Source organism: Streptomyces sp. NPDC056231, assembly GCF_048270745.1.
GTDB lineage: Bacteria > Actinomycetota > Actinomycetes > Streptomycetales > Streptomycetaceae > Streptomyces.
In genome coordinates this window covers 1-57671 of record NZ_JBLVKW010000035.1, presented here as the reverse complement: position 1 = coordinate 57671, position 57671 = coordinate 1, and the positions used below count along the sequence as shown (strand labels likewise).

Sequence of the window (57671 nt, the reverse complement as noted above, 5' to 3'; positions counted from 1 at the left end):
ACCTCGGCGGTCTCGTCCTCGGCGACCACGATCTCCAGCAGCACACCGGAAACCGGGGCGGGGATCTCGGTGTCGACCTTGTCCGTGGAGACCTCGAGCAGCGGCTCGTCCTCCGTGACCTCCTCGCCGACCTCCTTCAGCCAGCGCGTGACGGTGCCCTCGGTGACGCTCTCGCCGAGCGCCGGGAGGGTGACGTCCGTACCGGTCGCGGCACCAGCCGGGGCAGCGGCCGGAGCCGCGGCCACGGGGGCCGGGGCGGCGGGGGCCGCCGCGACCGGCGCCGGAGCCGGAGCGGCCACGGGCTCGGCGGCCGGAGCCGCGGCCGGGACGGCCGCACCCGTGCCGTCGTCGATGACGGCCAGCTCGGCGCCGACCTCGACGGTCTCGTCCTCGGCGACCTTGATGGACGCGAGGATGCCGGCGGCGGGCGCCGGGATCTCGGTGTCGACCTTGTCGGTCGAGACCTCGAGCAGCGGCTCGTCGGCCTCGACGCGCTCGCCCTCGGCCTTCAGCCAGCGGGTGACAGTGCCCTCGGTGACGCTCTCACCGAGCGCCGGAAGGGTTACGGAAACCGACATGGTTTCAGTTGCTCCTTACAAAAGTGCGGAAGTGGGTCGGTCGTCGCGCCCGGGACTGGATCAGTCGTGGGAGTGGAGGGGCTTGCCGGCCAGGGCCAGGTGGGCCTCGCCGAGCGCTTCACTCTGCGTCGGGTGGGCGTGGATGAGCTGCGCGACCTCGGCCGGCAGCGCCTCCCAGTTGTAGATCAGCTGGGCTTCGCCGACCTGCTCGCCCATACGGTCACCGACCATGTGGACGCCGACCACGGCACCGTCCTTGACCTGGACGAGCTTGATCTCGCCCGCGGTCTTGAGGATCTTGCTCTTGCCGTTGCCGGCAAGGTTGTACTTCAGGGCGACGACCTTGTCCGCGCCGTAGAGCTCCTTGGCCTTGGCCTCGGTGATGCCCACGGAAGCGACCTCGGGGTGGCAGTACGTCACCCGGGGGACACCGTCGTAGTCGATCGGGACGGTCTTCAGACCGGCCAGCCGCTCCGCCACCAGGATGCCCTCGGCGAAGCCGACGTGCGCGAGCTGCAGCGTCGGGGCCAGGTCGCCCACGGCCGAGATGGTCGGAACGTTGGTCTGCATGTACTCGTCGACGAGGACGTAGCCGCGGTCCATCGCGACGCCGGCCTCCTCGTAGCCCAGACCCTGCGAGACCGGGCCGCGGCCGATCGCGACCAGCAGCACCTCCGCCTCGAACGTCTTGCCGTCGGCGAGGGTCACGCGGACACCGTCCTGCGTGTACTCGGCGCTCTGGAAGAACGTACCGAGGTTGAACTTGATGCCGCGCTTGCGGAAAGCGCGCTCAAGAAGCTTCGAGCTGTTCTCGTCCTCGACCGGAACGAGGTGCTTCAGGCCCTCGATGATCGTGACGTCGGTACCGAAGGACGTCCACGCCGAGGCGAACTCGACGCCGATGACGCCGCCGCCCAGGACGATCGCGGACTTCGGGACGCGGTCCAGCTTCAGCGCGTGGTCCGAGGAGATGATCCGGTTGCCGTCGATCTCCAGGCCCGGCAGCGACTTCGGCACGGAGCCCGTCGCCAGGAGCACGTGGCGGCCCTGGATGCGCTGGCCGTTCACGTCCACCGAGGTGGGGGAGGAGAGCCGTCCCTCACCCTCGATGTAGGTGACCTTGCGCGAGGCGATGAGACCCTGCAGACCCTTGTACAGGCCCGAGATCACGTCGTCCTTGTACTTGTGGACGGCCTCGATGTCGATGCCCTCGAAGGTGGCCTTGACGCCGAACTGGTCGGCCTCGCGTGCCTGGTCGGCGACCTCGCCGGCGTGCAGCAGCGCCTTCGTGGGGATGCAGCCGTTGTGCAGGCAGGTGCCGCCGACCTTGCCCTTCTCGATCAGAGCGACGTCCAGGCCCAGCTGCGCTCCGCGCAGGGCCGCGGCGTAACCGCCGCTACCACCGCCGAGGATCACTAGGTCGAAAACGGTGCTGGCGTCGTTCGCCACGTCACGTCCTCCATGCATGTGCGCCGTACGCCGGGCCCCGTCGCTGGGGGATGACCGGCCGGTCGGCTGGTGTTCGGCCGCTTTTGTTATTCGGCCCTGTGGTGGGGGCCCTGTCCTGCCGAGAACCCATCTTCGCACTTGTTGAGGGTGGGCGGGACGCGGGGCCCGGGTCCGGGACGGATGATCACCCGTTCCGGACGGTTACTGCTGCGTAGAGATTGGTAGGAGCGGCGCGAAGCACCACGGTGGAAGGGTGGGGGTGGGAGACGGGTAGGAGTGCGGATTTCGTTGAGAGCGAAACCTGTGCGTGCTGTCGATGCCGACGGGTGAACACGTACGGCCCCGGACGTATGCCCGGGGCCGTACGCACGGAGCATCCTCTAGCCGAGGTCCCCGGCGGCGGTGCGCTCCGCCAGCTTCACCAGCGTGCGGACCGCGGAACCGGTGCCGCCCTTCGGCGTGTAGCCGTACGGCGCGCCCTCGTGGAAGGCCGGACCCGCGATGTCCAGGTGCGCCCAGGCGATGCCCTCGCCCACGAACTCCTGCAGGAACAGACCGGCCACCAGGCCGCCGCCCATCCGCTCACCCATGTTGGCGATGTCGGCGGTCGGGGAGTCCATGCCCTTGCGCAGGTCGGCGGGGAGCGGCATCGGCCAGGAGGCCTCACCGACCTCCTCGGCGATCTCGTGGATGGACGTCCGGAAGGCGTCGTCGTTCGCCATGATGCCGAAGGTGCGGTGGCCCAGGGCCAGGACCATTGCTCCGGTCAGGGTCGCCACGTCGACGATCGCGTCCGGGTTCTCCTCGGAGGCGCGGGTCAGCGCGTCGGCGAGGACGAGCCGGCCCTCGGCGTCCGTGTTCAGCACCTCGACGGTCTTGCCGCTGTACATGCGCAGCACGTCACCCGGGCGGGTGGCGTTGCCGGACGGCATGTTCTCGGCGAGCGCCAGCCAGCCGGTGACGTTGACCTGGAGGCCGAGACGGGCGGCCGCGACGACGGCCGCGAACACGGCGGCGGCGCCGCTCATGTCGCACTTCATCGTCTCGTTGTGACCGGCCGGCTTCAGCGAGATGCCGCCCGAGTCGTAGGTGATGCCCTTGCCGACCAGGGCCAGGGTCTTCTCCGCCTTCGGGTGCGTGTAGGCGAGCTTCACCAGGCGGGGGCCGTGGGTCGAGCCCTGGCCGACGCCCAGCAGTCCGCCGAAGCCGCCCTTGACGAGCGCCTTCTCGTCGAAGACCTGCACCTTGATGCCGTGCTCCTTGCCGGCGGCCGTGGCCACGGCGGCGAAGGACTCGGGGTACAGGTCGTTCGGCGGGGTGTTGATCAGGTCGCGGGCGCGGTTGATCTCCTCGACGACCGCGGTGGCACGCTCTGCGGCCGCCTTGAACGCCTTGTCGCGCGGCTTGGCGCCGAGCAGGGCGACCTCGGCGAGCGGCAGCTTGGCACCGTTGCCGTTCTTCTTGTCCTTCGGCGCGAGCTTGTTCTCGCCGCCCTGGTACGCGGTGAAGGCGTACGCGCCGAGCAGTGCGCCCTCGGCGACGGCCTCGGCGTCCTCGACGGACGTGATCGGCAGCGCGAAGCCGGCCTTCTTGGAACCGGTCAGCGCACGCGCGGCGGAACCGGCGGCCCGGCGCAGTGCCTCGCCGTCGAACGCCGCGTCCTTCTCCGGGACCGGACCGAGTCCGACCGCGATGACGACCGGGACCTTGAGGCCGTCCGGTGCGTGGAGCTTGGTCACTTCGCCCTCGGCACCGGAGGCGCCCAGGGTCTCCAGGACGGTGGCGAGCTTTCCGCCGAACGCCTTGTCCACGGCCTCGGCGCCCGGTGCGACGACCAGGCCCTTGGCTCCCTTGGCGACGCCGACGACAAGTGCGTCGGCGCGCAGCGTCGCCGCACCGGCAGTGCTGAGAGTGAGAGCAGTCACGGTGGTGAAATCTCGCTTCCGTTGAGTTCGTTGTCGGTCGAGGGGTGGGCCGACCGTGCCCGGCGCATCGTAGACGCCGCCGCAATGTGCCGGGAATGAGCCTACGCGCGCCTTTGCTGCGGGATCACGGCGGCGGGCCGTCTGAGGCCTGTTCCGGCGGCAGGGCTCCGGCCCCCGGCCGGCCCGGTCGGGGGGGCGCGACGGCGCAACCGGCCCGGGAAGTAGGGTCGTTCGGAGGTGCCGGAGCGAGCGGGGGAGAGCGATGCGCGCCCAGCGGGCTGTACGCAGGACGAGACCGAAGTCGGCGGCGCCGGTCGTCGTGCTGATCCTGTCGGCGGTGCTGGCCGGCTGTACCGCGGCGCCTCGAACCACCTCCGCGGCGCGCTGGCAGCCGAAGCCGGGTACCGACTGGCAGTGGCAGCTCTCCGGCCGCCTCGACGCCACCGTGGACGTTCCGGTGTACGACATCGACGGCTTCGAGCACGATGCGCAGGCGGTCGCCGATCTGCACCGCCGCGGCCGCAAGGTCATCTGTTACGTGTCCACGGGCGCCTGGGAGGACTTCCGCCCGGACGCCGGGAAGTTCCCCGCCTCGGTCCTCGGGAAGGGCAACGGCTGGCCGGGGGAGCGCTGGCTCGACATCCGCCGCACGGATCTGCTCGGGCCGCTGATGGAGTCCCGGATCGAGATGTGCGCGAAGAAGGGCTTCGACGCGGTCGAGCCCGACAACATGGACGGATACCGCAACCGCACGGGCTTCCCCCTGACCGGCGCCGATCAGCTGCGCTACAACCGCCTCGTCGCCCGCATCGCCCACCGCCACGGACTCGCGGTCGGGCTGAAGAACGACCTGGACCAGATCCCGCAGCTGGAACCGGACTTCGACTTCGCGGTCAACGAACAGTGCGCCCAGTACGACGAGTGCGCCGACCTCACCCCGTTCATCGAGGCGGACAAGGCGGTGTTCCATGTGGAGTACGAGGTGCCGGTGGCACGGTTCTGCCCGGAGTCGACGAGGCTGCGTCTGAGCTCGCTCCGCAAGAAGTACGACCTGGGCACCTGGCGCCGGAGCTGCGCGGCGAGCCCGTCCGCGGAGTGAGGAGAAGACGGAGACCGGGCCGCCGCGTACCCCCGTCCGCCCAGGTCCCGTTCTGCCGGTCTTCGTGGGCCCGCCAGGGGTTACGGGACAGCCCTCAGCCCAGGGCCAGCGCCACCAGCGCCGCCGTCGCCGCCGTCTCCGCGACCGCCCCGAAGACGTCCCCGGTCACGCCCCCGAACCGCCGCACACAGTGCCGCAGCAGCAGCTGGGCGGCCATCAGCCCGGCCACTACGGCAAGGCCGTGGTGCAGCGCGCCGTATCCGCCGAACACCGCCCCCGCCCCCGACCCCGCGGCCACCACCGCGACCGTCACGGCCGCCGCCGCCCCCGTCGGCACCGTTCCCGCCACCGCCGCCCCCAGCCCCTCCGGCCGGGCCGGAGGCACGCCCTGACGGGACGCCAGTGTGAGCGCGAGGCGGGCGGTGACCCCCGCGACGACCGCGGCCACCGCGCCGTGCGCCCAGCCCTCCCCGTACAGCTGATGAAGGACCGCGACCTGGGCCAGGAGTACGAACAGCAGGGTGATGACACCGAATGGCCCAATGTCCGACTGTTTCATGATGCGCAGCGCGTCCGCCGCAGGCTTGCCGCTGCCGAGCCCGTCCGCCGTGTCGGCGAGCCCGTCGAGGTGCAGCCCCCGAGTGAGGACCGCGGGCACCGCGGCGGAGGCGACCGCCGCGAGGAGCGGCCCGGACCCGAGCAGCAGCAACAGCGCGCCGGGGACCGCCGCGAGCAGCCCCACCACCAGACCAGCGAGCGGGGCGCTCAGCATCCCGGCACGGGCGGCCCCGCGATCCCAGCGGGTGACGCGGACGGGGAGCACGGTCAGGGTGCCGAAGGCGAACCGTATGCCGTGGCTGTTCAGGGAGGTCACGGCGCGCAGGCTATTCCCTCGGCCGGGCCGCTAGATTGGCCGAAACGCTGCAAAACACCGCAAAGGCGGACCAACGGGAGTGGTGGCATGGGTCACTGGTTCGATCAGAACTTCGTCGAGCCGGGGAAGCTGCCCCTGCTTCTCTCCCTGGCCGCCTTCGTGCTGACCTTCGCCATCACCCGTCTCATCACCCGGATGATCAGGGCCGGGAAGGGGCCGTTCCGCAACATCACGCCCGGCGGGTTGCACGTCCACCATGTGGTGCCCGGTGTGGTGCTGACGGTGATCGGCGGCTTCGGCGCGATCTCCAGCGGACGGCACGGCGTCGGGGCGGGCATCTGCGCGGTGATCTTCGGGATGGGCGCGGGACTGGTGCTGGACGAGTTCGCCCTGATCCTCCATCTCGACGACGTGTACTGGTCCGAACAGGGCCGCCAGAGCGTCGAGGTCGTCGTCCTCACCACGGCGCTCGTCCTGCTCCTCCTCGGCGGCTTCTCACCGCTCGGGGTGAAGGAACTGACCAGCGATCAGCAGCAGGGCCGGCTCGGCATCGTCCTGACCCTGCTGATCAACTTCTGCTTCGTGCTGATCGCTCTGTTCAAGGGCAAGGCGCGGATGGCGGTGATCGGCACCCTGGTGCCGTTCGTCGCCCTGTTCGGGGCGATCCGGCTGGCCCGGCCGACGTCGATGTGGGCGAAGAGGCTCTACCGCAACCGGCACCGCGCCCGTGCCAGGGCGGTGCTGCGCGCGTACCGCCACGACCGGCGCTGGGTGGGGCCGAGCCGCAGGTTTCAGGACCTCATCGGCGGAGCGCCGGACCGAGACCGGCTTTCCGCGCCCAAGTCCTGATCGCTGCGGGCGGGCAGCTGTCTACGCCTGTCGTGCCAGGTGGTGAGACCGCACAGGATCAGCACCGCGGCGATCGCCGCCAGGTGTTCCTTGCCGGCCAGGTTGTTCCTGAAGATCACTTCGATGACCATCACCGCGATCACCGCCGCCCCGGTGCGCCACGCCCGGTAGGCGTGGCACACATAGACCGCGACCCCGACCACCGCCGCCGACGGTCCGGTGTCGACGACCTGCGCGTCGGATGCGGGCAGTCCGAACAGCCCGTCCGGGCCTACCGCGACGCCGGTCCGTGCGTACAGTGTCCCGGCCAGCGTGGCGACGTACGCGATGAGCAGCGTGCGCCGTCGTCCGAGACAGATCTCGGCGGCCCCGAACACCACGAGCACCTGCGCCAGCGCACCCCACACCGGCAGATCGAGCGCGGGCACGAACAGCGACAGCGGGGTACGCAGCAGGGCGGTCCACAGCGGGTCCTCGGCCCGCACCGAGCCGAGGACCCGCACCGGACGTAATCCCCACGGCTGGCTCTGCACCACATGGAGCAGCGCCGTCAGGCCGACCGCGGCCAGCGTCATCGGAACCGCGCGCAGCCGGGAACGGGTGAGCCCCCCGTGTACGGTCGAGAACAGCGGCCCCCATTCGCGGCGGGCGGCCTCGGGCAGCGCCGCCATCGGTCTCATCTATGGGTCTCCAGGTGCGAGCGGTGCAGCCACTTGGGCAGCCCGGGCGCCTCCAGGAACCCTTCGGCGCGGCCCGCGGCGATGCCGATGCGCAGCAGGTCGGAGCTCTTCTCGAAGAGCATGAAACGCGGCTCCCAGATCGGTCGGTACTTGGCGTTGGCGCGGTAGAGCGACTCGATCTGCCACCAGCGCGAGAAGAAGCTGAGCAACGAGCGCCACAGCCTCAGCACCGGTCCCGCGCCGAGTCGCGATCCCCTCTCGAAGACCGACCGGAACATCGCGAAGTTGAGCGACACCTGCGTGATCCCGATCTCTTTGGCGCGCTGGAGGAGTTCGATGACCATGAACTCCATCAGACCGTTCTCGGCGTTCCGGTCACGGCGCATCAGGTCCAGCGAGAGACCGTTCGGGCCCCAGGGCACGAAGCTCAGTACGGCGCGCAATTCGCCGGGGCCGCCCGCTCCTTCGCCTTGCTCCTTCTCCGCCGCGTCACGGCATTCGAGCATCACGCACTGGCCGTCCGCCGGATCGCCGAGCCGCCCCAGCGCCATCGAGAAGCCGCGCTCGGTCTCGCCGTCGCGCCAGTCGTCGGCGCGTCGCACCAGTTCGGCCATCTCCTCGTCGGGGATGTCTGAGTGGCGCCGGATGGTCACCTCGTACCCGGCGCGCCTGATCCGGTTGTACGCCTGGCGGACGGTCCGCATCGCCCGCCCTTCGAGGGTGAACTCGGCGGTCTCCACGATTGCCTCGTCGCCGAGTTCCAGCGCGTCGAGCCCGTGCCGGGCGTAGACCGTGCCGCCCTCCTCGCTCACCCCCATCACCGCTGGGATCCAGCCGTGTTCGCGGGCCTCGGCCAGCCATGGCTCGATCGCGCCGGGCCAGGCCTCCAAGTCGCCGATCGGATCACCGGAGGCGAGGGAGACCCCGCCGACCACCCGGTAGGTGACGGCCGCCTTCCCGGTCGGCGACCAGATGACGCTCTTCTCCCGGCGCAGTGCGAAATAGCCGAGCGAGTCGCGTTCGCCGTGCTTTTCGAGGAGGGCGCGGAGCCGGTCCTCGTCCTGCGGGGTGATCGGGTCGACGGCCCGGCGTGAGCGGAACGCCACGTACACGACAGCGATCAGCAGCAGGGTGGAGAGGATGTTGATGACGACATTGACCCAGCCGGGAACGGTGATGCCGGGGAAGCGGGCTTCGTCGGTCGCGACGGAGACCAGCCGCAGCGCGCCGTAGCGCCAGCGGTCGAGGAAGGCCGACCGGTCCTCGTCGTGCGCCGTGTTCGTGACGGTGACCAGCAGGGTGGCGATCAGCGAGGTGACCAGCAGCCCGCCGAGGGCGACCGCGGCCGCCAGCTTCGCGTTGGACCGGTCGCCCTTCGCGTAGAACTCCCGCCGGCCCAGGATCAGCGCCACGAAGAATGCGGCTGTCAGCGTCAGGGAGATCCAGTTCTGCGGGTACTGCCGGATCTCCGGAAAGACGATCACGAAGGCGAAGAGCAGGAGCAGGAGGCCGCTCAGCACCATGTTGACGATCCAGGCGGCGCGCTTGCGCCGTCGCATGGTGATCGCGAGGAAGAGGGCGACCACTCCGGAGGAGAAGCCCGCGGTGAGCAGATAGGGCGTGAAGTAGTTCTCGGTGTTGTGCCGGCGCAGGTCCTGACCGAGCGTGACCCAGACGGCGCTCAGGAAATTGATGAATGACACGATGCGCAGATACCAGATGGCGAATGCCGCACTGCGTCGTGAGCGGACGGTGCTCTGCCGGGCGCCCTGGCCAGCCAATTGGACCTCTCCCATAAAAAGCGATCATATGGGGGATTTCGCTCCATGGGGAGGCCCGCTGCGGCCGGTGTCCGGGGCCGGCGGCCGCAGCGCAGCAGGGTCCTCAGTCGTCGTCCGCGTCGGTCTTCGAGGCGCCGTCCTCGTCGGCCGGCGCACGCTCGGGCAGCTCCGCCGCCAGCGCGGCGGCAGCCTGCACGAGCGGAAGCGCCAGCAGCGCCCCGGTCCCCTCACCCACGATGACGCCGTGGTCCAGCAGCGGGTTGAGCGCCATCCGGTCCAGCGCCTTCGTCTGTGCCGGCTCGCCGCTCACCTGACCGGCCAGCCACCAGTCCGGCGCCCGGAAGGCGGCCCGCTGAGCGACCAGCGCGCACGCCGACGAGACCACGCCGTCCAGGATCACCGGCAGCCTGCGCACCGCGCACTGGAGCAGGAACCCCGTCATCGCCGCCAGATCCGCGCCGCCGACCGTGGCCAGCAGCTCCAGCTGGTCGCCGAGGACCGGCCGGGCCCGCCGCAGCGAGTCCCGGATCGCGGCGCACTTGCGCATCCAGGCGAGATCGTCGATTCCTGCGCCGCCGCGCCCGGTGACCACCGAGGCGTCCGTGCCGCACAGGGCCGCGATCAGGGTGGCGGCCGCTGTGGTGCCACCGACGCTCAGATCGCCGAGCACCACCAGATCGGTGCCCGAGTCCGCCTCCTCGTCGGCGATCGCGATGCCCAGACGTACCGCCTGCTCGGCCTCCTCGGCCGTCAGCGCGTCCTCGATGTCGATCCGGCCGCTGCCGCGCCGCACCCGGTGACGCACGACCGACTCGGGCAGCAGCTCCGGCTCGCAGTCCAGGCCGGCGTCGACGATCCGCACCGGTACGGAGAACTGGCGGGCCAGCACGGCCAGCGGTGTCGAGCCCTCCAGTGTGGCCCGGACCAGCTCGTGGGCGGTCCCGGCCGCGCGGCCGGAGACACCGAGCTCGGCCACCCCGTGATCACCGGCGAAGAGCACCACGCGCGGCTGCTGGATCGGTCTGACCGGCACGGCCTGCTGGGCGGCCGAGAGCCACTCGCCCAGCTCGTCGAGCCGGCCGAGGGCGCCCGGCGGCACGATCTGCCGCTCCCGGCGTTCCTCGGCGTCGCGCCGTACGCCGCCGTCGGGGCGTTCGATCAGGTCGGAGAAGTCGTCCAGATTCACGGGAGTCTGCCTCGCGGGTCGTTACGTGGTGTGGGCCGGTGAGAGCCAGCCGGGTGGCCTCTGATCGGGCGGCCACGCCCTGGCACGCACGCTTCCGGCGTTGCCGAAATGTCCTGGTAGCTCCGCTACAAGGTCATCCCGGCGCCTTGGAATCGCACGCACCATGCTGCGTCCGCTCTCCGATCGAAGGTCACCCGACAGGCTCTGAGCCCGGCGGCGGGCTCATTGCGGAACAGTACCTGCCATGATTCTGACGCCTCTTCAGTGCTGCGGCCGGCCCGTCAGGCCCCGAAGCGCAGCAGCGTCACCGCGGGGGTCAGCGTCCGCAGCCCGGGCGTCAGATGCTGGAGCCGGATCAGTTCTCCCATCGCGCCCCGCCCCCGCGGCAGCCCCAGCGCACGCACCTCGGTGATGTTCGGATGCGCACTGCGCAGCTTCTTCCGCTCGCCCGGATTCATCGCCCAGTGCATCGGCGGGACGGTCATGGAGCCGACCTTCAACTTCCCGGCCACCGTCCACTTCGCCGGCCGACGCGCCATGGAGTCCAGCACGAGCACCCCGCCCGGCAGCCGTTCGGCGCAGGTCGCCAGGATCTTCCGTACCTCCCAGGGCTGCAGATACATCAGCAGCCCCTGCGTCGTGACGATCACGCCCTGGCCCGCAGGGTCCTCGATCTCGTCCAGCCAGGAGGGATCGGCCGCCGGCCGGGAGATCGCCCGCAGCCGGTCCGAGGAGGGCAGCAGCGCGCGGCGCAAAGCTGCCACCTGGGGCAACTCCACGCTCAGCCAGGTGAGCCGCCCGTTGTCGACCCGCCAGAAGCCGGTCTCCAGACCGTCGCCGAGCGCGACGACGGTGGCCTCCGGATGTCCGCGCAGATAGCCCTGCACCGTCAGGTCGAAGCAGCGTGAGCGCAGCGCCTGCGCCTGCGAGTGGAAGGCGTTCGGCCGCCCGAAGCGCTCCTCGAAGGGGTAGTCGAGGTCCGCCATGAGCTGCAGCGCCATCGGATCGTCGATGACGGGATAGAGCTGCCCCGCCTCGTACGCCCGGTTGTAGAGCGTCCAGAGCAGGGTCTCCGGAACGCCTTTCAGCATCGGCCTCACTCGCGCCATGTCCGCTCCCTTCCTGCCGCTGATGCTGCTGCGGTGCGGGTCAGCCGCGCAGCGTCAGCGCCTGACCGGCCACCACCAGCAGCACGTGCTCGCACTCGTCGGCGAACGCGGCGTTGAGCCGCCCCAGCTCGTCCCGGAACCGCCGGCCGGCGGCCGTCGCGGGCACCACGCCCGAGCCGACCTCATTGGTCACGGCGACAACCGTGCGCCGCGTTCCGCGTACCGCGCCGACCAGTTCGGCGATCCGCTCCCGCAGCGCGCGCTCACCGCCCTCCGCCCACGCCGCGTCGTCCCAGGCGTTCACCCGGTCCATCGCGTCCGTCAGCCACAGCGACAGGCAGTCGATCAGCAGCGGCGGCCCGTCCGACTCCAGCAGGTCCACCAGCTCACAGGTCTCCTCGGTGCGCCAGGCGGCCGGTCTGCGCTCCCGGTGCAGCCCGACCCGGGCCATCCACTCCGCGTCGCCTGCGCGGCCGCCGCCGGTCGCCACGTACACCACCTCGGGGAAGGTCTCCAGCCGCCGCTCGGCCTCCACCGACTTACCGGACCGCGCACCGCCCGTCACCAGCGTCCGCCGCGGGATATCCGATATGGCGTGGTACTGGCCGACCACCAGTGTCGTCCCGTCCGGCACGGTCCGGGCGCCGGCCGCCGCGAGCCGCCGGTCCAGCTCGGGGCCGGTGGGCGCGTCGTGGTCCAGATGGACGGCGATGACCTCGGTGGCCGGCCCGATCGCTTCGACGGCCCGCAGCCTGGCCATGGCGTCCGGGCGTCCGGTCACATCACCGACCACCATGTCGTACGGTTCCGCCACCCGGTCCGTGAGACCGGCGGGGGCCGCCCCCGGCGGCATGTACAGCAGCCGCACGCCCTCCGGGGACGTCACCTCGTACCCGGTTCCCGGCGAGTCCATCGGCACCGCCCGGATCCGGTGCCCGCTGATCAGCGTCAGTACCTGCCCGTCCGGCACCCGTCCGGCCGAGGGCAGCCCGGCGGGCAGCTCCACGGCGGGCCCGTCGTGCGGATGAGTGAGCAGCACCTGCCGTACGCCGGTCAGTGAATGACCCGCGCGTGCGGCGGCGAACACGGCCCCGGGGGTGAGATCGAGCAGCAGCGCGTCGTCGACCAGCAGTGCGGTCGCGGCGCGCGCCCACACCCCGCGGGCTGTGGCGCAGGCGGCGCACGGACAGTCGGGGCGCGGCAGCCCGTCGGGGGCTCCGGTGCCGAGCAGTGTCAGTTCCACGCTCCGATCCTCCCGCGTCCCCGCACCGACTGCGCGACCAACCCCATGGATCTCGGTCCGAAAGGCCCCAGGCACTAGGCTGCGGGCAGCAACGCGACCCAGGAGGCGGACATGGCGTGGACGTGGCGGTTCGAGAAGTCCGACGGTACGGAGACGGAGCCGGCCCTGCAGCCGGAGGAATTCACGACCCAGGGTGATGCGGAGACATGGATCGGTGAGTTCTGGAAGGAACTCCTGGACGGCGGGGCGGACCAGGTGACCCTCTTCGAGGACGCGACGAAGATCTACGGCCCGATGAGTCTCCAGGCCGACCAGGGCTGACCGCCGACACGGCGCACGAGGGCCCCGGGCGCCGTTCCTCGGCATCCGGGGCTCTCGTACGGCAGCGGTCAGATCTCGCCCAGCGTGACGGCCGCAGTCTTTTCCACACCGTCGCGCAGATAGGTCACGTTGACCTTCTGGCCCGGCTTGTCGCCGGCCAGAGTCTCGGCCAGCTCCGTCATCGTCGTGACCCGCGTGTCGCCGATCTTCGTGATGATGTCGCCGGCCCGAAGTCCGGCCTTGTCCGCGCTGCCGCCCGCCGTGACGGTGACCACCGCGATTCCGAACGGCTGGTAGTTGTCGTCGACGACTGTGCGGCCGGTGATGTTCAGCGCCGCCCGGCCCGAGTCGGTGACCTTGCCGCTCTTGATGATCTGGTCGGCCACCGTCTTCACCATCGAGGCGGGGATCGCGAACCCGATGCCCGGTGCCGCGCCGTTCATCTGCGGATCCGTCGCCGCCAGCGTCGGAATGCCGATCACCTCACTGTTCAGGTTCACCAGCGCACCGCCGCTGTTGCCCGGGTTGATCGCCGCCGAGGTCTGCACCATGTTCGCTATGGTCGCCCCGGTGCCACCCTCCGTCTGGCTCTCGCTGACGGTCCGGCCGACCGCCGACACGATGCCCTGCGTGACGCTGCTGGACAGTCCGAGCGGCGAACCCATCGCCAGCACTATCTGGCCGACCTCGACCTTGTTCGAGTCGCCGAACTTCGCCGGCTTCAGCCCGCTCGGTACGTTGTCGAGCTTGATGACGGCCAGGTCCTGCTCCGGATAGGTGGCGACCAGCGAGGCGCCCAGCACCTTCTCGCCGGTGGCGACGGTGACCTTGAATCTCTTCTCCGGGCCGACCACATGGGCATTGGTGACGATATGGCCCTTGCTGTCGTAGACGACGCCGGATCCGAGGCTGTTGGCGGCTTCGATCTGCACCACGGAGGGCAGCACATTCTTGATGACGGCCTCGTACTCGGCCTGCAGGTCACCTGCGGCCGAATTCGCATGCGGCGAGGCCGACTGCGTGGCAGTGGCGCTGGCCGAGTCCGAGTCGGAGCAGCCGGACAACAGGGCCATGGCGCAGACACCTGCGGTCAGAGGCAGCAGCAGCCGGTACAGACGGCGGCGCGAGTGGGAAGCATCCATGTCTGAATCATCAGCTTTTAACCCTATTGGCGGCCTGTTGGGTTCGGCCGATCGAGTGACGCCCGCTCCTCGTCCGTCCCTCGTCCGTCCCCAGGGAGCTCCAGCGGATCATGCCCTGGTCGCGGCGCCCGGCGCGGCACCTTGCCGCGCTGCCGGTACGCCGGAACGGTTCGCCGTCTGGACGTTCCGGCGCCTTGCGGTGCACCGGAGCGGGCGTCGTGAACCGTCCGGACGCTCTCTAGCCGCGCACTCCGCACAGATGCAGCAGCGCGGCAACCCGGCGGTACGGGTCCGTCCGTCCGGCCCGGTCCTCCGCGGCCAGCAGCCGGTCGAGTTCCGCGGCGGCCGGCAGTTCGACGTCATCGCTCACCTGGTCCGTGAAGATCCGCACTCCGTACCAGGCGTGCAACGGCGCGGCGATCCCGGCGAGCGTGGCCGTGAGGGCGTCCAGCCGGTCGGCGCGGACCGTCAGGCCCAGCCGGTTGGTGTACGTATCCGTGTCGAACGCGGCCAGTGCCGTGTCCCAGTCCCCGGCGGTGCCGGGCCGCATCGCCAGCGCGTCGCCGTTCCGTACGAGCAGTGAGAGCAGCCCGCCGGGCGCCAGCATCCGGGCCAGCCCCGCCAGCAGCGCGTCCGGCTCCCGGGCGTACATCAGTACGCCGTGACAGAGCACCACATCGAAGCTGCCCGGCAGGAAGTGAACGCCGGTGTCCAGGCCGTCGCCCTCGATCAGCCGGACCCGCTCCCGGATGCCCGCGGGCTCGTCCCCGAGCGCTGCGCGGGCGGCCTTCAGCATCTCGGCGTCGGACTCCAGGCCGGTCACCGTGTGGCCGGCCCGGGCCAGCCGCAGCGCCTGCGTGCCCTGCCCCATGCCGACATCGAGGACCCGCAGCCGCTGGCCGACCGGGAAGCGCGCGGCTATCTGCTCGTCGAGCTGCCGGGCGACGAGTTCCTGGCGGACGGTGTTGCGCAGCCCGCCGAGCCCTCCGAGCCACGCCGAAGGGGCCCCGGTGAACCCGGAGTCCCTGGAGGGGGCACTGTCCGGCAGGTCTGCGGACGGACCGCTGACCAAGCCGGAAAGCTCCGTACTCAGGGTCGCTCTCCGCGCTTGACCTGCGGCTTCGGCAGACGGAGCCGACGCATCTGAAGCGTACGCATCAGGCCGTAAGCGACCGCACCGCGCTTCGGCGTGTCGGGGAAGCGCGCGTTCAGCTGCTTCTTCAGCCGGAACGCGAGACCGATCGAGTCGATGACGATCAGCACGATCACGGCGAGCCAGAGCAGCAGCGAGATGTTCTGGATGTTCCGCACCTGGATCACGCTGAGGATCAGGATGATCACGGCGAGCGGCAGGAAGAACTCCGCGATGCAGAAACGCGAGTCCACGAAATCGCGGACGAAGCGTCGCACCGGACCCTTGTCACGGGCCGGCAGGTAGCGCTCGTCGCCACTGGCGAGCGCCTCGCGCTGCTTGGCCAGGTCCACCCGGCGCGCTTCGCGCTGGCGCTTCATGGCCTCCTTGCGGTCGAGCGGCGCGCCACTGGAGGCACGACGGCGCTGCGACTGGGCATCGCTGCGCTTGGGGGTGGGGCGACCTTTGGGGGCCTGCGGGTCGCGGGGCTGCGTGGAGAGGTCCGCCGTCACCTTGGTGGCGGGGGCCTTCTCATCCTTCGAACGGCTACGGAACACAAAACCCAAGGGTACGGGGTCGGTCGCGACGACCCCAGCCCGGTCGGGAACGATCCGGCAACAGCCTGCGTCACCCCAGGTGTCCCGAGAGGGGCAGAACGGGCGTTGTCGCCGGTTTCCCCGACGGCCCCTACTCCCTGGGCCGGAGCGGTATCCGGGGGCAGTCGTCCTTGGGGAGGACCACATCCGTGCTCGAACAGTGCGGTAATAGAGACAGGGCCCGTACTGTGGGTTCTGTTGGAGTGCTGGAGCCCAGTCCGTCAGAAGGGGGCGCGCGAAGCCCATGAGCGGTGTCATGAAGCGTATGGGGATGATCTTCCGCGCGAAGGCAAACAAGGCCCTTGACCGGGCCGAGGATCCGCGCGAGACCCTCGATTACTCGTACCAGAAGCAGCTGGAGCTGCTTCAGAAGGTGCGCCGCGGTGTCGCCGATGTGGCGACCTCGCGCAAGCGCCTGGAGCTGCAGCTGAACCAGCTGCAGGGCCAGACGTCCAAGCTGGAGGACCAGGGCCGCAAGGCGCTTGCGCTCGGGCGCGAGGACCTGGCCCGCGAGGCGCTGTCCCGGCGCGCCGCTCTCCAGCAACAGGTCACCGACCTGGAGACGCAGCACACGACGCTGCAGGGTGAGGAGGAGAAGCTCACTCTCGCGGCCCAGCGGCTGCAGGCCAAGGTCGACGCCTTCCGTACGAAGAAGGAGACCATCAAGGCCACCTACACCGCCGCCCAGGCGCAGACCCGGATCGGCGAGGCGTTCTCCGGGATCTCCGAGGAGATGGGCGACGTCGGCCTGGCGATCCAGCGGGCCGAGGACAAGACCCAGCAGCTGCAGGCACGCGCCGGTGCGATCGACGAGCTGCTCGCCTCCGGCGCCCTGGACGACCCGACCGGGACGGCGAAGGACGACATCGCCGCCGAGCTGGACCGGATCTCCGGTGGTACGGATGTGGAGCTGGAGCTGCAGCGCATGAAGGCCGAACTGGCCGGCGGCTCCACCCCGCCACAGGCCATCGAGGGCGGCTCGCAGGACGCCGCCCAGCAGCAGTCCTCGCAGTCCCCGCACAGGTTCGACAAGCAGTAAGGCGGACGTCATGATCGTTCGGATCATGGGGGAGGGCCAGGTAGCCCTGGCCGACAGCCACTTCGCTGAGCTCAACAAGCTCGACGACGAGCTGCTCGCCGAGATGGAGAGCAGCGACGGCCCCGGCTTCCGCGCCACGCTCCAGGCGCTCCTCGCCAGGGTGCGTGAGCTCGGCACACCTCTGCCGGACGACTCCCTGGAGCCGTCCGAACTGATCCTGCCGTCTCCCGACGCCACCCTCGAAGAGGTGCGCGCCATGCTCCGCGACGGCGGCCTGATCCCCGGCTGACGCCGGTTGCTCCAGCACCCGCACGCACTGTGCCCCGTGTCCGGTCCGCCGGCCGCGGGGCACGGTTCTGCCGGGACTTCTGCGTTCTGCGTGCGGCCCAGGCCGCGGGCGGACCTTATGTGTGCGCGACACGCCGTACCGTAGCTTGACGTGACCACCCTCGGAACCGGGTTGCTGCGCGTCCGGCGCTGGCTGCGCGACCATCCCCTCGCGTTCGACGGGGCGCTCGCCGTGGCCGTACTCGCTGCGATGATCGCCGGATCGTTCACCGACCCGAACGCGCCGAACGGGCCCAGCTTCGGCACCCGCACGCCCGGGGCGGGCAGCGTGGTCCTGATGGTGCTCGCCGCCGCTGTGCTCGCCCTGCGGCGTCGCAACCCGATGGCGGTGCTGGCCGCGACCGGTGGGCTGTCCATCGTCGAGTTCGTGCTGGTGGACCCGCCCGCCCCGGTGGTCATGAGCGCGGTCGTCGCGCTCTGCACGGTCGCCGCGTCCACCGATCGGCCCACCACCTGGCGGGTCGGCCTGCTGACCATGGCCGTGCTGACGGCGTCCGCGATGGTCTTCGGAACGTCCCCCTGGTACAGCCAGCAGAACCTCGGGGTCTTCGCCTGGACCGGCATGGCCGGCGCCGCCGGGGACGCCGTACGCTCCCGGCGGGCGTTCGTCGACGCGATCAGGGAACGCGCCGAACGGGCCGAACGCACCCGCGAGGAGGAGGCCCGGCGACGGGTCGCCGAGGAACGGCTGCGGATCGCCCGCGATCTCCACGATGTCGTCGCCCACCACATCGCCCTGGTCAATGTGCAGGCCGGGGTCGCCGCCCACGTCATGGACAAGCGCCCCGACCAGGCAAAGGAGGCGCTCGCCCACGTCCGGGAGGCCAGCCGCTCGGCACTGAGCGAACTCCGCGCCACGGTCGGGCTGCTGCGCCAGTCCGGAGATCCGGAGGCGCCGACCGAACCGGCACCCGGTCTCGCGGTCCTCGACGAACTCGTGGAGACGGTCCGGCGCGCCGGGCTCCCGGTCCAGGTGGCCTGCGTCGACCGCAGGCCCCCGCTGCCCGCGGCCGTCGACCTGGCCGCGTACCGGGTGATCCAGGAAGCGCTGACCAATGTGCGCAAGCACGCGGGCCCCGGGGCGAAGGCAGAGGTCAGTGTCGTACGGGTCGGGGCGACGGCCGAGGTCACGGTCCTCGACAACGGCACGGGCAGCCCCGAGGGCGCCGGAGCCGACGGCGGCGGCCACGGTCTGCTCGGTATGCGCGAGCGTGTCACCGCCCTGGGGGGCATCCTCACGGCCGGACCCCGCTACGGCGGCGGATTCCGGGTTCATGCGATCCTGCCGGTCCAGGCCCGCACGGGAGCGCCGGGGATGCCGGGCACGGCGGGCCGGACGGGGGAAGGCGCATGACACCATCACCCATCAGGGTCCTGCTCGTCGACGACCAGGCGCTGCTGCGCAGCGCGTTCCGGGTGCTGGTCGACTCGGAGCCCGGCATGCAGGTCGTCGGCGAGGCGGCCGACGGCGCGGAGGCCGTGGCGCTGACCCGCTCGGCGCGCCCCGATGTGGTGTTGATGGACATTCGGATGCCCGGTACGGACGGACTGGCCGCGACCCGGATGATCAGCGCCGACGCGGAGCTGGCGGACGTACGGGTCGTCATGCTCACCACCTTCGAGGTGGACGAATATGTGGTGCAGTCGCTGAGGGCCGGTGCCTCAGGCTTCCTCGGCAAGGGCGCAGAGCCGGACGAACTGCTCAATGCCATCCGTATCGCCGCGGGTGGCGAGGCGCTCCTCTCGCCGGCCGCCACCAAGGGACTGATCGCCACCTTCCTTGCGCAGGGTGGCAGTTCCGGCGGTGAGGGGCCGAGCGCCGCGGAGTACTCCGAGCGGCTCAACGCACTCACCGGCCGCGAACGAGAGGTGCTGGTCCTCGTCGCGGGCGGGCACTCCAATGACGAGATCGCCGAGCGTCTCACCGTCAGCCCACTCACCGTCAAGACCCATGTGAACCGGGCCATGGCGAAACTGGGCGCCCGCGACCGGGCCCAATTGGTGGTATTTGCTTACGAATCGGGCCTGGTGCGCCCACGGGTGGAATGAAGTAGGGAAGGGGAGTACTCCACCTGCGGTATGCGCCACATAAGAAAGTGACCCTGGGGTCGATGATTCTGCCCCTGTGGATGAGCGATGGTGTAGCTGGGCCGGTTCTGTCCCCGAGTCACCTGCCCACCTGCCGCGTAAGCCACAGAAGAGAGACCCACCCATGTCCTGGCTGTCCAGATTCAGCCTCGCGCAAAGGGCCCTGATCGGGCTGATCTCGATCGTCGCGCTCGTCTTCGGAGCGATCGCGATCCCGCAGCTCAAGCAGCAGTTGCTGCCCACCATCGAACTCCCGATGGTCTCGGTGCTCGCCCCCTACCAGGGTGCGTCCCCCGATGTGGTCGAGAAGCAGGTCGTCGAACCGCTCGAGAAGTCCATCAAGGCCGTCGACGGCGTCACCGGCGTCACCTCGACCGCCAGCGAGGGCAACGCCGTCATCATGGCGACCTTCGACTTCGGCGGCGAAGGCACCAAGCAGCTGGTCGCCGACATCCAGCAGGCGGTCAACCGCGCCCGCGTCCAGCTGCCCGACGAAGTCGACCCGCAGGTCATCGCCGGTTCGACGGACGACATCCCGACCGTCGTCCTCGCCGTCACCTCCGACAAGGACCAGCAGGCGCTCGCCGACCAGCTGGACCGCACCGTCGTCCCCGCTCTGGAGGACATCGACGGTGTCGGCCAGGTCACCGTCGACGGTGTCCAGGACCTCCAGGTCTCCATCACCCCCGACGACAAGGAGCTCGCGGCCGCCGGTCTGAACGCCGGATCCCTTGCCCAGGCCCTTCAGGCGGGCGGCGCCACGGTCCCGGCCGGATCGTTCTCGGAACAGGGCAAGAGCCGCACCGTGCAGGTCGGCGGGGCCTTCACCTCTCTGAAGCAGATCGAGGACCTGCGGGTCGCCGGTCAGGACCCGGCCACCGGCAAGTCCGGCAAGCCGGTCCGCCTCGGTGACATCGCCACGGTGAAGCAGGAGCCGTCCACCGCGGTCTCCATCACCCGTACCAACGGCAAGCCGAGCCTCGCGGTGATGGCCACGATGGACAAGGACGGCAGCGCCGTCGCCATCTCAAACGCCGTCAAGGACAAGCTCCCGGACCTCCGCAAGGACCTCGGCGCCGGCGCCGAACTGACCGTCGTCTCCGACCAGGGCCCCGCCGTCTCCAAGGCGATCTCCGGTCTGACCACCGAGGGCGCGCTCGGCCTGCTCTTCGCGGTCATCGTGATCCTGGTCTTCCTCGCGTCGCTCCGCTCGACGCTGGTCACCGCGGTCTCCATCCCGCTCTCCGTGGTTCTCGCGCTGATCGTGCTCTGGACCCGCGATCTGTCGCTCAACATGCTCACGCTCGGCGCGCTGACCATCGCGATCGGCCGTGTCGTCGACGACTCGATCGTGGTCCTGGAGAACATCAAGCGTCACCTCGGCTACGGCGAGGAGCGGCAGTCCGCGATCATCACCGCGGTCAAGGAGGTGGCCGGCGCGGTCACGTCCTCGACCCTCACCACGGTCGCGGTCTTCCTCCCGATCGGTCTGGTCGGTGGCATGGTAGGCGAGCTGTTCGGCTCGTTCTCCCTGACCGTCACCGCGGCCCTGCTCGCCTCCCTGCTGGTCTCGCTGACCGTGGTCCCCGTCCTGTCCTACTGGTTCCTGCGCGCCCCCGAGGGCAGCACGGAGAACCCGGACGAGGCCCGTCGCAAGGCCGAGGAGAAGGAAGCCCGCAGCAGGCTCCAGCGGCTGTACGTCCCGGTGCTGCGCTTCGCGACCCGGCGCCGCATCACCAGCATCGCCATCGCCGTCGCCGTGTTCGTCGGCACCTTCGGCATGGCGCCGCTGCTCAAGACCAACTTCTTCGACCAGGGCGAGCAGGAAGTCCTCTCCATCAAGCAGGAGCTGGCCCCGGGCACCAGCCTGGCGGCCGCCGACGAGGCGGCCAAGAAGGTCGAGAAGCTCCTCGACGAGGACAAGGGCGTCAAGGACTACCAGGTCACCGTCGGCTCCTCCGGCTTCATGGCGGCCTTCGGCGGCGGTACGGGCGCCAACCAGGCCTCCTACCAGGTCACCCTGAAGGACTCGGCCGACTTCGACGCCACCCAGAAACGGATCGACGAGGGCCTCGGCAAGCTCGACGGCATCGGTGACACCACCATCGCCGCGGGCGACGGTTTCGGCAGCCAGGACCTCAGCGTCGTGGTCAAGTCCGCGGACGCCGCGACCCTGAAGAAGGCCTCCGAGGAGGTGCGGGCGAAGGTTGCCGAGCTCAAGGACGTCACCGATGTCCAGAGCGACCTGGCGCAGAGCATTCCGCGCATCTCGGTCACGGCCAACTCCAAGGCCGCTGCCGCCGGATTCAACCAGTCCACCCTCGGCGCGGCCGTCGCCGGAGCGGTGCGCGGCACCCCGGCCGGCAAGGCGATCATGGGCGACACCGAGCGTGATGTCGTCATCAAGTCCGCCCACCCGGCCACCACGATGGAGGAGTTGAAGAAGCTTTCCCTCGGCCCGGTCGAGCTCGGCCGGATCGCCGATGTGAAGCTGGTCCCCGGACCGGTCTCCATGACGAGGATCGACGGCCAGCGCGCCGCCACGATCACCGCCAGGCCCACCGGTGACAACACCGGCGCGGTGAGCGCCTCGCTCCAGTCGAAGATCAATTCCCTGGACCTGCCGGACGGCGCCACCGCAACCATCGGCGGGGTCTCCCAGGACCAGAGCGACGCGTTCATGAAGCTCGGCCTGGCCATGCTCGCGGCCATCGCGATCGTCTTCATGCTGCTGGTTGCGACCTTCCGGTCCCTGGTCCAGCCGCTGATCCTGTTGGTCTCCATTCCGTTCGCGGCGACCGGCGCCATCGGCCTCCTCGTCGTCACCGGCACCCCGATGGGCGTCGCGGCGATGATCGGCATGCTGATGCTGATCGGCATCGTGGTGACCAACGCGATCGTGCTGATCGACCTGATCAACCAGTACCGGGCGCAGGGCCTGGGCGTCGTGGAAGCAGTCATCGAGGGCGGCCGCCACCGCCTCCGCCCGATTCTGATGACAGCACTCGCGACGATCTTCGCCCTGCTCCCGATGGCGCTCGGCGTCACCGGCGAGGGCGGCTTCATCTCGCAGCCCCTCGCGGTCGTGGTGATCGGCGGCCTGGTCACGTCGACGCTGCTGACGCTGCTGCTGGTGCCGACGCTCTACGCGATGGTGGAGCTCCGCAAGGAGCGGCGCGCGACGAAGAAGGCCATCAAGCGCGCGAAGAAGGCGGGCGTTCCGGGCCCGGCCCCGTTGGAGGAGACCACCTCCGAGGAGCCGGAGCCTGCGAAGGCCTGACGCCCGGCACACATGAAGACCCCGGCACCGGTGAACGGTGCCGGGGTCTTCATGTGCCCGTCCCAGGGCGTGTTTCGAAAGTAGCGTCGTACGCCCGTAGGGCGGGCGGGACTTTCGAAACACGCCCCAGCGCCTACGGGAGCGCCAGCATCCGCTCCAGCGCCAGCTTCGCGTACTTCTCCGTCTCGGGGTCGACCTCGATCCGGTTGATCAGGTTCCCCTCGGCCAGCGACTCCAGCGCCCACACCAGGTGCGGCAGATCGATCCGGTTCATCGTCGAACAGAAGCAGACCGTCTTGTCGAGGAAGACGACCTCCTTGTCCTCCGCGGCGAACCGGTTGGCCAGGCGGCGCACCAGGTTCAGCTCGGTGCCGATCGCCCACTTCGAGCCGGCCGGAGCCGCCTCCAGGGCCTTGATGATGTATTCCGTCGAGCCGACGTAGTCCGCCGCGGCCACGACCTCGTGCTTGCACTCGGGGTGCACCAGCACATTGACGCCCGGGATGCGCTCGCGCACATCGTTGACGGAGTCCACCGAGAAGCGCCCGTGCACCGAGCAGTGCCCGCGCCACAGGATCATCTTCGCGTTCCGCAACTCCTCGGCGGTGAGGCCGCCGTTCGGCTTGTGCGGGTTGTAGAGGACGCAGTCCTCCAGCGTCATCCCCAGGTCGCGGACCGCGGTGTTCCGGCCCAGGTGCTGGTCGGGGAGGAAGAGGACCTTCTCGCCCTGCTCGAAGGCCCACTCCAGGGCGCGCTTCGCATTGGACGAGGTGCAGATCGTGCCGCCGTGCCTGCCGGTGAAGGCCTTGATGTCGGCGGAGGAGTTCATGTACGAGACGGGTACGACCTGCTCGGCGACCCCGGCCTCGGTCAGTACGTCCCAGCATTCGGCGACCTGCTCGGCGGTGGCCATGTCGGCCATCGAGCAGCCCGCGGCCAGGTCCGGCAGCACGACCTTCTGGTCGTCGGTGGTCAGGATGTCCGCGGACTCCGCCATGAAATGCACACCGCAGAAGACGATGTACTCGGCTTCCGGCCGGGCGGCCGCGTCACGGGCGAGCTTGAACGAGTCGCCGGTGACGTCCGCGAACTGGATGACCTCGTCGCGCTGGTAGTGGTGGCCGAGAACGAAGACCTTGTCCCCGAGCTTCGCCTTGGCCGCGCGGGCGCGCTCCACCAGGTCCGGGTCGGACGGGGAGGGCAGATCGCCGGGGCACTCGACCCCGCGCTCACTCTTCGGGTCGGCCTCGCGGCCGAGCAGCAACAGGGCGAGGGGCGTCGGCTGGACATCGAGGTCCTGGACGGGGTGGGCCGTGGTCACGTCACGCACCCTTTCTTCTTTGCAGATAAGCCTTTTCGTCTAATTGACGTTATCTATCATATCCGGTTCACGTCACTTTGACGATGCCGATAGCGTCCATGTGACGAATTCGCCCTGGAGGTGGCCGGAGGCCGTCCCGGGGTCGCGAGAGGTCCTCTTGCCCCGCCCGGCACTCCTTCGCCCCGCCCGGCACCTCTTCCCGGAGGGGTGTGCGAGCATGAAAGGAACAGGCAAGCGCTCGGCCCGGAATGAATCCGCGGTCCCGACGGTTGCAACGTCGGCAAGCAGTCCGCACAACCCGGGAGAGAAGCAGATGTCCGTATCGGACGAGACCACCACCGTGAGCGACGGCATCCTCCTGTCCGACGCCGCCGCAGCCAAGGTCAAGAGCCTGCTGGAGCAGGAAGGCCGTGACGACCTGGCGCTGCGCGTCGCCGTCCAGCCCGGCGGCTGCTCGGGCCTGCGCTACCAGCTCTTCTTCGACGAGCGTTCGCTCGACGGCGATGTCGTGAAGGACTTCGACGGCGTCAAGGTCGTCACCGACCGGATGAGCGCTCCGTACCTGGGTGGTGCCTCGATCGACTTCGTCGACACCATCGAGAAGCAGGGCTTCACGATCGACAACCCGAACGCCACGGGCTCCTGCGCCTGCGGTGACTCCTTCAGCTAAGTCGCGAAGGCGGTATCGGGCAGCAATGCCTGACGAAGGCGGTGGCCCCCGGACTCCGGGGGCCACCGCCTTCGGTCGTGCCGGGCACCGATCAGCCGGTGCGACGGGGCAAAGCCTGCCGGGAGAGGCGCCAGAGGGTGTCCGACCCTGATCCGCCGGACACTCCCTAGCCGCGCGGCACGGTGCCGCCCGCTGCGTCGAGCACCTTCCGGTCACCCAGCGGGGCGTCCAGCGTCACCGTCCGCGTCAGCTCCTTGGCGATCATGATGCAGGCCTTCTTCGGGTCGGGGATCGACTCGGTGATCGTCACCCGTACCGCGTTCGCACTCTCGGTCGCGCCGGCCGCGTACGTACTGCACACCCCACCCCAGAACGTCACCCTCAGCGTCCGGCCGTCCGCGGTGTACGAGTTCAGCTGATGCGCGGACCGGGACGCGTCCCCCGTGCCCGAATCCGGCCCCGGGGCCTTCGAAGGCTTCGCCAGCGAGTCCGGGTCCACCGCGACCTGGGCCACCGTGTTGCCTGTCCCGCCCGCTGCCGGCCGCACCGAGAAGAGCCACGACGGTACGAGCGTCTGCTCGCCGTCCACGTACCGCATCGCAAGGCCGAAGACCGCCTTGTCGACCGTCACGGTCGTCGTCCCCCGCTCCGCTCCGGTCCGTGTCCCGCAGGTGACAGCCGACGGCTTCGGTTCGCCCTCCTCCAGAGGTACGGAGGTGGCGCACCCGCCGACGTCGCTCCGTGAAGCGGCCGGGCGGCCGGTCTCGTTCAGCTGTTTCAGCGCATCGTCCGCGCTGATCACCGGATACTCCGCACCCTTCTCCAAGCTCTTCAACTGTCCGCTGCCACCGACCACTTGACCGTCCGGACCCACCTGGATCCCGGTCGCCCAGCCGTAGGTGGGCAGCCCGCCCACCACCGGGTTCGCGTTCACCACCCTTACGGAGTCCATGAGTTGGGACGCGTCGAGGGCGGCACCGTCCTGGCCCGACGCCTTCAGCACGGGCGCGGCGGCGGCCTTGGCGGCTTTCTCACTCACCGGCGATCCCGTGCCGCCCGGCGCCGCGTCCTTGCCCCCGCACGCCGTCGTGCTCCGGCAGTTGTCCGTTCCGCCGGAGCCGAAGCGGGCGAAGGACCAGGTGCCCGGCGCCTGCTTGTCCACACGCAGGACCGGACCCGAGCCGTCCCCGTCCGACCCCACCTTCCAGGCCGCGCCCTCGGCCCGCGGAGTGCCCTCCAGGCCCAGAGCCTTCGCCAGCCGGGTCACCTCCGCCGCGGAGACGGTGCCCCTCGCGCGGTGGACGGCGGCCTTGGCCGGGCCGTCGGGCAGCCTGCCGGAGGCGCGGTAGATCACGCCGCCGCCGCTGGGGTCGGGCTCACCCGGGGCGATACCCTCCGGGGGTGCCGTCGGGCTCGACGCGCCCTCGTCGAGCGCGAGCAGGGGAGGTGTGCGGTCACTGCTGGCCGCCCGGCTGCCGCTGCCGCCTTCCGCGGCAGCCCAGTACGCACTGCCGCCCCCGGCGAGCAGCACCGCTGCTGCCACCGAGGCCACAGCCAGCGGCGACCGCCGCCGCCGGGGGGCAGTCACGTCGTTGTCGGGTCGCTCGGTGTTCACCGGATCGCTCCTTCGACTGCGTTGCCGTCACCATGACCGTCGCACGGCCATCGCCTGTCCCGCGAGTGCGGACAGGGGTGGGACGGAGCAGGGAGGCACCCGGTTCCCCGAGGGCACGGGAAGCGAGCGGTTGCGGCCGTCAGTCGCCGTACTCGGACATCGCGTCGATCAGCCGTGCGGACGCGTCCGGAACGGTGACACCATGAATCATGGACGGCGCGACAGGGGTGGGGGCGGCCTTGGCGGGTACGACCCAGTGCGGAGCCATCCGTGCGCAGTCACCGCGCAGCTCGGCCAGGCTGATCTCGGACTCACGCGGGGCGATGTTGTTCGGCATGTCCGCACCGTAGGCACCACAGACCCGAGGGCAAAAGGCCTACTATCGGGTAGTTTTTCCCCGTTCAGGGCGAGTGTGCGAACGGGTAGCGTGAACTGTCACGCCGTCCCGGGAACGCGGACACCCGTTCCCCTGACCCACGCAGGAGCAGTCTTCCCGTGCGCATCGCAGTCACTGGCTCCATTGCCACCGATCACCTCATGACCTTCCCGGGCCGTTTCGCCGACCAGCTGGTCGCCGATCAGCTGCACACGGTCTCGCTCTCCTTCCTGGTCGACAACCTCGATGTGCGCCGGGGCGGTGTCGCCGCCAACATCTGCTTCGGCATGGGCCTGCTCGGTACCGGTCCGATCCTGGTCGGCGCCGCGGGCTCCGACTTCGACGAGTACCGTGCCTGGCTCGACCGGCACGGCGTCGACACCGGCTCGGTGCGGATCTCCGAGGTCCTGCACACCGCGCGTTTCGTCTGCACGACGGACGCCGACCACAACCAGATCGGCTCCTTCTACACGGGTGCGATGAGCGAGGCCCGGCTGATCGAGCTGAAGGCCGTCGCCGACCGCGTCGGCGGTCTCGACCTCGTCTCGATCGGCGCCGACGACCCGGAGGCGATGCTCAGGCACACCGAGGAGTGCCGATCCCGGGGCATCGCGTTCGCCGCCGACTTCTCGCAGCAGATCGCGCGGATGGACGGCGACGAGATCCGGATCCTCCTCGACGGGGCCATGTACCTCTTCTCCAACGAGTACGAGAAGGGGCTCATCGAGTCCAAGACCGGCTGGACCGACGGGGAGATCCTCGGCAAGGTCGGCTACCGCGTCACCACGCTCGGAGCCCGCGGCGTCCGGATCGAGCAGGCCGGCCAGGAGGCCATCGAGGTCGGCTGCCCGGAGGAGGAGACGAAGGCGGACCCGACCGGCGTCGGTGACGCCTTCCGCGCCGGTTTCCTCTCAGGCCTCGCCTGGGGCGTCAGCCTGGAGCGCGCCGCGCAGGTCGGCTGCATGCTTGCCACGCTGGTCATCGAGACGGTCGGCACCCAGGAGTACACCCTGCGCCGCACCCACTTCATGGACCGCTTCACCAAGGCGTACGGTCACGACGCCGCCGCAGAGGTCCGCGCCCACCTGCGCTGATCCGGGCAGGCTACGACAGCCGGCGGACCACATAGGCCGAGCCCCGGTCCGCCGGCTCCTCACCCACGTACTCCTGCTCCCGCATCTCGCACCACGCCGGGATGTCCAGCCGCGCAGCCTCGTCGTCGGAGAGCACGGTCACCGTCCCGCCCACCGGCACCTCTCCGATCACCTTTGCGAGTTCGATCACCGGGATCGGGCAACGCTTCCCCAGCGAGTCGACCACCAGGGACGCGGCCGTCGCGGGGGAGGGGGCGGGCGGGACAGGTGCGCCCAGCCTCTCCCGTACCCCTGCCACCAACCCCGGCAGCACCCGGAGGAAGCGGTCGACGTCCTCCTCCGTGGTGCCGGCAGGCAGGGACACCCGGACGTTGCCCTCCGACAGCACTCCCATCGCCTTGAGCACATGGCTCGGCGTGAGCGTGCTGCTCGTGCAGGACGAACCGGACGACACGGAAAATCCCTCACGGTCCAGTTCGTGGAGGAGTGTCTCCCCGTCGACATAGAGACAGGAGAAGGTCACCAGGTGCGGCAGCCGCCGCACCGGATCGCCGACCACCTCCACATCGGGCACGACCGAGCCCACCGTGGCCCGAATCCGGTCCACCAGCGCCCGCAGCCGTACGGACTCCGCCGCCGCCTCGGCTTGGACGGCCCGCAACGACGCCGCCGCCGCCACGACGGCCGGGATGTTCTCGAACCCGGCGGCCCGCCCCGACTCCCGTTCGTCCGCCGCGCCCTGAGGGGCGAACCGGACCCCCTTGCGTACGGCGAGCAGCCCCACCCCCGAGGGTCCGCCCCACTTGTGGGCACTGGCCGCCAGCAGCGACCAGCCGCCCGGCACCGGACCCCAGCCCAGCGACTGCGCGGCGTCCACCAGCAGCGGTACGCCCGCCGCCCGGCAGGCCTCCGCGACCTCGGCCACCGGCTGCACCGTACCGACCTCGTGGTTGGCGGACTGCAGACAGGCCAGCGCGGTGTCCTCGCGCAGGGTCTCCCCGTACGCCGCCGCGCTCACTGCCCCCGCCCGGTCCACCGGCACCTCGGCGAACGTCCCGCCCTGAGCCTCATGGGCGGCGGCCGAATGGAGCACCGACGAGTGTTCGACCGCCGAGACCACCAGATGACGGCCGACACGCCGACGCCCGGCGAGGGCTCCGGAAATTCCTGAGTGCACCGCCCGGGTTCCCGACGAGGTGAAGGTCAGCTCGTCCGGGCGGCACCCCACCGCCTCCGCGGCCGCCTCCCGGGCCGCGTCCAGCAGCAGCCGGGCACGCCGCCCCTCCCGGTAGAGGCGGGCCGGGTCGGACCAGCCCTCGTCCAGTGCGGCCAGCAGCGCCTGGCGGGCCACGGGGTGCAGGGGTGCGGAGGATGCGGCATCGAAGTAGGGCACATGTCCACGCTAGTGCCCCTGCCGGCAAGCCTTGCCCCGTCGCGTCTCCAGTACGCCCTCTCGCCGCGTTGGCCAAAAGCCCTGGTAGCTCCTTCCCTCAGCTTCCTTCGAACAGGGGAGACCCCGCCCAAGGGCGTCCGGCCGCCTTGCGGTCGCACGCACCGGACGACGCTCCTCGTAGGGCAGACATTGCCGGTCACGGAACTGACTCGCGCCCGCCGCCGCCTCCGGACGGGCCGCTCACGCAGTCAGGAGAGGGCCCGTCAGATGGCGGCCGGAGGCCCGGATTCCACCCCTTCGGGGTGTCGGGCGGCGCGTTGGGCACCCTCCCCGCGCGACCCCAAATGGCGTCCAGTAGGGTTTGGTCCGCATAAACATCCAAACCCCTGCCCGCGTCAGGGCGGCGACCGACCAGACAGACGGCCGCGCCGAACACGCGGGCGAGACTCTCGGGAAGGCGCTACGTGAGTCCCAACGGCTCCGACCGCTCGTCGCGGCGCCCGATGCGGCGGAAGCTGCCGCAGGTGCTGACTGCGGGCCTGATCCTGGCGACCGCCACCGGTTGCACATACAAGGACTTTCCCCGCCTTGGTATGCCTACGCCGGTAACGGAAGAGGCACCACGGATCCTTTCTCTCTGGCAGGGCTCGTGGGCGGCAGCGCTCGCCACGGGTGTTCTGGTCTGGGGCCTGATCCTGTGGAGTGTCATCTTCCACCGCCGCAGCCGCACCAAGGTGGAGGTTCCTCCGCAGACCCGGTACAACATGCCCATCGAGGCGCTGTACACCGTGGTCCCTCTCATCATCGTCTCGGTGTTGTTCTACTTCACCGCGCGCGATGAATCGAAGCTCCTCACGCTCTCCCCGAAGCCCGCCCACACCATCAACGTGGTCGGCTTCCAGTGGAGCTGGGGCTTCAACTACATCGAGAACGTGGACGGCTCGACCGCCACGGGCAGAAAGATCCCCAAGGAACTCGACGCCATCCCCGACCGGTTCCGGAAGGACTTCCCCGAGGGTGCGGAGGGCGTCTACGACGTCGGCATCCCGGGCACCCGGAACCCGCAGAACGGCCACCCGGGTCCGACCCTGTGGCTGCCGAAGGGCGAGAAGGTCCGCTTCGTTCTGACTTCGCGTGACGTCATCCACTCCTTCTGGGTGGTGCCGTTCCTCATGAAGCAGGACGTCATTCCGGGCCACACCAACTCCTTCGAGGTGACTCCCAACCAGGAGGGCACCTTCATGGGCAAGTGCGCCGAGCTCTGCGGCGTCGACCACTCCCGGATGCTCTTCAACGTCAAGGTCGTCTCCCCGGAGCGCTACCAGGCGCACCTCAAGGAGCTGGCCAAGAAGGGCCAGACGGGCTACGTGCCGGCCGGTATCGAGCAGACGAAGCCGGCCAGGAATGCGGAGACGAACAAACTGTGAGCATCCTCAACGAATCTCAGGGTGCCGCGGCAGCAGACGACTCGTACGAGGACGAGCTGCCGACCCGCCTGAAGCAGCCGGGAAACGTCGTCGTCAAGTGGTTGACCACCACTGACCACAAGACGATCGGCACGATGTACCTGGTCACGTCGTTCGCGTTCTTCTGCATCGGCGGACTGCTGGCGCTCTTCATGCGCGCCGAGCTGGCCCGTCCCGGCACGCAGATCATGTCGAACGAGCAGTTCAACCAGGCGTTCACGATGCACGGCACGATCATGCTGCTGATGTTCGCGACGCCGCTGTTCGCCGGGTTCGCGAACTGGATCATGCCGCTGCAGATCGGCGCGCCCGACGTGGCGTTCCCGCGGCTGAACATGTTCGCGTACTGGCTGTACCTCTTCGGCTCGATCATCGCGGTGGCCGGCTTCCTCACCCCGCAGGGTGCGGCGGACTTCGGCTGGTTCGCCTACTCCCCGCTCTCGGACGCCGTCCGTTCGCCGGGTGTCGGCGCCGACATGTGGATCATGGGTCTGGCCTTCTCCGGCTTCGGCACGATCCTCGGTTCGGTCAACTTCATCACCACGATCGTCTGCATGCGCGCACCCGGCATGACGATGTTCCGGATGCCGATCTTCGTGTGGAACGTCCTGCTGACCGGTGTGCTGGTCCTGCTGGCCTTCCCGGTGCTCGCCGCCGCGCTCTTCGCGCTGGAGGCGGACCGCAAGTTCGGTGCACATGTGTTCGACGCGGCCAATGGCGGCGCGCTGCTCTGGCAACACCTCTTCTGGTTCTTCGGCCATCCAGAGGTGTACATCATCGCCTTGCCATTCTTCGGAATCATCTCCGAAGTGATTCCGGTGTTCAGCCGGAAGCCGATGTTCGGCTACATCGGCCTGGTCAGCGCCACGATCGCCATTGCGGGCCTGTCCGTGACCGTGTGGGCGCACCACATGTACGTCACCGGCGGTGTGCTGTTGCCGTTCTTCTCGTTCATGACGTTCCTCATCGCGGTACCGACCGGTGTGAAGTTCTTCAACTGGATCGGCACGATGTGGAAGGGATCGCTGTCCTTCGAGACACCGATGCTCTGGGCCGTCGGCTTCCTGGTCACCTTCACCTTCGGTGGTCTGACCGGCGTCATCCTGGCCTCGCCGCCGATGGACTTCCACGTCTCGGACTCGTACTTCGTCGTCGCGCACTTCCACTACGTCATCTTCGGCACCGTGGTCTTCGCGATGTTCTCCGGATTCCACTTCTGGTGGCCGAAGTTCACCGGCAAGATGCTGGACGAGCGGCTCGGCAAGATCACGTTCTGGACGCTGTTCGTGGGCTTCCACGGCACGTTCCTGGTGCAGCACTGGCTCGGCGCGGAGGGTATGCCGCGTCGTTACGCGGACTACCTCGCCGCCGACGGCTTCACCCTGCTGAACACGATCTCGACGATCTCCTCGTTCCTCCTCGGACTGTCGATGCTGCCGTTCTTCTACAACGTGTGGAAGACCGCCAAGTACGGCAAGAAGATCGAGGTCGACGACCCGTGGGGCTACGGACGTTCGCTGGAGTGGGCAACCTCCTGCCCGCCGCCGCGGCACAACTTCCTCACCCTGCCGCGGATCCGTTCCGAATCCCCGGCGTTCGACCTGCACCACCCGGAGATCTCGGCGCTCGAACAGCTGGAGCACCACTTCGAGGCTGACAAGGCCCTCGCTGGTGGCAAGGAGGCCGGCAAGTGAAGATCCAGGGCAAGATGTTCCTCTGGCTGAGCGTCTTCATGCTCGCCATGGCAATCACCTATGGCGTGTGGTCGAAGGAGCCGGCCGGTACCACCGCGCTCGTCCTGGGCTTCGGTCTGAGCGTCATGATCGGCTTCTACCTGGCCTTCACGGCGCAGCGCGTCGATGCGATGGCTCAGGACAACAAGGAAGCCGATGTCGCGGACGAGGCCGGCGAGGTGGGGTTCTTCTCCCCGCACAGCTGGCAGCCGCTGTCACTGGCCATCGGTGGCTCCCTGGCCTTCCTGGGAATCATCTTCGGATGGTGGCTGCTCTACTTCTCGGCCCCGGTCATCATGATCGGTCTGTTCGGCTGGGTCTTCGAGTACTACCGCGGTGAGAACCGCACCCAGTGACACCGCTCCACCGGTGACACCGCTCCACCTGACGGGGGGCCCGCACTTCTCCTCCACGAGAAGTGCGGGCCCCCCGTTTGCAGTCACCCGACGCGCTGAAACTGATGAATCTTCTTAGCGTGGGTTCATGAACCTCACGCCGCGTTTCCGGCCCGTAGCGAGCTGCACACTGCTGGTCGTGACCCTGGTTGCAGGGGCGACCGCCTGTGGTGGGCCCGATGGTCATCCGCTGTCTGCGCAGCCGTACGACGCGGCGGACGAGATCTCCTTCAACACCCCGGAGGGCGGCAAGAAGGCGGATCCCGACAGGCCACTCGAAGTCACCGTCAAGGGTGACGACGGCCGCATCACGGACGTGACGGCCGTGGACGAGGCCGGACACCATCTCGCGGGTGAGCTCGCCGCCGACGGGAGTCGCTGGCACTCCACCGCCCCGCTTGCCGCGGGCACCCGATACACCGTCAAGGTCAGTGTCGAGGACGGCGACGGCGCCCCGGGCGCCCGTACGCTCGCTTTCGAGACGGCCCGGGCGAAGAAGTTCCTGAAGGTCGTCTTCGGCCCGCAGGCAGGCACCTACGGCGTCGGACAGCCCATTACGGCGGCGCTCAGCGCTCCGGTCAGGGACAAGGCCGCCAGGGCCACCGTGGAACGCTCCCTGAAGGTCCGGTCCACGCCCTCCGTGCTGGGTTCCTGGTACTGGGTCGACGACAAGACCCTGCACTACCGCCCGCAGGAGTACTGGCCCGCCAGGGCCACCATCGAGGCCACCAGCACCTTGGCGGGCATCAAGGTCAGCAAGACGCTGTACGGGGCTCCCGCGAAGGCGCTGAAGATCACTACCGGCGACCGCATAGAGGCCATCACCGACGCCTCGGCGCACTCCATGACGGTCAAGCGCAACGGACGAGTGATCAAGACCATTCCGGTGACCACCGGCAGGCCCGGCTTCGCCACCCGCAACGGCATCAAGGTCGTGCTGAGCAAGGAGTACTCCGTACGCATGCGCGGGGAGACGATCGGCATTGCGGCAGGCTCGTCCGACTCGTACGACCTGCAGGTCTACTACGCGACCCGGGTCACCTGGAGCGGCGAATACGTGCACGCGGCCCCCTGGTCCGTCGGCTCACAGGGGCTCGCGAACGTCAGCCACGGCTGCACGGGCATGAGCACCAGCGAGGCCGCGTGGTTCTTCAACACCGTGCGCGAGGGAGACATCGTCAAGGTCGTCGGCAGCCAGGGCGCGACGATGACACCGTTCGACAACGGCTACGGCGACTGGAACCTGTCCTGGGCCAACTGGCAGAAGGGCAGCGCCCTGCAGAACAACACCACGCCGGACCGCTCGGACACGATCCAGGCGGCGCGCCTGCGCCCCGAGGTCTGACCGGCCAGGGGAGTGCGCCGCCCCTCGGTGGGACATGGAGAGCCCCGGGTGCCGCCGAGGCGGCACCCGGGCCGGTCAGGCGTCTGCGCAGAGCCTGTTGCGCAGCAGAGCGGCCAGAGCGTCCGCGAACTCGACCGGTTCGACCGGAAGGGTCACCGCGGCGTCCGCGCGGCTCCAGGTGGCCAGCCAGGCGTCCTGAGGGCGCCCGATCAGCAGGAGCACCGGCGGACAGTGGAAGACCTCGTCCTTGATCTGCCGGCAGACGCCCATGCCGCCCGCCGGGGCCGTCTCGCCGTCCAGCACGCACACATCGATGCCACCGCTCTCCAGAGCGCTCAGGACTGCGGGCAGGGTGGCGCACTCCACGAACTCCAGCGGTGGCACGTCCGCCGCAGGCCTGCGACCGGCGGCCAGCCTCACCTGCTCACGGGTGTTGGCGTCGTCGCTGTAGACCAGGACCGTGGCGGTCGGCTGCATTGTTCCTCCGTGACATCTGTGTCTTCGGGGCTCTCGGGGCATGAACCGATGGGCGGATCGTACTCCGGCGGACAGCCTGTCAGCACCGGTAATGACGCGGATTCGATGGGCCGTTCGGGGAGGACACACCCTGCTGACACACCGAACGGCACCCCCCGGAGTGAGGGCGGGATAAGCGACCGACATAATGTCGGTCGTGGCGACAGCAACGACAGTAGAAACCGGGCACGCGCACCCGTCGGTCAATCGACCGAACCTCACCAGCGTCGGAACCATCATCTGGTTGAGTTCCGAGCTGATGTTCTTCGCGGCCCTCTTCGCGATGTACTTCACCCTGCGATCGGTGATGGGTCCCGACCACTGGAAGGAAATGGCTTCGGCCCTGAACTTCCCGTTCTCGGCGACGAACACCACGATCCTGGTGCTCTCCTCCCTCACCTGCCAGCTCGGCGTCTTTGCCGCGGAGCGGGGCGATGTGAAGAAGCTCCGTGCCTGGTTCGTGATCACTTTCGTGATGGGTGCGATCTTCATCGGAGGCCAGGTCCTGGAGTACACCGAGCTGGTGAAGAAGGACGGCCTCTCGCTGTCCTCCGACCCGTACGGCTCGGTGTTCTACCTGACCACCGGCTTCCACGGTCTGCATGTGACAGGCGGTCTCATCGCCTTCCTGCTCGTTCTGGGCAGGACATACGCAGCCAAGAGGTTCACCCACGAACAGGCGACCGCTGCCATCGTCGTGTCCTATTACTGGCACTTCGTCGATGTCGTGTGGATCGGCCTCTTCGCCACGATCTACATGATCAAGTAACCGGGCTCGAGCCCGAACCACATCCAGCATCGACGCAGAAGATCCTGACACCGGGGTAATCCGTGAAAAAGCTCTCCGCACGACGACGCCATCCGTTGGCGGCGGTCGTCGTACTACTCCTCGCGCTGGCGGCCACTGGGGGGCTGTACGCCGCGTTTGCGCCCGCGAGTAAGGCGCAGGCCGACGACACCGCCCAGTCCCTCGCCATTGATGAGGGCAAGAAGCTGTACTCCGTCGGTTGCGCCAGCTGCCACGGAACCGGCGGTCAGGGCACCACCGACGGGCCGAGCCTGGTCGGTGTGGGCTCCGCCGCCGTCGACTTCCAGGTCGGCACCGGCCGCATGCCGGCGCAGCAGCCGGGTGCCCAGGTACCGAAGAAGAAGGTCATCTACACCCAGGCCCAGATCGACCAGCTCGCGGCGTACGTCGCGTCGCTCGGCGCCGGCCCGATCGTGCCGACCAAGGACCAGGTCAACCCTGAGGGTGCGGACATCGCCAAGGGTGGCGAACTGTTCCGTACCAACTGCGCACAGTGCCACAACTTCACCGGTCAGGGCGGTGCGCTGTCGAAGGGCAAGTACGCGCCCAGCCTTGAGGGCGTGGAACCGAAGCACGTGTACGAGGCCATGCAGACCGGCCCGCAGAACATGCCGTCCTTCCCCGACACGACGATGCCCTCGCAGCAGAAGCGGGACATCATCGCGTACATCAAGACCGTGAACAGCGCCGAGTCCGAGAGCCCTGGTGGCCTCAAGCTGGGCGGGCTCGGTCCGGTCAGCGAGGGCTTGTTCGCCTGGATCTTCGGTCTCGGCGCACTGATCGCAGTTGCCGTTTGGGTCGCGGCCCACACCGCTAAGGCCAAGAAGTCATGAGTAGCCAAGAGATTCCAGAAGAGAACCTGCCTGTTGAGCAGGGCACCGCGCACACCGCGGTAAAGGTCGCGGACGACCCGTTCGCAGACCCGGGGCTGCCGGCCCACAGGCCGCGCATCCAGGACATCGACGAACGGGCCGCGAGGCGGTCGGAGCGCACGGTCGCGCTCCTGTTCCTGCTGTCCATGGTGGCGACGGTCGGCTTCATCGCCTCGTACGTCATCTTCCCGGTCGACAAGATCGTGTACATCTGGCCGTTCGGCCACGTGAGCGCGCTCAACTTCTCCCTGGGGCTGACCCTGGGCGTGGCCCTCTTCGCGATCGGAGCGGGCGCCGTCCACTGGGCGCGCACGCTGATGTCCGACGTGGAGGTGGCCGACGACCGGCACGCCATCGCGGCCGAGCCCGAGGTCAAGGCGAAGGTTCTCGCCGACTTCGCGGCCGGCGCCGAGGAGTCCGCGCTCGGTCGGCGCAAGCTGATCCGCAACACCATGTTCGGTGCGCTGGCCCTGGTGCCGCTCTCCGGTGTGATGCTGCTGCGCGACCTCGGTCCGCTGCCGGAGAAGAAGCTCCGCAACACCCTGTGGGCCAAGGGCAAGCGGCTCATCAACATGAACACGATGCTGCCGCTGCGTCCCGAGGACGTCGCCGTCGGTTCGCTGACCTTCGCCATGCCCGAGGGCCTGGACGAGGACGCGGAGGACTTCCAGAACCAGATCGCCAAGGCCGCACTGATGATCATCCGTATCCAGCCGGAGAACATCAAGGACAAGCGCGAGCGCGAGTGGGCCCACGAGGGCATCGTGGCCTTCTCGAAGATCTGCACCCACGTCGGCTGCCCGATCAGCCTGTACGAGCAGCAGACGCACCACGTGCTCTGCCCGTGCCACCAGTCCACCTTCGACCTCTCCGACGGCGCCCGCGTCATCTTCGGTCCGGCCGGTCACGCCCTTCCGCAGCTGCGGATCGGTGTGAACGCCGAGGGCAACCTCGAAGCGCTCGGTGACTTCGAAGAGCCCGTCGGTCCTGCCTTCTGGGAGCGCGGATGAGTACTGTGACCGACACCAAGCGCAAGGCGCCCGCCGGTGAGCGGGTGGCCGACTGGGCGGACGGCCGGCTCGGGATCTACTCCCTGGCCAAGTCCAACATGCGCAAGATCTTCCCGGACCACTGGTCCTTCATGCTCGGTGAAGTAGCCCTCTACAGCTTCATCATCATCATCCTCACGGGTGTGTATCTGACGCTGTTCTTCCACCCGAGCATGAACGAAGTCGTGTATCACGGCTCGTACGAGCCGATGCAGGGCATCCGGATGTCCGAGGCCTACGCCTCGACGCTGGACATCAGCTTCGACGTCCGCGGTGGTCTCCTGGTCCGCCAGATCCACCACTGGGCCGCGCTGATCTTCCTGGCCGGCATGTTCGTGCACATGATGCGCGTCTTCTTCACGGGTGCGTTCCGCAAGCCGCGTGAGATCAACTGGCTGTTCGGCTTCCTGCTGTTCGTGCTGGGTATGTTCACCGGCTTCACCGGCTACTCGCTCCCGGACGACCTGCTGTCCGGTACGGGTGTCCGCTTCACCCAGGGCGCGATCCTGTCGATGCCGATCGTCGGCACGTACATCTCGATGTTCCTGTTCGGCGGGGAGTTCCCCGGTCACGACTTCGTCGCCCGGTTCTACTCGATCCACATCCTGCTGCTGCCGGGCATCATGCTCGGCCTGCTGGTGGCGCACCTGATCCTGGTCTTCTACCACAAGCACACGCAGTTCGCGGGTCCCGGCCGGACGAACAAGAACGTCGTCGGCATGCCGCTGCTGCCGGTGTACATGGCGAAGGCCGGAGGCTTCTTCTTCCTGGTCTTCGGCATCATCGCCATCATCGCGGGCATCGCCTCGATCAACCCGATCTGGGCCATCGGCCCGTACCGCCCGGACCAGGTGTCCACCGGCGCTCAGCCCGACTGGTACATGGGCTTCGCCGAGGGTCTGATCCGAGTGATGCCCGGCTGGGAGATCAACCTCTGGGGTCACACGCTCGTCCTGGGCGTGTTCATCCCGCTGATGGCCTTCGGACTGGTGCTCGCGATCATCGCGGTCTACCCGTTCGTCGAGTCCTGGATCACCGGGGACAAGCGCGAGCACCACATCCTGGACCGCCCGCGCAACGCCCCGACCCGGACGGCCTTCGGCGTCGCCTGGATCACCGAATACGTCATCGTCTTCATCGGCGGTGGCAACGACCTCTGGGCCACGCACTTCCACCTCTCGCTGAACGCCATCTCGTGGTTCGTCCGGATCTTCATCTTCGTGGGGCCGGTCCTCGCGTTCATCGCGACGAAGCGGATCTGCCTCGGCCTTCAGCGCCGGGACAAGGAGAAGGTGCTGCACGGACGCGAGTCCGGCATCATCAAGCGCCTGCCGCACGGTGAGTTCGTCGAGATCCACGAGCCGCTCGGTCCCGAGCAGCTGCACACGCTCACCGCGCACGAGCAGTACAAGCCGGTCGAGATCGGCCCGACGGTCGACGAGAACGGTGTCGAGCGCAAGGTGCCCGCGATGCAGAAGCTGCGGGCCAAGCTCAGCAAGGGCTACTTCGGCGAGCACAACCAGATCGAAAAGGCCACCGCCGAGGAGTACAAGGAGATCACCAGCGGCCACGGCCACCACTGATCACCTGAACTGATCGCCACAGCAGGAGCCCCGTCCATTCGATGGACGGGGCTCTTCGCTGTCCCTGGGGCTCGATAGGGTGGAGTGCATCCCCTTTATCGGCTGTGGACCCCAGGAGCGGACCATGAACGTTGTGACCCCGGGCGGCGGCGACAGCGTGGCGGCTCGTTCCTGGCCGGGCGTGCTGAACCCGCTGCTGCGTGGCGAGGACCTCACCGCCGACGACACCGCGTGGGCGATGGACAGCATCATGAGCGGCGAGGCGACCGACGTGCAGATCGCCGGTTTCGCCGTCGCCCTGCGGGCCAAGGGCGAGACTGTCGACGAGGTCACCGGACTCGTCCGCGCGATGTACGAGCACGCCACCACGATCCACGTGCCGGGCCGCACGGTCGACATCGTCGGCACCGGTGGCGACCTCGCCAAGACGGTCAACATCTCCACGATGTCCGCGATCGTCGTCGCGGGCACGGGCGCCAAGGTCGTCAAGCACGGCAACCGGGCCTCCTCCTCGGCCAGCGGCGCCTCCGACGTCCTGGAGAAGCTGGGCGTCAACCTGGAGCTGACCCCGCAGCGGGTCGCCGCGGTGGCGGAGGAAGCCGGCATCACCTTCTGCTTCGCCGTGAAGTTCCACCCCGCCCTGCGGTACGCGGCGAAGGCCCGCAAGGAACTCGGCGCGCAGACCACGTTCAACATCCTCGGGCCGCTCACCAACCCGGCGCAGGTGCGCTCCCAGGCCGTCGGTGTCGCCGATCCGAAGATGGCTCCCATCGTCGCGGGCGTACTCGCGGCGCGCGGCAACTCCGCGCTCGTCTTCCGCGGCGACGACGGTCTGGACGAGCTGACGACCACGGCGACCTCCCGGGTCTGGGTGGTCCGCGACAACGAGGTGCGCGAGGAGGCGTTCGACCCGCGCGACGTCGGTCTGCAGCTGGTGCCCGTCGAGGCGCTGCGCGGCGCCGACGCGTCGTACAACGCCGATGTGGCCCGTCGGCTGCTGGCCGGCGAGACCGGTCCGGTACGTGAAGCGGTGCTGCTCAACTCGGCGGCGGCGCTGGTGGCGCTGGACCCGGGCGAGGGCACGCTGAACGAGCAGCTCGCCGCCGGAATGGCGAAGGCCGCCGAATCCATCGACTCGGGTGCGGCCCGGGCGGTGCTGGAGCGCTGGGTGGCGGTCAGCAACACCTGACCGTACGGAAATGCGGCACAGGGCGCGGTCCAGATCTTGGACTGCGCCTTGCACGCCGGCGCACGTATGGCAGGATACGGATCAGGTCATGAGTGACAGCGACTACGGCCCCGGCCCGCTGTCCGGCAACCCTCCGTCCGTGGCGGGGTGCCCCGGGTGAAGACCAGGCCGTAGGCAGCGAGGTCTGCGGCAAGCGCGGACCCCTCGGCATCTCTGAATGTCACCTCCCTGGGGTCCTGGTCCTCGAGGAGCCTCTTGTGAGCAAGCGAATGCGATAGGGCCCAAGGCCCTTCTCCGCACACCCTTTTCTTCCTCCTGCGCTGACGCGTGTCCGCCGGCGTAGTGAATTCGCCTGCCTCTTACGGGAGTTCGCCATGTCTGTCTTCACCGCTGCCGCCGACCAGTCCATTTGTACCCCGCTGCCCGTTCTTGGGCGGGATGTGACCGTTCCTCTGGTGACCGGTGGTGAAGTCACGTACGCCGCCCTCGACTACGCGGCCAGCGCCCCGGCCCTGCAGCGCGTGTGGGACGACGTCGCCGCGTACGCCCCGTACTACGGCAGCGTCCACCGCGGCGCCGGATACCTCTCGCAGCTCTCCACGGACCTCTTCGAGAACAGCCGCCAGACCGTCGCGGAGTTCCTCGGCTGCCGCCCCGAGGGAGACCAGGTGATCTTCACCCGGTCGACGACCGACTCGCTGAATCTGCTCGCCGCGGTGCTCCCCGCCGACTGCCAGGTCTTCGTGTACGAGACCGAGCACCACGCCTCGCTGCTGCCCTGGCGCGACGCCCGCGTCACCTACCTCAACGCCCCGCGCACCCCGGCCGAGGCCGTCGAGACGCTGGAGCGGGCGCTCGCCGACCGCGCCCCTTCCCCGAGCTCTCTGGTCCGTTCGAGCGGGGGAGGCGCCATCGGACCGGCGCTGGTCTGCGTCACCGGCGCCTCCAATGTCACCGGTGAACTGTGGCCGGTGAAGGAGCTGGCCGCCGTCGCCCACGCGCACGGCGCCCGGATCGTGCTCGACGCTGCGCAGCTCGCCCCGCACCACCCGGTGGACATCGCCGGGCTCGACGTCGACTGGGTCGCCTTCTCCGGACACAAGCTGTACGCGCCGTTCGGCTCCGGTGTCCTCGCGGGCCGCGCCGACTGGCTGCAGGACGCCGAGCCGTACCTCGCCGGTGGCGGCGCCTCGCGGAAGGTCGCCCGCCGCACCGACGGCGGAGTGGACGTCGAGTGGCACTCGACCGCCGCCCGCCACGAGGCCGGTTCGCCCAACGTCATCGGCGTCCACTCCATCGCCTCCGCCTGCAAGGCACTCACCGAGGCAGGCTTCGACCGGCTCGTCGCCCGTGAGCAGCAGCTCGTCACCCGGGTCCGTGAAGGCCTCGCCGAGGTTCCCCAGGTCAAGGTGCTTTCGCTGTTCGGCGACGACGCCCCGCGGGTCGGCGTCATCTCCTTCGTCGTGGAGGGCTGGAACAGCTCGCACTTCGCCGCGGCGCTCTCCGCCGAATACGGCATCGGGGTACGCGACGGACTGTTCTGCGCCCACCCGCTGATCCGCACCCTGCTGGGCGGCGACCCGCAGGACCCGGGCGAGTGCGGTGCGCCGGAGGCCGAGCAGGGCGAGCTCCCCCAGTCTCGAACGGACTCGACCGGGGGGACCCCCTCGCTGAACGCGATCCGGGTCAGTTTCGGCGCCGGTACGCCGGACGAGCACATCGAGCGCTTCGTCCGCGCGGTCAAGGAACTGGTGAGCCAGGGGGCCCGGTGGACGTATCGCACCGAGGACGGCCGCTGTGTCCCGGACCGGGGCGCAGCGCAGATCTGACGGGCCCGTCGTACTTCGGCCGGGGACGGGTAACAGTGCCCGTCCCCGGCCGAAGTACGACGCGACCTACGCGTCGAGACCGATGGCGAAGGCCGCCTCCAGGTCGTGCTGCGAGTACGTACGGAAGGCGACATGGGTGTCGGTGCCCTCGACGCCCGGGATCTTGCTGATCCGGCCGGGGATGACATCCGCGAGATCGTCGTGCCTGGCCACCCGGACCATGGCGATCAGGTCGTACGTACCGGTGACCGAGAAGACCTCGCTGACATTGTCCAGCGCGGCGATGGCCTCGGCGATCTCCGGAATCCGGTCCACGCTGGTTTTGATGAGCACGATCGCGGTGATCACGGCTGGCTTTCTCCCTCGGTGGCCGTCGCTGGAGCCTTCACTCTAGCCCCACCGCGGTAGCGTCCCCAGGCGTAGAGGAAGCCGCAGACGAAGCCGACCACGTGGGCGAGATACGCCACCCCGGGACCGCTGCCCGCGCCCTGCGCCGCCATCCACTGCAGGACGAACCAGAAGATCAGCACGATCCAGGCGGGAAAGCGCAGCGGAAGGAAGAGCAGGAACGGGAAGAGGCTGGTCACCCGCGCCCTGGGAAACAGGTAGAGGAACGCCCCGAGCACCGCGGAGATCGCTCCTGATGCGCCGACGAGGGTCTGGTCGGAGTTCGCGTGCGCCGCCGCGTACGCCAGTAGTGCGAGATAGCCGCAGCCAAGGTAGAAGAAGACGAATTCGGCACGGCCCATCCGCTCCTCGGCCATCACCCCGAACACGTACAGGAAGAGCATGTTGCCGAGCAGATGAAGCCAGCTGCCGTGCACGAACAGTGCGGTCAGCGGGGTGAGCAGCGCCTGCGCGGAGCCCGCCCACAGCTCGCTCGGAATCACCCCCCAGCGTTCGAAGTACCCGGCCTGGGCGGCGAGCAGGGTGTCGGCGGTGCCGTATGTGGAGTTGAAGCCGGAGAGCGGGCTGACCAGGAAGACGGCGCAGCACAGGGCGATGAGCGCATATGTCACCTGCGCACCGGCCGCCGTGGCGGCGCGCAGGAGCCTGCCGGTCACTCCGTCTCTCGCGGCCCGCCGATCGATCATGCACAGAGCATGACGCAAGGTGACGGAACGGGACAGACCGCCTCGCCGTGTCTATGGGTATGTGCAAGGCCGTAGGGTTACAGCAGGAGATCCGCAGTTCGACGGCGCACCGCGAGATCCTGTGCGGGAAGCAGCACGACGCTCGACGAAAGAGGACGCAACGATGACGACGGTTCCCCAGCCGACCGACGGGACCCGCTGGCGCTGCACGCTCTGCGGAAATCTCACCCGCTTCGACGTGACCCGTACCTCCAAGGTCGTCGAATACGTCCATCTCGACCTGGCCGGTGAGTCGACCGTCGAGGAACGCGAGGTGGTCAGTGAGACCATCGAGTCGGTCCGTTGCCGCTGGTGCAATGCGGTGGACCAGATCGAACTAGTCGACAGGCCGGGTGCCGACTCCTGACGGGGCCGTGCAGACAGACATTTTGGGGTGACGGATCGTGGAGCAGCCCGATAGCGGCGCCGAGCCGGCCGATGGAGCCGGCGACGCCGTCGAGGCGCTCGACCGCCCGCTGCCCGAAGGCGTACGGCGGCGGGTCGTCGCGCTGGTCTCGGACGCGTTCGGCGGCCTGACCGTCACCGAACTCCCGGCCCAGCTCAGGCAGTACGCCCGCTTCACCCCGACCCGGCGCGCCAAGTTCGCCGGGAACGCGATGGCGGCCGCCCTGGAGAGCGACACCCTGTTCCGTCAGCGCATCGGCGAACGGCTCCGGGAGTCCCAGTCGGAGCTGGCCGCTGCCGTGGAGGCCGGGTCGCCGCCGGCCGCCGCCGATCCCGTCGATGTGGCCGCGGCAGCCTATGTGCTGCGGCCGGTCGGCTGGGTGAAACTGGTCTCCGCGGCCGGCGAGGAGGTCCAGCGCGCCGACGCCGAGCGGGCCGACGAGGAGAGCCGGCGCGAGCTGGAACGGCTGCGCGAGGAGCTCGCCCAGGCCCGGACCCAGACGAAGAGCGAGACGGAACGGCTCCGCGCCGAACTCGACGCGGCCCGCAAGGAAGCCGATTCGTTGCAGCGCAAACTGCGGTCCGCCCTCAGCGAGGTCAAGCGCGGCGAGGCCGCGGTGCGCCGGGGCAAGGCCGAGGCCGACGCCCTGCGGGCCGAGACGGCCGCCCGGATCTCCGCCGCAGAGAGCGAGACCCGGCGGCTGCGGGCCCGTCTCGGTGAGGCGGAGGCATCCGTCGAGGCGAGCCGCAGAGCCTCCAGGGAGGGGCGTTCGGTCGAGGACATGCGGCTGCGGCTGCTCCTCGACACGGTGCTCGACGCGGCCCGGGGGCTGCGCCGCGAGCTGGCCCTGCCACCCTCCTCGATCCGCCCCGCGGACGGTGTCGACGCGGTCGAGCCCGGCGCGATGTCGCCCAAGGACATTGCTGCCAGGGCTCTTTCGGAGACCGATCCGGCACTGCTCGACCAGTTGCTCGCGCTGCCGCAGGCGCATCTGATCGTGGACGGCTACAACGTCACCAAGACCGGCTATCCGCAGCTGCCGCTGGAGAAGCAGCGGCTGCGGCTGCTGGGCGGTCTCGCGGTGCTCGCCGCGCAGTCCGGCGCCGAGATGACCTGTGTCTTCGACGGGGCCGAACTGGCCGCTCCGGTGCTGCTCGCACCTCCGCGTGGGGTGCGTGTGCTGTTCAGCAAGCCGGGCGTGACCGCCGACGAACTCATCCGCCAGCTCGCCCGCGCCGAACCGCCGGGCAGGCCCGTCGTGGTGGTCTCCACCGACCGTGAAGTGGCGGACGGCGTGGCGAAGGCGGGGGCCAGGCCCGTTGCGTCCGTCTTGCTCCTGAAGCGGCTTTCGCGCGTCTGACGCGCCTTGTGGTCAGTTGTCGGAAATCAGGGAACGTACCGTCAAGTGGCCGCTACGCCCTGTGTGATGAGAGTAAAGAAGTACCTGCTGAGGCGAGATTTTTCTTGCGAGGATTTGAACTGATCACAAGATGGTCACTAGGGTCAGGCTTCGAACCTTCGCACGGTTGATCACCCATCCGGGGTGGCGGCGAAGGAACCGCCGAGTCCGTGACGTGCACGGAGCCGGGGATTCTTTCCCCCCACAGCCCGGTAGGCGGCTCAGAGGAAGAAGGAGCTCGCCTTCGTGGCGTCCCACCGTCGTCCCAAGCAGCCGAGCCGCGCCCGTGTGACCGTGCTCACCGCGACCGCCGCCGCGGCCGTGGCCCTGACTTCCCAGGCCGCCCATGCCGACCCCAAGCCGACCAAGAGTGAGGTCAAGGCGAAGGTCGACAAGCTCTACCACGAGGCGGAGAAGGCCTCCGAGAAGTACAACGGGGCCCAGGAGCAGCAGAAGAAGCTCGAAAAGCAGGTCGGCGCGCTGCAGGACAAGGTGGCCCGCGGTCAGGCGGAGCTCAACACGCTCCGCAGCGGCCTTGGTTCGCTCGCCGCCGCGCAGTACCGCTCCGGCGGCATCGACCCGTCCGTTCAGCTCTTCCTCGCCTCGGACCCGGACACCTTCCTCGACGAGGCCTCGGCCCTCGACCAGTTGACGGCCAAGCAGGCCGACTCGCTGGAGAAGATCCAGGAGAAGCAGCGGGCCCTCGCGCAGCAGCGCAAGGAGGCCCAGGACAAACTGAACGACATCGCGGACGTCCGTAAGACGCTCGGCGAGAACAAGAAGAAGTTCCAGGGTAAGCTCGCCGAGGCGCAGCGCCTGCTCAACACCCTGACGGCCGCCGAGCGCGAGAAGATGGCTCAGGACGACCAGCGTGCCAGCCGCGCCGCCAGCGACCGGGTCAACCTGGGTAACGAGGTTCCCGCCTCCGCCCGCGGCTCCGCCGCCCTGAATGCCGCCGCCAGTCAGATCGGCAAGCCGTACGTCCGCGGCGGCACCGGCCCCAACTCCTACGACTGCTCGGGCCTGACCCAGTGGGCCTACGCCCAGGCCAGTGTCCACATCAGCCGCGTCACGTACACCCAGGTCAACGACGGTGTGCAGATAGGCCGCAGCGCCCTCAAGCCGGGCGACCTCGTCTTCTTCAACAGCACGTCGCACGTGGCTCTGTACGCGGGCAACAACACCGTTGTGCACGCCCCGTACCCGGGCGCGGTGGTCCGCTACGAGTCGATGAACACCATCGGCAGCTTCCAGTTCGGCGTGCGCGTCGGCTGACGACGCTCGAACGGGCGAATTGCCGCGCCCCGCACAGACGGCCCGCCCCGCCGGAGACCACAGGTCACCGGCGGGGCGCCGTCGTTCGTGACCTGCACCCATCCGCCACAGTCGTTCGTGCGCTCCGCAGTCGCCCGACTACTGTCTGTCTGCTGTGCGGCTCCCGTCCGTCGGTCCGCCCGTCCCGGGCGGCAGGGGGCCGCGTACGTCTGCGTACAGCGGAAGGGAGTGCGGCGTCCTGTGGTGTCCCATCGCCGTTCCACACAGCCCGGCGTCAACCGGAGCGTCCGGGTCACAGTCCTGTCCGCGGCCGCTGCGACCGCTGCCGCCACGCTCGGGGCGGCATCCGCGCACGCCGACCCGAAGGGCACGTCCCGGACCGCCAGGGCCGAGATCGACCGGCTGTACCGCGAGGCCGAGCGCGCCACCGAGCAGTACAACAAGGCGGGGGAGGACGCCGACCGGCTGCGCGGCGAGCTGAACCGGGCCCAGGAACAGGCGGCCCGCGGTCAGGAACGGATCAACCGGATGCGCATGGCGCTCGGTTCGGCCGCCGCCGCGCAGTACCGCTCCGGTGGCATCGACCCCTCAGTCGCCCTGCTGCTCTCCGCCGATCCGGACAGTTACCTCGACCGGGCAGCCACCCTGGACCGGCTGAACGACCGTCAGACCACCGCCTTGCACGAGCTCCAGCACGCCCGGCGCGGCCTCGCGCAGGTCCGTGCGGAGGCTGCCCGCTCGCTCGCCGGTCTGGAGCGCGACAGGGCAGCCGCCACCCGCCACAAACGGACCGTCGAGGGCAAGCTCCGGCAGGCCCGGCAGCTGCTGATCTCGCTGCCTGCCGCGGACCGGGCGGCCTTCGACGGCGCCTCGCGCTCCGGCCGCGACGCCTCGTTCTCAGCCTTGGCCGGTCTGCCGGCCGGCTCGTCCCGGGCGGCGGCCGCTGTCATGGCCGTCCGCCGGGCCATCGGACTCCCGTACATCTGGGGCGCCAGCGGACCCGCCGGATTCGACTGCTCCGGGCTGATGCAGTGGGCGTACGCCCAGGCCGGTGTCACCCTGCCGCGCACCTCGCAGGCGCAGCGGTACGCCGGTCACATGGTGCCGCTCTCCGAGGCCCGCCCCGGCGATCTGGTCGCCTACCGCTCGGACGCCAGCCATATCGGGATGTACGTGGGCAACGGGCAGGTGATCCACGCCCCGCATCCGGGTGCTCCGGTCCGCTACGACTCGGTCGGCATGATGCCGGTCTCCTCGGTGACCCGCGTCTGACCCGTACCCTCGGTCAGGTGGCTGATCAGGGGCGCACCGCAGGGCGGGGGCATGACGGACGGCGGCGCGCGGCGGGCGCGGCGCTCGCCGGACTGCTGCTCGCATCCGCCTGTGCGGCCCCCGCCACCCCCGACCCCACCGTCCGGGCCATCAGTGCCGCCCTGGACCGCCGCGCCGCCGCCGTCCTGGACCACGACCCGGACGGCTTCCTCGCCGTACTCGCCCCCGGGGCCACCGGCCTGCGGACGGCCCAGCGCCGCGAGCTGGCCCACCTTGCCGACGTGCCGCTGAGCTCATGGGCGTACCAGGTGACGGACGTGCACAGGCGCGGAGCCGGCCGGGCCACCGCCGATGTCGAGCTGCGCTACCGGATCGCGGGCTACGACAGTGCTCCGGTCACCGCGGACCGGGTGCTCGACCTGGAGCGGGACCCGGCGGACGGCCGCTGGTACATCACCGCGGACCGGGCCGGCCGGGACGGCGGCCTCCAGCTGTGGCAGCAGGGCGACGTCCAGGTCGTACGGGGCAGGCGAAGTCTCGTCCTCGGTGTGGGGCGGACAACGGCGGAGCTCCGCGCGATCGCGGGCACCGCGGACCGTGCGGTGCCCGCCGTCTCCGCCGCCTGGCCGGAGCGCTGGGCCCGCCGCGTGGTGGTCCTCGTGCCGGAGACGACCGACGACATGGCCGGGCTGCTGGGGGCACCGGCGGCGAACTACCGGGGCATAGCGGCCGTCACCACCGGTGAGACCGGCGGCCGGGCGCCCGCGGACCGGGTGATCGTCAATCCTCAGGCGTACGCGACGCTCGGCACGTTCGGGCAGCGGATCGTCCTCACCCACGAGACCGCCCATGTCGCCACCCGCGCCCGCACCTCCGCGTCCACCCCGACCTGGCTCTCCGAGGGATTCGCCGACTGGGCGGCCTACCGTGGCGAGCACCGGACCGCCGGGCAGGCCGCGCCCGAACTGGCCGAAGCGGTCCGGCGCGGTGAGCTGCCCGCCGAACTGCCCGCCGACGAGGAGTTCGGGTTCGCGGGAGACTCCGGGCGCCTTGCGAGGGCGTACGAGGGCGGCTGGCTGGCGTGCGCGCTCATCGCCGACCACTGGGGCGAGCAGAAACTCTTCGCCTACTACCGGGCCGTCGGGGGGCACTCAGGACGGGACGGAGCGGTGGAGCAGGCGATGCAGGACGTGCTCGGCACGACGCCGCAGGAGTTCACGGCGCGCTGGCGGGAGTATCTGCGGTCCCGTCTCGGCTGACCCGCTCCGCCGGAGCGGACGACCGGACCGGCGGCCGGTGCCGGTCCCGGCGGACCGGCGCGGGCACCGTCTCCTTCCACAGCCGCCGGGACGCGACCAGGGCCGCCGCGACCAGCAGACCGTTGCGTACGAACATCAGCGTCACGCCCTGCGCGTCGCTGGTCACCACGTGGACGAACCCGAGCGGGAACTCCAGCTGGGTGACGCCCGTCGCGATCAGCACCAGAACGGCCGGCAGCCCCATCCGGCTGGAGCGGAAGACCACACAGACAGCCGCGAGACCGACCAGCCACAGCATGTACTGAGGGCTGATCACCCGGCTCGTGGTCGTGAACAGCAGCACCGCCGTGAACGCCGCGTCGGCCGGCGTGCGCACCCCGAAGTCGCGGGCCAGCAGCCGCCACACCACCAGCCAGCCGAACGCGGCGATGCTCAGCGCCAGCGCCAGCGCGCTCACCAGCGGTACATGCGGGCCCAGGAATTCCAGCGACCCGTAGTTCAGCTCCACCCGGCCCTGCCAGCCGAACTGCCGCGCCACATGGAAGACCAGCGCCCCCAGCGACTCGACCTCGGTGCCGCGGTCGCGCTGGAACCCGAGAAAGGCCAGCGCTCCCGGCAACGCGGCCGTGCACACCACCAGCAGCCCGGCCGCCGTCACCACCGCCGCCGTCCATGAGCGGCGGGTCGGCTCCCCGCGCGTGGTCCCGGCCAGCAGCAGCACCGGCCACACCTTCAGCAGCGCGCCGAAGGCGGCCAGAGCCCCCAGCACCCGCGGATGCCGTACCCCCGCCAGCAGCGCCGCCACCGCGACCGCCGTCACCATCACGTCGTACCGCGCATACGCGGTCGTGCCGAGCAGGGGCACCCCTGCCACCCACACCCAGCCGCCCGCGGTCCGCCTGCCGGTACGGCGGCCCGCGTACAGCAGCAGGCCGAGCACCAGCGCGTCGCAGAGGCAGGCGAGGACGAAGAAGGCCGAGGCGTAGTCCAGGAACGGCAGCAGGGCGGGGGAGAGGACGGCGAGCGCCGCGACGGGCGGGTACTGCCAGGTGACATCGTCCAGCGGATACGTGCCGGACTTCAGCACCTCGGACCAGCCGTGGTAGATCACCGAGACGTCGCTCGTCACGTCCGGGCCCGGCAACGTGACGACCTTGAAGACGCAGAGCAGCAACGCGGCCCTGGTGAGGGCCCACACCGCGACGGGTGCGAGAAATCTGCCGGTTCCGCCTGCTGCTGTCATGCCCGCGCCCATCCCCTTCGCCAGTGGCTCCGAGCCATGATGCCCGGCCCGACTGCGGGTGAGCCATCAAGCCGGGCCGTTCGGTACTGTCGGCGGAGATGGACAAGACCCTGATCGTGACCAACGACTTTCCGCCCCGACCCGGCGGGATCCAGGCATTTCTGCACAATATGGCACTCCGCCTGGACCCCGGCCGGCTCGTCGTCTACGCCTCCACCTGGAAGCGGAGCCCCGAGGGCGTCGCGGCCACCGCCGCCTTCGACGCCGAGCAGCCGTTCACCGTCGTCCGTGACCCTGTGACGATGCTGCTGCCGACCCCGCGGGTGACCCGGCGCGCGGTCCAGCTGCTGCGTCAACACGACTGCACCTCCGTCTGGTTCGGGGCCGCGGCCCCCCTCGGGCTGATGGCACCGGCACTGCGGCGGGCGGGTGCCCGGCGACTGGTCGCCACCACCCACGGGCACGAGGCCGGCTGGGCCCAACTTCCCGCGTCCCGCCAGCTGCTGCGCCGGATAGGCGAGGGCACGGACACGATCACGTATCTCGGCGAGTACACCCGCTCCCGGATCGCCGGCGCGCTCACCCCCGAGGCCGCCGGCCGAATGGTCCAACTGCCGCCCGGCGTCGACGAGAAGACCTTCCACCCGGACTCGGGCGGGGACCGGATCCGGGCCCGGCTCGGACTCTCGGACCGGCCCGTCGTCGTCTGTGTGTCGCGGCTGGTGCCCCGCAAGGGCCAGGACACCCTGATCCTCGCGATGCCCGCGATTCTGGCGCGGGAGCCGGACGCCGTCCTGCTGATCGTCGGGGGCGGACCGTACGCCAAGGAGCTGGAGAAGCTGGCCGCGGAGACCGGCGTCGCCGACTCGGTGCGGTTCACCGGACCGGTGCCCTGGGAGGAGCTGCCCGCCCACTTCGGCGCGGGCGACGTCTTCGCGATGCCGTGCCGCACCCGTCGCGGCGGCCTCGACGTCGAGGGGCTCGGCATCGTCTACCTGGAGGCGTCCGCTACCGGACTGCCGGTGGTGGCGGGCGACTCGGGCGGCGCCCCCGACGCCGTACTCGACGGCGAAACCGGCTGGGTGGTGCGGGGCGGCTCCGTCGAGGAGACCGCCGACCGCGTCGCCACCCTGCTCGGCGACCCCGAACTGTGCCGGCGGATGGGGGAGCGGGGCCGGGCCTGGGTCGAGGAGAAATGGCGCTGGGACCTGCTCGCGGAGCGTCTCAAGGCGCTGCTCTGAAGATACGGGGAGGGGCCCGCACGACCTGTCGCGCGAGCCCCGCCCCGTACACCTGCAACCACGGGATCAGCCGTGGTAGATCGACTCCACCTCGTCCGCGAAGTCCTTCGCCACCACATTGCGTTTCAGCTTCAGCGAGGGCGTGATGTGGCCGGCCTCCTCGGTGAACTGCGAGGCCAGGATGCGGAACTTGCGTACCGACTCCGCCTTGGACACCGCCGCGTTGCCGTCGTCCACCGCCCGCTGCACCTCGGCCAGCAGTTCCGGGTCCTCGCGGAGCGACACCACCGTCGAGCCGGCCGGCTTGCCGTGCTCCGCGGCCCAGCGGCCCAGGAACTCCTCGTCCAGGGTGATCAGCGCACCGACGAACGGCCGCCCGTCGCCGACCACCATGCACTCCGCGACCAGGGCGTGCCCGCGGATCCGGTCCTCGATCACTGCGGGAGCGACGTTCTTGCCGCCGGCCGTAACAATGATCTCCTTCTTACGGCCGGTGATCGTCAGATAGCCGTCCTCGTCGAGGGTGCCGATGTCGCCCGTGTGGAACCAGCCGTCGGCCAGCGCGTCGGCCGTCGCCGCCTCGTTGTTCCAGTAGCTCGCGAACAGATGCTCGCCGTGCAGCAGCACCTCGCCGTCGTCGGCGATCCGGACGACCGAGCCGGGCAGCGGCTGGCCGACCGTACCGATCTTCTGCCGGTCCCACGGGTTGAACGCGGTGGCCGCGCACGTCTCCGTGAGGCCGTAGCCCTCCAGCACCGTGAAGCCGATGCCGCGGTAGAAGTGCCCGAGCCGCTCGCCCAGCGGCGCACCGCCCGAGATCGCGTACTCGCCGCGGCCGCCGAGCACGGCGCGCAGCTTGCTGTAGACCAGCCGGTCGAAGACCTTGTGCTTGAACTTCAGGCCCATGGAGGGGCCTTGAGGGGTACCCAGCGCGCGGCTGTACGCGATCGCCGTGTTGGCGGCCTTGTCGAAGATCTTGCCCTTGCCGTCGGCCTGCGCCTTGGCTCGCGCCGAGTTGTAGACCTTCTCGAAGACCCGCGGCACACCGAGGATGAGCGTCGGCCGGAACGTGGCCAGTTCATCGGTGAGGTTCTTGATGTCCGGTACGCAGCCGAGCCGGATCGGGGCCATCACCGCGGCCACCTCGACCAGCCGGCCGAAGACATGGGCCGCGGGCAGGAAGAGCAGTACGGAGCACTCGCCGGTACGGAAGAGGGGCTTCAGCCGCTCCACCACGTTGCCGCACTCGGCGAAGAAGCTGCGGTGCGTGAGCACACAGCCCTTGGGGCGGCCGGTGGTGCCCGAGGTGTAGACGATGGTGGCCGGGTCGTCGGCCTTGGCGCCGGTGCTGCGCAGGTCGACGGTCTCGTCCGAGACCTCCGCGCCCGACGTGGTCAGCTCGTCGACCGCGCCCTTGTCGATCTGCCACACGCTGCGCAGCTCCGGCAGCCGGTCGCGCATGGCCGCGACGGACTCGGCATGCCCGTCGCTCTCCACGATCACCGCGACCGCGCCGGAGTCGCCGAGGATCCACTGGACCTGCTCGGCGGAGCTGGTCTCGTACACCGGGACGGTGACCGCGCCCGCGCTCCAGATCGCGAAGTCCAGCTGCACCCACTCGTAACGAGTACGGGACATCAGACCGATCCGGTCACCGGGCTGCACCCCCGCGGCGATCAGACCCTTGGCGGCGGCTCTGACCTCGGCCAGGAACTGGGTGGCGGTGACATCGGTCCACACGCCCGCCACCTTGCGGCTCATCACCGCTGCGTCGGGATGCTGAGCGGCATTGCGGCGGATGAGATCCGTCAGGTTGCCGTCCGAGGGGACCTCGTACAGGGCCGGAAGGCTGAACTCGCGCAAGACTGCTGCTCCTCATCGGGCTCCGGTGCCACGGCTCTGTGTGATGCGCCGGCTGCGGTCCAAGACTGGCAGGGTGCTCAGTGAGGTGAGCACGACTGGACTGCCCGGACGTTACCCACCAGTACTCGGTTCCGGATAGGGGGTTCCGGCCAGATGTCTTATGCGTCACACATCTCGGTGATCCTCGCGCGCACAGTAGTGCACCCAGGTGACAAGCATGAAGTATTCGCAGGTCCAGCGGGCTCTACCCAGGCCGTCGGCGGCGCCCTAGGGTGATCGTCATGCCAGCCGGAGTGAACAGCCGCGAGGGTGCAACCGCACGCCGCACCCGGATCCACGTGGTCAGCGACGTGCACGGGAACACCGAAGCCCTGGCCCGGGCCGGGGACGGCGCCGACGCCCTCGTCTGCCTGGGCGACCTGGTGCTCTTCCTCGACTACGCCGACCACTCGCGCGGCATCTTCCCCGAACTCTTCGGCGTGGAGAACGCCGACCGGATCGTCGAGCTGCGCACCGCCCGACGCTACGAGGAGGCCCGTGACTTCGGCCGCCGTCTCTGGGCGGGTCTGGACCGCGATGCCGCCATCGTCGGTGCGGTGCGCCATCAGTACGCCGAGATGTTCGCGGCCTTCCCCACACCGACGTATGCCACGTACGGCAATGTCGATATCCCTGATCTCTGGCCCGAATACGCCCGCCCCGGCACCACCGTCCTGGACGGCGAACGCGTCGAGATCGGCGGCCGCGTCTTCGGCTTCGTCGGCGGCGGGCTGCGAACCCCGATGCGCACCCCGTACGAGATCAGCGACGAGGAGTACGCCGCCAAGATCGAGGCGGTTGGCGAGGTGGACGTCCTGTGCACGCACATCCCGCCCGACGTACCCGAGCTGACCTACGACACGGTGGCGCGCCGGTTCGAGCGCGGCAGCAGGGCGCTTCTCGACGCGATCCGCCGGACCCGCCCCCGCTACGCCGTCTTCGGCCACGTCCACCAGCCGCTGGTCCGCCGGATGCGGATCGGCGCCACCGAATGCGTCAACGTCGGTCACTTCGCCTCGACCGGCCGGCCCTGGGCCCTGGAGTGGTGACCACACGGCCTTGACCCTGGGACGATGCGCTCCCCGCACGCGATAGCCTTCTGGCGGCAGGCCTCTGCCGACAGACCGGTACACCGCACTGGAGGAGCCACAGCGATGGCTGAACACACCAGCTCGACCATCACGATCGAGGCGGCACCGGCCGACGTCATGGGCGTCATCGCCGACTTCGACCGGTACCCGGAGTGGACCGGTGAGGTCAAGGAGGCCGAGGTCCTCGCCAAGGACGAGCAGGGCCGCGCCGAGAAGGTCCGGCTGGTCCTCGACGCCGGTGCGATCAAGGACGACCACACGCTCGCCTATATCTGGACCGGCGACCACGAGGTCAGCTGGACCCTGGTCAAGTCCCAGATGCTGCGCGCCATCGACGGCTCCTACTCACTGGCCCCGCTCGGCGACGGCAGCCGCACCGAGGTCACCTACCGGCTGACCGTCGACGTCAAGATCCCGATGCTCGGCATGATCAAGCGCAAGGCGGAGAAGGTCATCATCGACCGCGCGCTGGCCGGCCTGAAGAAGCGCGTCGAGTCACTCCCGCGAGGCTGACCGGATGCGTACGGTCCTCGTCACCGGCCCCGGCGGTGCCGGCCGTACCACCGTTGCGGCGGCGACCGCACTGGCCGCGGCCCGCCGCGGCCGCCGCACACTGCTGCTCTCCGCCGACGCCATACCCGGTTTCCCCACCGGCACGGAACCCGTCGAGGTCACCGAGGGACTCCGGTTCGCCCGCATCGACTCCGGCGAGCACTTCCGTACCGAACTTCTCGCCCTCCAGGACCAGGCGTCCTCCGTACTCGGCCTGCTCGGCGGGAACCGGCTCGACGGCGAGGAGCTGACCGAACTCCCCGGCAGCACCCAGCTCGCCCTGCTGCACACCCTGCGCCGGGCCGCCCGGGGCGACTGGTCGGGCGACGGCTACGACACCCTCGTCGTCGACCTGCCCCCGCTGCGCGAAGCCCTCGCCGTACTCGCCCTGCCCGAACAGCTGCGCCGCTATCTGCGCCGCCTGCTGCCCCCGGAGCGCCAGGCCGCCCGCGCCCTGCGCCCGATGCTCGCCCAGCTCGCCGGCGTCCCGATGCCCGCCCAGTGGCTGTACGAGACCGCCGCCCGCCGGGACGCCGAGCTGGCCTCCGTCCAGGCCCTGGTCGAGGACCGCAGCACCACGGTCCGCCTCGTTGCCGAACCGGGACCCGCCGCCGAGGACGCCCTGCACACCGCCCGCACCGGACTCGCCCTGCACGGGCTGCGTGTCGACACGCTCACCGTCAACCGGGTGCTGCCCAGGCATTCCTCCGACCCCTGGTTCGCCGATCTCGCCGCCCAGCAGGAAAAGTGCATCGGCCACTGGTACGAGGAGTGGGTGCCGGCCGTGTCCCTGTGCGAGGTGCCCCACCTCGGGCGGGACCCGCAGGGGCTCGACGACCTCACCCTCCTCGACACCTTGTCGAGCTGCACCACCTTCGAGGCGGCGGGCACCGGCGGCGGGCTCTTCGCGGGGGACGGGCTCGCCGTCGAGCTGGACGACCGGCCGGGCGGACGCGCCCAGGACCCCTGGTGGGTCGAGGACCCGAACGCCCCCGACGAGCTGCGGGAACCGCTCCGTGGCCGACCGGACGCGACCGTCTCGCCGCGGCCGGCCGTCGGCGAGGACAGCGACGGGGTCCTGGTCTGGTGCCTGCCGCTGCCCGGAGCCGTCAAGGAGGACCTGCAGCTGGTCCGGCGCGGCGACGAACTGCTCCTGACCGTCGGCCCGTTCCACCGGATCGTGCCGCTGGAGTCCGGGCTGCGCCGCTGTACCGTCTCCGGCGCCGCGCTGACGGACGGTGTGCTGCGGGTCCGGTTCACGCCGGACCCCGCACTGTGGCCGCGTACCTCCTGAACGGCGTACCACCGTTCGGGTAACGTCGGTAGTACACGTCCCGCATACGGCGGTGGACCACACCTCCGCACGCGCGACGTCCGCAACCACGTCGCAGGAGTCCGCCATGAGCGAAGCCACCGATCGTCCCGCCGACGACGACGCGTGGGCCAAGGCCTGCGCCGAGGACCTGGAAGCCGAGAAGGCCCGTCGCCGCGCCGAGTACGGCCCGCCGACCGGTTCCGCGGCCGAGGAGCTCCGCAAGTTGGTCGACGCCGTGGCCGACAAGGTCGCCTCCCTCCAGTCACCGCTGTTCGGCGTCGCAGCCCAGGGGGCCGTACAGCAGGTGATCAAGCAGGCGAAGGCCGCCGTCGAGCCCGTCATCGAACGCAATCCGGACGTCTTCGGCCACATCGCCGCGGCCGGCAACGAACTCCTCGCTGCCTACCGCTCCGCCGTCGAAGGCCAGGAACGCCGCTGGACCCAGGGCGCCGCCGACCCCGGCCACGCCTCGAAGAAGGCCGACGACCCCACCGACCCGCGTGACGACGACAGCGGGCCGGGCGAACACATCGACCTGGACTGACCGGCATCGATAGGGCGGGAAGCGGGGCTCGGGTACGGTTGGCCATAGCGGGGCTCGACCGAAACTGAGGGATTTATGGGACTCACCATCGGCGTCGATATCGGCGGCACGAAGATCGCGGCTGGAGTGGTCGACGAAGAGGGCCGGATCCTCTCGATGTTCAAGGTGCCGACCCCGCCGACGGCTGAAGGCATCGTGGACGCGATCGCGGCGGCGGTGTCCGGAGCCAGCGAGGGACACGAGATCGAGGCGGTCGGCATCGGCGCTGCCGGATACGTCGACGACAAGCGTGCCACTGTGCTGTTCGCGCCGAACATCAACTGGCGGCACGAGCCGCTGAAGGACAAGGTCGAGCAGCGCGTCGGCCTCCCCGTCGTCGTCGAGAACGACGCCAACGCGGCGGCCTGGGGCGAATACCGCTTCGGTGCAGGCCAGGGCCACGACGACGTCATCTGCATCACGCTCGGTACCGGCCTCGGCGGCGGCATCATCATCGGCAACAAACTGCGCCGTGGACGCTTCGGTGTGGCCGCCGAATTCGGCCACATCCGGGTCGTCCCGGACGGGCTGCTCTGTGGCTGCGGCAGTCAGGGCTGTTGGGAGCAGTACGCATCCGGGCGCGCGCTCGTCCGGTACGCGAAGCAGCGTGCCAACGCCACCCCGGAGAACGCCGCGGTCCTTCTCGCCCTGGGCGACGGCACGGTGGACGGCATCGAGGGCAAGCACATCAGCGCGGCCGCCCGGCAGGGCGACCCGGTGGCGATCGACTCCTTCCGCGAGCTGGCCCGTTGGGCCGGCGCCGGACTCGCCGACCTCGCCTCCCTGTTCGACCCGTCCGCGTTCATCGTCGGCGGCGGCGTCTCGGACGAGGGCGATCTCGTCCTCGACCCGATCCGCAAGTCGTTCCGGCGCTGGCTGATCGGCGGCGAATGGCGGCCGCACGCCCAGGTGCTCGCGGCCCAACTGGGTGGCAAGGCAGGCCTGGTGGGCGCGGCCGACCTGGCCCGCCAGGGCTGAGCCCACCACGTCACGGACAAGACCGGACGCCCGCCGCGCCCTCACCGGG

The 57671-nt window shown here is 69.8% G+C and carries 52 protein-coding genes and 1 riboswitch (1 of these 53 running past the window's edge); of the genes, 31 read left to right on the top strand and 21 right to left on the bottom strand.

Annotated features, from left to right (window positions below; translation table 11 throughout):
- The 3 genes from sucB to ACNPQM_RS24875 form a co-directional block, all read right to left on the bottom strand.
- Positions 1-578 carry the start of a 2-oxoglutarate dehydrogenase, E2 component, dihydrolipoamide succinyltransferase gene (gene sucB / locus ACNPQM_RS24885; protein WP_418085787.1) on the bottom strand. The gene continues 1174 nt to the left of window position 1, outside the view, so the window shows 578 of its 1752 coding nt (coding positions 1-578); its start codon is at positions 576-578; its stop codon lies beyond the left edge, outside the window.
- 60 nt (positions 579-638) lie between these two features.
- Positions 639-2027 carry a dihydrolipoyl dehydrogenase gene (gene lpdA / locus ACNPQM_RS24880; protein ID WP_358858442.1) on the bottom strand — a complete coding sequence of 463 codons (1389 nt, stop codon included), beginning with the start codon at positions 2025-2027 and terminating at the stop codon, positions 639-641.
- A gap of 380 nt (positions 2028-2407) precedes the next feature.
- Positions 2408-3952 carry a leucyl aminopeptidase gene (locus tag ACNPQM_RS24875; protein WP_418085786.1) on the bottom strand — a complete coding sequence of 515 codons (1545 nt, stop codon included), beginning with the start codon at positions 3950-3952 and terminating at the stop codon, positions 2408-2410.
- Positions 3953-4214: 262 nt separating this feature from the next.
- On the opposite strand from ACNPQM_RS24875, the gene ACNPQM_RS24870 reads away from it, so the two are divergent.
- Positions 4215-5051, top strand: a complete 837-nt coding sequence (locus tag ACNPQM_RS24870; protein WP_418085785.1) for an endo alpha-1,4 polygalactosaminidase — start codon at positions 4215-4217, stop codon at positions 5049-5051.
- A gap of 94 nt (positions 5052-5145) precedes the next feature.
- Here the strand turns inward: ACNPQM_RS24870 and ACNPQM_RS24865 are convergent, their stop codons facing one another.
- A complete protein-coding gene (locus ACNPQM_RS24865) occupies positions 5146-5925 on the bottom strand; it encodes an adenosylcobinamide-GDP ribazoletransferase (RefSeq protein WP_418085784.1) in 780 nt (259 codons plus the stop codon).
- An 87-nt stretch (positions 5926-6012) separates the two neighbouring features.
- Here ACNPQM_RS24865 and ACNPQM_RS24860 point away from each other — a divergent pair, with 87 nt between their 5' ends.
- Entirely contained in the window at positions 6013-6774 is a 762-nt protein-coding gene (locus ACNPQM_RS24860) for a hypothetical protein (RefSeq protein ID WP_418085783.1), read from the top strand.
- Here ACNPQM_RS24860 and ACNPQM_RS24855 read toward each other — a convergent pair.
- The 5 genes from ACNPQM_RS24855 to ACNPQM_RS24835 all read right to left on the bottom strand — a co-directional run bounded on the left by ACNPQM_RS24855 (position 6717) and on the right by ACNPQM_RS24835 (position 12773).
- Positions 6717-7454, bottom strand: a complete 738-nt coding sequence (locus tag ACNPQM_RS24855) for a hypothetical protein (protein ID WP_358858437.1) — start codon at positions 7452-7454, stop codon at positions 6717-6719. The two genes, ACNPQM_RS24860 and ACNPQM_RS24855, sit on opposite strands and share 58 nt — an antisense overlap.
- Positions 7451-9250 carry a phosphatidylglycerol lysyltransferase domain-containing protein gene (locus ACNPQM_RS24850; protein WP_418085782.1) on the bottom strand — a complete coding sequence of 600 codons (1800 nt, stop codon included), beginning with the start codon at positions 9248-9250 and terminating at the stop codon, positions 7451-7453. Before ACNPQM_RS24850 ends, ACNPQM_RS24855 begins: the two co-directional genes overlap by 4 nt.
- An 88-nt stretch (positions 9251-9338) precedes the next feature.
- Entirely contained in the window at positions 9339-10421 is a 1083-nt protein-coding gene (gene cobT / locus ACNPQM_RS24845; RefSeq protein ID WP_418085781.1) for a nicotinate-nucleotide--dimethylbenzimidazole phosphoribosyltransferase, read from the bottom strand.
- 281 nt (positions 10422-10702) lie between these two features.
- The gene (locus ACNPQM_RS24840; RefSeq protein WP_418085780.1) at positions 10703-11530 is read right to left on the bottom strand and encodes a class I SAM-dependent methyltransferase; all 828 of its coding nucleotides are present in this window, start codon (positions 11528-11530) and stop codon (positions 10703-10705) included.
- A gap of 40 nt (positions 11531-11570) precedes the next feature.
- Entirely contained in the window at positions 11571-12773 is a 1203-nt protein-coding gene (locus tag ACNPQM_RS24835; RefSeq protein WP_418085779.1) for a bifunctional adenosylcobinamide kinase/adenosylcobinamide-phosphate guanylyltransferase, read from the bottom strand.
- Positions 12774-12884: 111 nt separating this feature from the next.
- Between ACNPQM_RS24835 and ACNPQM_RS24830 the strand changes: the two genes are divergently transcribed.
- Positions 12885-13094, top strand: coding sequence for a hypothetical protein (locus tag ACNPQM_RS24830; protein WP_358858432.1), 210 nt, complete (start codon positions 12885-12887; stop codon positions 13092-13094).
- Between the two features lie 68 nt (positions 13095-13162).
- Here ACNPQM_RS24830 and ACNPQM_RS24825 read toward each other — a convergent pair whose 3' ends face one another.
- The 3 genes from ACNPQM_RS24825 to ACNPQM_RS24815 form a co-directional block, all read right to left on the bottom strand.
- Positions 13163-14236 carry a S1C family serine protease gene (locus tag ACNPQM_RS24825; protein ID WP_418085778.1) on the bottom strand — a complete coding sequence of 358 codons (1074 nt, stop codon included), beginning with the start codon at positions 14234-14236 and terminating at the stop codon, positions 13163-13165.
- Positions 14237-14474: 238 nt separating this feature from the next.
- Positions 14475-15209, bottom strand: a complete 735-nt coding sequence (locus ACNPQM_RS24820) for a class I SAM-dependent methyltransferase (RefSeq protein ID WP_418085796.1) — start codon at positions 15207-15209, stop codon at positions 14475-14477.
- A 116-nt stretch (positions 15210-15325) separates the two neighbouring features.
- On the bottom strand, positions 15326-15925 hold the full coding sequence (locus tag ACNPQM_RS24815) for a DUF3043 domain-containing protein (RefSeq protein ID WP_358858430.1): 600 nt from the start codon (positions 15923-15925) through the stop codon (positions 15326-15328).
- Between the two features lie 295 nt (positions 15926-16220).
- On the opposite strand from ACNPQM_RS24815, the gene ACNPQM_RS24810 reads away from it, so the two are divergent.
- From ACNPQM_RS24810 to ACNPQM_RS24790, 5 genes are all read left to right on the top strand, one after another.
- On the top strand, positions 16221-17003 hold the full coding sequence (locus ACNPQM_RS24810; RefSeq protein ID WP_358858429.1) for a PspA/IM30 family protein: 783 nt from the start codon (positions 16221-16223) through the stop codon (positions 17001-17003).
- A gap of 10 nt (positions 17004-17013) precedes the next feature.
- The gene (pspAA, locus tag ACNPQM_RS24805) at positions 17014-17292 is read left to right on the top strand and encodes a PspA-associated protein PspAA (RefSeq protein ID WP_418085777.1); all 279 of its coding nucleotides are present in this window, start codon (positions 17014-17016) and stop codon (positions 17290-17292) included.
- A gap of 150 nt (positions 17293-17442) precedes the next feature.
- Positions 17443-18705: a sensor histidine kinase gene (locus ACNPQM_RS24800; protein ID WP_418085776.1), complete on the top strand. Its 1263-nt coding sequence runs from the start codon at positions 17443-17445 to the stop codon at positions 18703-18705.
- Positions 18702-19400: a response regulator transcription factor gene (locus ACNPQM_RS24795; protein ID WP_358858426.1), complete on the top strand. Its 699-nt coding sequence runs from the start codon at positions 18702-18704 to the stop codon at positions 19398-19400. The genes ACNPQM_RS24800 and ACNPQM_RS24795 overlap by 4 nt, the downstream gene beginning before the upstream one ends.
- A gap of 163 nt (positions 19401-19563) precedes the next feature.
- Positions 19564-22719 (top strand): efflux RND transporter permease subunit, encoded by a 3156-nt coding sequence (locus tag ACNPQM_RS24790; RefSeq protein ID WP_418085775.1) that lies wholly within the window; start codon positions 19564-19566, stop codon positions 22717-22719.
- 133 nt (positions 22720-22852) lie between these two features.
- On the opposite strand, the gene nadA is transcribed toward ACNPQM_RS24790, so the two are convergent.
- Entirely contained in the window at positions 22853-24049 is a 1197-nt protein-coding gene (nadA, locus tag ACNPQM_RS24785; protein WP_358858424.1) for a quinolinate synthase NadA, read from the bottom strand.
- A 304-nt stretch (positions 24050-24353) separates the two neighbouring features.
- Here nadA and erpA point away from each other — a divergent pair, with 304 nt between their 5' ends.
- Positions 24354-24710, top strand: coding sequence for an iron-sulfur cluster insertion protein ErpA (gene erpA / locus ACNPQM_RS24780; protein ID WP_189540679.1), 357 nt, complete (start codon positions 24354-24356; stop codon positions 24708-24710).
- Positions 24711-24876: 166 nt separating this feature from the next.
- Here erpA and ACNPQM_RS24775 read toward each other — a convergent pair whose 3' ends face one another.
- Both ACNPQM_RS24775 and ACNPQM_RS24770 read right to left on the bottom strand, forming a co-directional pair.
- Positions 24877-26325 (bottom strand): hypothetical protein, encoded by a 1449-nt coding sequence (locus tag ACNPQM_RS24775; RefSeq protein ID WP_418085774.1) that lies wholly within the window; start codon positions 26323-26325, stop codon positions 24877-24879.
- A 139-nt stretch (positions 26326-26464) separates the two neighbouring features.
- Positions 26465-26662, bottom strand: a complete 198-nt coding sequence (locus tag ACNPQM_RS24770; protein WP_358861733.1) for a hypothetical protein — start codon at positions 26660-26662, stop codon at positions 26465-26467.
- 158 nt (positions 26663-26820) lie between these two features.
- Here ACNPQM_RS24770 and ACNPQM_RS24765 point away from each other — a divergent pair, with 158 nt between their 5' ends.
- Positions 26821-27795: a carbohydrate kinase family protein gene (locus tag ACNPQM_RS24765; RefSeq protein WP_418085773.1), complete on the top strand. Its 975-nt coding sequence runs from the start codon at positions 26821-26823 to the stop codon at positions 27793-27795.
- Between the two features lie 10 nt (positions 27796-27805).
- On the opposite strand, the gene ACNPQM_RS24760 is transcribed toward ACNPQM_RS24765, so the two are convergent.
- Positions 27806-29188, bottom strand: coding sequence for a cysteine desulfurase/sulfurtransferase TusA family protein (locus tag ACNPQM_RS24760; protein ID WP_418085772.1), 1383 nt, complete (start codon positions 29186-29188; stop codon positions 27806-27808).
- A 464-nt stretch (positions 29189-29652) separates the two neighbouring features.
- On the opposite strand from ACNPQM_RS24760, the gene coxB reads away from it, so the two are divergent.
- The 4 genes from coxB (at position 29653) to ACNPQM_RS24740 (ending at position 34127) form a co-directional block, all read left to right on the top strand.
- Positions 29653-30615: a cytochrome c oxidase subunit II gene (coxB, locus tag ACNPQM_RS24755; protein WP_358861730.1), complete on the top strand. Its 963-nt coding sequence runs from the start codon at positions 29653-29655 to the stop codon at positions 30613-30615.
- Entirely contained in the window at positions 30612-32348 is a 1737-nt protein-coding gene (gene ctaD, locus ACNPQM_RS24750) for a cytochrome c oxidase subunit I (protein WP_358861729.1), read from the top strand. Before coxB ends, ctaD begins: the two co-directional genes overlap by 4 nt.
- Complete coding sequence (locus ACNPQM_RS24745; protein WP_358861728.1) at positions 32345-32743, top strand: cytochrome c oxidase subunit 4; 399 nt, start codon at positions 32345-32347, stop codon at positions 32741-32743. Before ctaD ends, ACNPQM_RS24745 begins: the two co-directional genes overlap by 4 nt.
- 127 nt (positions 32744-32870) lie before the next feature.
- Complete coding sequence (locus ACNPQM_RS24740; RefSeq protein WP_418085771.1) at positions 32871-34127, top strand: Ig-like domain-containing protein; 1257 nt, start codon at positions 32871-32873, stop codon at positions 34125-34127.
- A 75-nt stretch (positions 34128-34202) separates the two neighbouring features.
- Here ACNPQM_RS24740 and ACNPQM_RS24735 read toward each other — a convergent pair whose 3' ends face one another.
- Positions 34203-34604 carry a hypothetical protein gene (locus ACNPQM_RS24735; protein WP_418085770.1) on the bottom strand — a complete coding sequence of 134 codons (402 nt, stop codon included), beginning with the start codon at positions 34602-34604 and terminating at the stop codon, positions 34203-34205.
- A gap of 187 nt (positions 34605-34791) precedes the next feature.
- On the opposite strand from ACNPQM_RS24735, the gene ACNPQM_RS24730 reads away from it, so the two are divergent.
- The 6 genes from ACNPQM_RS24730 (at position 34792) to ACNPQM_RS24705 (ending at position 41973) form a co-directional block, all read left to right on the top strand.
- Complete coding sequence (locus ACNPQM_RS24730; protein ID WP_266986533.1) at positions 34792-35412, top strand: cytochrome c oxidase subunit 3; 621 nt, start codon at positions 34792-34794, stop codon at positions 35410-35412.
- A gap of 62 nt (positions 35413-35474) precedes the next feature.
- On the top strand, positions 35475-36284 hold the full coding sequence (locus ACNPQM_RS24725) for a c-type cytochrome (protein WP_418085769.1): 810 nt from the start codon (positions 35475-35477) through the stop codon (positions 36282-36284).
- A complete protein-coding gene (locus ACNPQM_RS24720) occupies positions 36281-37333 on the top strand; it encodes a Rieske 2Fe-2S domain-containing protein (RefSeq protein WP_418085768.1) in 1053 nt (350 codons plus the stop codon). The genes ACNPQM_RS24725 and ACNPQM_RS24720 overlap by 4 nt, the downstream gene beginning before the upstream one ends.
- Positions 37330-38955, top strand: coding sequence for a cytochrome b (locus ACNPQM_RS24715; protein ID WP_358861723.1), 1626 nt, complete (start codon positions 37330-37332; stop codon positions 38953-38955). Before ACNPQM_RS24720 ends, ACNPQM_RS24715 begins: the two co-directional genes overlap by 4 nt.
- A gap of 124 nt (positions 38956-39079) precedes the next feature.
- Positions 39080-40144 carry an anthranilate phosphoribosyltransferase gene (gene trpD / locus ACNPQM_RS24710; RefSeq protein WP_418085767.1) on the top strand — a complete coding sequence of 355 codons (1065 nt, stop codon included), beginning with the start codon at positions 39080-39082 and terminating at the stop codon, positions 40142-40144.
- 84 nt (positions 40145-40228) lie between these two features.
- Positions 40229-40346: riboswitch (SAM riboswitch) on the top strand.
- 172 nt (positions 40347-40518) lie between these two features.
- On the top strand, positions 40519-41973 hold the full coding sequence (locus ACNPQM_RS24705; protein ID WP_418085766.1) for an aminotransferase class V-fold PLP-dependent enzyme: 1455 nt from the start codon (positions 40519-40521) through the stop codon (positions 41971-41973).
- A gap of 66 nt (positions 41974-42039) precedes the next feature.
- Here the strand turns inward: ACNPQM_RS24705 and ACNPQM_RS24700 are convergent, their stop codons facing one another.
- Both ACNPQM_RS24700 and ACNPQM_RS24695 read right to left on the bottom strand, forming a co-directional pair.
- A complete protein-coding gene (locus ACNPQM_RS24700; RefSeq protein ID WP_037694047.1) occupies positions 42040-42321 on the bottom strand; it encodes an Lrp/AsnC family transcriptional regulator in 282 nt (93 codons plus the stop codon).
- Positions 42318-43067, bottom strand: a complete 750-nt coding sequence (locus ACNPQM_RS24695) for a rhomboid family intramembrane serine protease (protein ID WP_358861720.1) — start codon at positions 43065-43067, stop codon at positions 42318-42320. The genes ACNPQM_RS24700 and ACNPQM_RS24695 overlap by 4 nt, the downstream gene beginning before the upstream one ends.
- A gap of 163 nt (positions 43068-43230) precedes the next feature.
- Between ACNPQM_RS24695 and ACNPQM_RS24690 the strand changes: the two genes are divergently transcribed.
- From ACNPQM_RS24690 to ACNPQM_RS24670, 5 genes are all read left to right on the top strand, one after another.
- Positions 43231-43473 carry a hypothetical protein gene (locus ACNPQM_RS24690; RefSeq protein ID WP_266986548.1) on the top strand — a complete coding sequence of 81 codons (243 nt, stop codon included), beginning with the start codon at positions 43231-43233 and terminating at the stop codon, positions 43471-43473.
- 37 nt (positions 43474-43510) lie between these two features.
- Positions 43511-44872, top strand: coding sequence for an NYN domain-containing protein (locus ACNPQM_RS24685; RefSeq protein WP_418085765.1), 1362 nt, complete (start codon positions 43511-43513; stop codon positions 44870-44872).
- Positions 44873-45157: 285 nt separating this feature from the next.
- A complete protein-coding gene (locus tag ACNPQM_RS24680) occupies positions 45158-46186 on the top strand; it encodes a C40 family peptidase (RefSeq protein WP_358861718.1) in 1029 nt (342 codons plus the stop codon).
- A 240-nt stretch (positions 46187-46426) separates the two neighbouring features.
- Positions 46427-47458, top strand: coding sequence for an NlpC/P60 family protein (locus ACNPQM_RS24675; RefSeq protein ID WP_418085764.1), 1032 nt, complete (start codon positions 46427-46429; stop codon positions 47456-47458).
- A gap of 17 nt (positions 47459-47475) precedes the next feature.
- Positions 47476-48717 (top strand): hypothetical protein, encoded by a 1242-nt coding sequence (locus ACNPQM_RS24670; RefSeq protein WP_418085763.1) that lies wholly within the window; start codon positions 47476-47478, stop codon positions 48715-48717.
- On the opposite strand, the gene ACNPQM_RS24665 is transcribed toward ACNPQM_RS24670, so the two are convergent.
- On the bottom strand, positions 48674-49960 hold the full coding sequence (locus ACNPQM_RS24665) for a glycosyltransferase 87 family protein (protein WP_418085762.1): 1287 nt from the start codon (positions 49958-49960) through the stop codon (positions 48674-48676). The genes ACNPQM_RS24670 and ACNPQM_RS24665 overlap by 44 nt on opposite strands.
- A gap of 98 nt (positions 49961-50058) precedes the next feature.
- Between ACNPQM_RS24665 and ACNPQM_RS24660 the strand changes: the two genes are divergently transcribed.
- The gene (locus tag ACNPQM_RS24660; RefSeq protein WP_418085761.1) at positions 50059-51201 is read left to right on the top strand and encodes a glycosyltransferase family 4 protein; all 1143 of its coding nucleotides are present in this window, start codon (positions 50059-50061) and stop codon (positions 51199-51201) included.
- A 66-nt stretch (positions 51202-51267) separates the two neighbouring features.
- On the opposite strand, the gene ACNPQM_RS24655 is transcribed toward ACNPQM_RS24660, so the two are convergent.
- The gene (locus tag ACNPQM_RS24655; RefSeq protein ID WP_418085760.1) at positions 51268-53064 is read right to left on the bottom strand and encodes an AMP-dependent synthetase/ligase; all 1797 of its coding nucleotides are present in this window, start codon (positions 53062-53064) and stop codon (positions 51268-51270) included.
- Between the two features lie 281 nt (positions 53065-53345).
- Here ACNPQM_RS24655 and ACNPQM_RS24650 point away from each other — a divergent pair, with 281 nt between their 5' ends.
- The 5 genes from ACNPQM_RS24650 (at position 53346) to ACNPQM_RS24630 (ending at position 57622) form a co-directional block, all read left to right on the top strand.
- Positions 53346-54152, top strand: coding sequence for a metallophosphoesterase family protein (locus ACNPQM_RS24650; protein ID WP_418085759.1), 807 nt, complete (start codon positions 53346-53348; stop codon positions 54150-54152).
- 105 nt (positions 54153-54257) lie between these two features.
- Complete coding sequence (locus ACNPQM_RS24645) at positions 54258-54707, top strand: SRPBCC family protein (RefSeq protein WP_358861711.1); 450 nt, start codon at positions 54258-54260, stop codon at positions 54705-54707.
- Between the two features lie 4 nt (positions 54708-54711).
- Positions 54712-56040 carry an ArsA family ATPase gene (locus ACNPQM_RS24640; RefSeq protein WP_418085758.1) on the top strand — a complete coding sequence of 443 codons (1329 nt, stop codon included), beginning with the start codon at positions 54712-54714 and terminating at the stop codon, positions 56038-56040.
- A gap of 106 nt (positions 56041-56146) precedes the next feature.
- Positions 56147-56605 (top strand): DUF5304 domain-containing protein, encoded by a 459-nt coding sequence (locus tag ACNPQM_RS24635; protein WP_358861709.1) that lies wholly within the window; start codon positions 56147-56149, stop codon positions 56603-56605.
- Between the two features lie 75 nt (positions 56606-56680).
- A complete protein-coding gene (locus tag ACNPQM_RS24630; RefSeq protein WP_358861708.1) occupies positions 56681-57622 on the top strand; it encodes an ROK family glucokinase in 942 nt (313 codons plus the stop codon).
- Positions 57623-57671 lie beyond the last annotated feature (49 nt).

Coding starts and splice junctions, on each gene's coding strand:
- ACNPQM_RS24770 (WP_358861733.1), bottom strand. CDS start 26,662: ATGCCGAACAACATCGCCCCGCGTGAGTCCGAGATCAGCCTGGCCGAG.
- ACNPQM_RS24850 (WP_418085782.1), bottom strand. CDS start 9,250: ATGGGAGAGGTCCAATTGGCTGGCCAGGGCGCCCGGCAGAGCACCGTC.
- ACNPQM_RS24735 (WP_418085770.1), bottom strand. CDS start 34,604: ATGCAGCCGACCGCCACGGTCCTGGTCTACAGCGACGACGCCAACACC.
- ACNPQM_RS24705 (WP_418085766.1), top strand. CDS start 40,519: ATGTCTGTCTTCACCGCTGCCGCCGACCAGTCCATTTGTACCCCGCTG.
- ACNPQM_RS24630 (WP_358861708.1), top strand. CDS start 56,681: ATGGGACTCACCATCGGCGTCGATATCGGCGGCACGAAGATCGCGGCT.
- ACNPQM_RS24640 (WP_418085758.1), top strand. CDS start 54,712: ATGCGTACGGTCCTCGTCACCGGCCCCGGCGGTGCCGGCCGTACCACC.
- ACNPQM_RS24795 (WP_358858426.1), top strand. CDS start 18,702: ATGACACCATCACCCATCAGGGTCCTGCTCGTCGACGACCAGGCGCTG.
- ACNPQM_RS24715 (WP_358861723.1), top strand. CDS start 37,330: ATGAGTACTGTGACCGACACCAAGCGCAAGGCGCCCGCCGGTGAGCGG.
- trpD (WP_418085767.1), top strand. CDS start 39,080: ATGAACGTTGTGACCCCGGGCGGCGGCGACAGCGTGGCGGCTCGTTCC.
- ACNPQM_RS24840 (WP_418085780.1), bottom strand. CDS start 11,530: ATGGCGCGAGTGAGGCCGATGCTGAAAGGCGTTCCGGAGACCCTGCTC.
- ACNPQM_RS24695 (WP_358861720.1), bottom strand. CDS start 43,067: ATGATCGATCGGCGGGCCGCGAGAGACGGAGTGACCGGCAGGCTCCTG.
- ACNPQM_RS24790 (WP_418085775.1), top strand. CDS start 19,564: ATGTCCTGGCTGTCCAGATTCAGCCTCGCGCAAAGGGCCCTGATCGGG.
- erpA (WP_189540679.1), top strand. CDS start 24,354: ATGTCCGTATCGGACGAGACCACCACCGTGAGCGACGGCATCCTCCTG.
- ACNPQM_RS24730 (WP_266986533.1), top strand. CDS start 34,792: ATGTCGGTCGTGGCGACAGCAACGACAGTAGAAACCGGGCACGCGCAC.
- ACNPQM_RS24665 (WP_418085762.1), bottom strand. CDS start 49,960: ATGACAGCAGCAGGCGGAACCGGCAGATTTCTCGCACCCGTCGCGGTG.
- ACNPQM_RS24720 (WP_418085768.1), top strand. CDS start 36,281: ATGAGTAGCCAAGAGATTCCAGAAGAGAACCTGCCTGTTGAGCAGGGC.
- ACNPQM_RS24740 (WP_418085771.1), top strand. CDS start 32,871: ATGAACCTCACGCCGCGTTTCCGGCCCGTAGCGAGCTGCACACTGCTG.
- ACNPQM_RS24645 (WP_358861711.1), top strand. CDS start 54,258: ATGGCTGAACACACCAGCTCGACCATCACGATCGAGGCGGCACCGGCC.
- ACNPQM_RS24660 (WP_418085761.1), top strand. CDS start 50,059: ATGGACAAGACCCTGATCGTGACCAACGACTTTCCGCCCCGACCCGGC.
- ACNPQM_RS24830 (WP_358858432.1), top strand. CDS start 12,885: ATGGCGTGGACGTGGCGGTTCGAGAAGTCCGACGGTACGGAGACGGAG.
- ACNPQM_RS24870 (WP_418085785.1), top strand. CDS start 4,215: ATGCGCGCCCAGCGGGCTGTACGCAGGACGAGACCGAAGTCGGCGGCG.
- pspAA (WP_418085777.1), top strand. CDS start 17,014: ATGATCGTTCGGATCATGGGGGAGGGCCAGGTAGCCCTGGCCGACAGC.
- ACNPQM_RS24825 (WP_418085778.1), bottom strand. CDS start 14,236: ATGGATGCTTCCCACTCGCGCCGCCGTCTGTACCGGCTGCTGCTGCCT.
- ACNPQM_RS24810 (WP_358858429.1), top strand. CDS start 16,221: ATGAAGCGTATGGGGATGATCTTCCGCGCGAAGGCAAACAAGGCCCTT.
- ACNPQM_RS24650 (WP_418085759.1), top strand. CDS start 53,346: ATGCCAGCCGGAGTGAACAGCCGCGAGGGTGCAACCGCACGCCGCACC.
- ACNPQM_RS24635 (WP_358861709.1), top strand. CDS start 56,147: ATGAGCGAAGCCACCGATCGTCCCGCCGACGACGACGCGTGGGCCAAG.
- ACNPQM_RS24855 (WP_358858437.1), bottom strand. CDS start 7,454: ATGAGACCGATGGCGGCGCTGCCCGAGGCCGCCCGCCGCGAATGGGGG.
- ACNPQM_RS24860 (WP_418085783.1), top strand. CDS start 6,013: ATGGGTCACTGGTTCGATCAGAACTTCGTCGAGCCGGGGAAGCTGCCC.
- ACNPQM_RS24690 (WP_266986548.1), top strand. CDS start 43,231: ATGACGACGGTTCCCCAGCCGACCGACGGGACCCGCTGGCGCTGCACG.